We start from the raw sequence: 53,992 nt of genomic DNA, 5'->3' as shown, positions 1-53,992 counted from the left end.
CATGGCGGAAGCGCCATTGGCGGAACGCATCCTCCAGGTCGACGAACTTCTCGCCCAGTTCGTACAGTTCCCAGTGCGCGCCGGGCTGGCGGTAGACCTCCAGCCACGCCGCCTCCACCGAGGCGTTCTCGCCGGCCGGGCGGGTCCAGTCGCGCTCGATGCAGCCCGCGTCGATGACGAAGCCGCGCCGCGCCATCAGGCGGATCGCCTCGTCGTACAGCGACGGCGTGCGCAGCGCCGCCTCTACCAGCGCGAGGTGCTCGGGCCGGTGCGCATGCGGGCGCAGCATGGCGGCGTTCTTGTTGCCGAGGATGAACTCGATCTCGCGGTACTGGTAGGACTGGAAACCCGACGACATGCCGAGATACGGGCGCATCGCCGAGTATTCCGGCGGCGTCATGGTGGCCAGCACGTTCCACGCCTGCACCAGCTGCTCCATGATGCGCGACACGCGCGTGAGCATCTTGAAGGCCGGCGGCAACTGGTCGCCGCGCACGCACTCGCGCGCCGCGCGCAGCTCGTGCAGCGCCAGCTTCATCCACAGCTCGCTGGTCTGGTGCTGCACGATGAACAGCATCTCGTTGTGCTCGGGCGAGAGCGGATGCTGGGCGGTGAGGATCTGGTCCAGCGCCAGGTAGTCGCCGTAGCTCATGTCCCCGGCGAAGTCCATCTGCGCATCGTGCCAGGCGGCCTCGCCGCCCGCCGCCGCGGCATTCGTGGCGTTGGCGGCGTTCGTGGCATCGCCAGGCCCCGACATCGGGCATCCCTTGTTGGCGCTCATGTCGTTCTCCTCCTCAAGTCACCAGGCCGCGCGCCTGGTGGCGGGCTTCCTTGTAGCTGCCGCTGTCGAGCACGTCGCGCAGCACCTCCACCGCGTCCCACACGTCGGCGAAGCCGATGTACAGCGGCGTGAAGCCGAAGCGCGCGATGCGCGGCTCGCGGTAGTCGCCGATCACGCCGCGCTCGATCAGTGCCTGCACCAGCGCGAAGCCGTCGGGATGGGCGAAGCTGACGTGGCTGCCGCGGCGCGCGTGCGCGCGCGGCGTGGCCAGCTCGAGCGGATGGTGGCCGCAGCGCTGCTCGACCAGCGCGATGAACAGGTCGGTCAGCAGCAGCGACTTGGCGCGCAGCGCCTGCATGTCGGTCCGGGCGAAGAGGTCCAGGCCGCATTCGACCATCGCCAGCGAAGTCACCGGCTGGGTGCCGCACAGGAAGCGGCCCACGCCCGCGCGCGGGCGGTAGCCCGGCTCCATCGCGAACGGCGCGGCGTGGCCCCACCAGCCCGACAGCGGCTGCCAGAACGCATCGCGCAGCGCCGGCGCGACCCACAGGAAGGCCGGCGAGCCGGGGCCGCCGTTGAGGTATTTGTAGGTGCAGCCCACCGCGTAGTCCGCGCCCGACGCCGTCAGTGCCACCGGCACCGCGCCGGCCGAATGGGCCAGGTCCCACACCGTGAGCGCGCCGCGCGCGTGCGCCATCGCGGTCACGGCGGCCATGTCCAGCATCTCGCCGCTCTTGTAGTTCACGTGGGTCAGCATCAGCACCGCGGTGTCGGCGCCGACCGCTGCGTCGATCTCCTGCGGCGCGTCGACCAGGCGCAGCGAATAGCCTTGCTGCAGCAGGTCGGCCAGGCCCTGCGCGATGTACAGATCGGTGGGGAAATTGCTGGCTTCCGAGACGATGACCTTGCGCCGCGGGTCGCGCGCCTGCTGCACGCGCAGCGCCGCGGCCAGGACCTTGAACAGGTTGATCGAGGTGGTGTCCGTCACCACCACTTCGTCTTCGCCGGCGCCGATCAGCGGCGCGAGCTTGTTGCCCAGGCGCTGCGGCAGGTCGAACCAGCCGGCGGTGTTCCAACTGCGGATCAGGCCATGCCCCCATTCCTCGCTCACCACCTCGGCGGCGCGCGCGGCGGCGCTGCGCGGGCGCGCGCCCAGCGAGTTGCCGTCGAGATAGATCACGCCTTCGGGCAGCGCGAACTGGTCGCGCAGCGGGCGCAGCGGGTCCTGCCGGTCGAGTGCGAGGCATTGCTCGCGGCTTGGTGCGGTCATGGGAGCTTCCTGGAGAAAAAACGGATTCGGTGGGCCTGCGCGTCAGGCCAGGCTGCGCAGCACGGCGCGCACCGGGCTGGCGTCGAGCCCGGCCAGGCGCAGCGGCAGCGCGATCAGTTCGTAGTCGCCGGCGGCGACGGCATCGAGCACCAGCCCTTCGAGGATGGCCAGCCGGTGCCGGCGCACCATGCGGTGCGCCTCCATCGTCTTGGATTCCTGCGGGTCCAGCGAGGGCGTGTCGATGCCGACCAGCATCACGCCGTGGGCGGCCAGCAGCGCGATGGTCGCGGGCGCCACCGCGCAGAACGCCGGGTCCCACCGCGCCAGCGGCGCGGCCTGGTAGGTGCGCAGCAGCACGCGCGGCGGCGTGCCGGCCAGCGCGTGTTCGACGTGGCGCGGCTCGACCAGCGGCGCGGCGCCCAGGCAATGGATCACGCGGCACGGGCCGAGGTAGGGCGCGAGGTCGACCGCGCCGATGGGCGCGCCGTCGGCGGCGTAGTGCAGCGGCGCGTCGGCATGCGCGCCGGTGTGCGGCGACAGCGTGATGCGGCCCACGTTGACCGGGCAGTGCGCGTCCATCTGCCACGCGCGCTCCTGCCGGAACGGCGTGTCGCCGGGCCACACGGGGGTGTCGGGCGACAGCGGCGGGCTGATGTCCCAGAGCTGGCGCTCGGGCGTGGCGGTGGCGGCGGGGCGGTTCGTCATTGGCGGGGCGGGCGAGTGGCGCCGGGGTCCGGCGCTCCTTGGCTCGGCGAGGAGCGGATGACGGCATGATAGTCAATATCCCAGGCAAGAGGCTTGCTAAATACCCCGGGTATCGACCTCGGATTCGCATAGAATTTCACCGAATACGAGAATGTGGAAAGAATCTGCGAAATGAACCTGGACCCTACCGATCTGCGCATCCTGGCCTGCCTCCAGGAGAACGGGCGCATCAGCAACCAGGATCTGGCCGACCGCGTGGCGCTGTCGCCGTCGGCGTGCCTGCGCCGCGTGCGGCTGCTGGAGGAAAGCGGCGTGATCGGCGGCTACCGCGCGTGGTTCGACGCCGAGCAGCTCGGGCTGGAGATCGAGGCCATCGTGCAGGTGTCGATGCGGCACGACGTGGAGGGCTGGCACGATACCTTCAACGCGGCGGTGCAGGCGTGGCCCGAGGTGGTGTCGGCCTACATCATCACCGGCGACAGCAACTACATCCTCAAGGTGCAGGCGCGCAACCTCAAGCACTACTCGGATTTCATCGTCAACCGGCTGTACCGCACGCCGGGCGTGATGGACATCCGCTCCAACATCGTGCTGCAGAAGATCAAGACCGACGGTTCGCCGCTGGCGGTGATCAAGGGCGCGCCGGGCGCTTGAGCGTTGCCTGCGCGCCGCGTGCGCGTTGTCTGGGCGCCGCCTCGCGCGGCGCGTGCAGCGCGATCAGGCGGCGCAGCGCGTCCTTGAGCTGGTCGGCCTGCGCCGGGCCGAAATCGTCGAGCATCCGGCGCTCGTGCCCCGCCGCCTGCGCGAGCAGGGCGCGCGCGCAGGCCCGGCCGCGCGCGGTGATGGAAACCAGCGCGTGGCGGCGGTCGCGCGCGCCGTTGCGGCGCGCGACCAGCCCGCCGGCCTCCATGCGGCCGATCAGCTTGGTCAGGGTGGGCTGCTTGGCGAGGGTGAGATCGGCCAGCGCGCCGATGGTGCATTCGGGCCGGTCGGCCAGCGCGGCCAGCACGCGCCATGCGGGGATCGAGAGGCCGGCGGCCTCCACCTGCCGGTGGAACTCGTCCGCCATCAGGTGGCTCGCGCGCGCCAGCAGGTAGGGCAGGTAGCCGTCGACGAAGGCGCCCGCCGGCGGTGGCGGCGGTGGCGGCGGAGATGGCTGCGGTTGCGTCATGGCGCGCGCCCGGCGCCTCAGTCGGCGAGCGGGCGGGTGGTGCCGAAACGGCCGTCGTGGAACACCAGCGGGCCGCCGGCGAGGCCGTGCACGCCGCAGCGCTCGACCTCGCCCACGAAGATCACGTGGTCGCCTTCGTCGTAGCGGCTGCGGTTGTGGCATTCGAACCAGGCCAGCGCATCGGCCAGGATCGGCAGGCCGGTCTCGGACAGGCGGTAGTCCACGCCGGCGAAGCGGTCGCCCTTGAGCGTGGCGAAGCGCTGGCACAGGTCCAGCTGCGAGTCCGACAGCACATTGATGATGTAGTGCGAGCCGTCGCGGAACATCGGCAGGCTGTTGGCGCGCGTGGCCATGCTCCACAGCACCAGCGGCGGATCGAGCGAAACCGAGTTGAACGAGCTGGCGGTGATGCCGACGAACGGCGCGCCCGGCGGCGAGCCGGGGCCCGCGCGCGTGGTGATGACCGTCACGCCGGTGGCGAACTGGGACAGCGTGCGCCGGAAGTGCAGCGTGTCGAAATCGGGAGAGGCAGCCTTGCCGACGGTGCGCGGCGTGGCTTCAGGCATGCCCATAGCGCGGGCTCCACTTGAATCCATGAAATTTCATATATTATTTGCGCCGGCGACGAGAAGCACAAGTACAAGCTAAGGCGTCCGGCGCGGCGCATCGGTGGGCTGGCGCACCAAGGCGGCGGCGTGCCCCCGGACCCGGCGCCCTGCCGGCCGGACAGGCCGTGGGGATTGTAGCGGAGTCCCAATCCCGACCCGCCAGTGTGGCGTTGTCCGGGCCGGCGCCGCTGCCTAGCCGGGAACACGGACACATGACGGGAAACGCATGACCGCGGCCACGCTCCGCATGCGTCCCGGCGGGGACGGCTTGCCGCCATGCCGCCGCGGGCGCGCCGGGGCGGCATGAGATGCGCCGAACGAGTATGCTAGTTGAATCCACCGTCGGAGCCGGAGAGAACAAGATGGAAAAAGAGTTGGAAAGCGAGCGCGAGGTCGCCACCCTGGGCGGCGGCTGCTTCTGGTGCCTGGAAGCGGTCTACCAGCAGGTCAGGGGCGTGCGGGCGGTGGAATCGGGCTATACCGGCGGCCACGTGAACCATCCGACTTACGAGCAGGTCTGCGACGGCGACACCGGCCACGCCGAAGTGGTGCGCGTGACGTTCGACCCCTCGGTGATCAAGTACCGCGAGATCCTGGAGATCTTCTTCGCCATCCACGACCCGACCACGCTCAACCGGCAGGGCAACGACGTCGGCCCGCAGTATCGCTCGGTGATCTTCACCCATTCGGAGCCGCAGCGCGCGACGGCCGAGTACGTGATGCGCGAAGTGACCGCGCAAAAGCTGTACGACGCCCCGCTGGTGACGCAGATCGAGCCGGGCCAGCCGTACTGGCGCGCCGAGGAAGGCCACCAGAACTACTACCAGACCCATCCGACCCAGGGCTATTGCTCGTTCGTGATCTCGCCCAAGCTGGCCAAGTTCCGGCAGAAGTTCGCGCACCTGCTGGTGCGCTGATCCGCCGGCGCGCTCAGTCGCGCGCCAGCCGCTCGGCGATGGCCTCGGCCAGCCGCACGCAGCTCAGCGGCGCGCAGCCCTCGGCCTTGTTGCTCACGATCACGTAGGCGGGCTGGCCCGCGCGCAGCGTGCGGACCACCTGTTCGGCGATCACCGCGCGCGTGTGCGGGTCCTCGTCCAGCAGCCGGTCGAACGGCGCGTAGCGCGATTCGGCCTGCTCGTAGGCGAAGCCCGCATGCAGCATCCAGCGCAGCACCAGCGGCCCCGGCATGCCTTCGTCCATCAGCGCCTGCGCCGGCAACTGGCGCTCGGCCGGCGGCATGCGCTCGCGCGCCGACAGGCAGAAGCGCACGCCGCGCGCGCGCAGCAGCTTGATGAAGCGCGGCGTGAGCAGGGATGCGTCGCGCAGCTCCACCGCGTAGCACGCATGCGGATTGGCGCCGGCATCGAGCGCGGGCAGCGCGCCGAGGAAGGCGTCGAGCCGCGCCAGGAAGCCGGCGCCGTCCGCGGCCATCGCGCCCAGCGGCGAAAGCTGGAACAGCAGCGGGCCGCATTTCTCGCCGAGCCCCGCGGTGGCCGGGCCGATGAAGTCGCGCGCGGCGATCTCCGCGTTCAGGAAGCTGGCGTTGGCCAGCCGGCCCGCGCCCTCGGCGGTGCGCAGCCACGGATCGCAGATGCTGGCGGGCGCCTTGGTCAGGAAGCGGAAATGCGCGGGCACCTGGGCCGCGTAGGCAACGTAGTCGGCCAGCGGAATCGGCGCGTAGAAGCCGCGGTCGATGCCGGCCGCGCGCAGCAGCGGATGCTGCGAATAGGCGGCCAGGCCCTTGCGCGAGAGCAGGCTGTCGCTGTATTCGCCCTGGTAGACCAGGCCGTTCCAGCCGCCGTAGGACCACGACGAGGTACCGAGATGCAGGCCGGCGGGAAGGCGTTCGGCCAGTGCGAGGAGGGCGGGATCGGGCGGCGGCGCCTGCACGCTTTTTCCGCGTGCGGGGCGCGCCGCCGGCGCGGCGGCCGGCACGGGTGTTTCCGGCAGGCCGCCGAACAGGTCTTCAGTCAAGCGGGTTTTCAGTCCAGCGGTTTGTCGTAGATGTAGCGGCGCGACCAGGGCAGGCTCTGCGAGGGCAGGCCGGCCTTGTGGCAGACCACCTGGTAGATCGACATCTGGTCGGTATCGAAGGCGTGCGCGCAGCCCGCCAGGTAGACGCGCCAGATGCGGTATTTCTTCTCGCCCACCATCGCGCGGATGGTATCACCCTGCGCCTCGAAGTTGTCCGCCCAGTGGTGCAGCGTGCGGTTGTAGTGGTTGCGCATCAGCTCCACGTCGGTGGCTTCCAGGCCGCCGCGCTGGAGCGTGTTGAGCACCATGCCGATGTGCGGCAGCTCGCCCTGCGGGAACACGTAGCGGTCCATGAATTCGGAGCCGTCCATCGGCGTGGCGCCGCTCTCGGGATCGGGCGAGGTGATGCCGTGGTTCATGGCGAAGCCGTCGTCGGCCAGCAGCTCGCGCATGCGCTTGAAGTAGCCGGGCAGGTTGTCCTTGCCGACGTGCTCGAACATGCCGACGCTGGTGATGCGGTCGAACGTGCCGGCGGTGTCGCGGTAGTCCTGCAGGCGGATCTCGATGCGGTCCGACAAGCCCGCCTGCCTGACCCGCTCGGTGGCCAGGTCGAACTGGTTCTGCGACAGCGTGATGCCCACGCAGCGCGCGCCGAACTTCTGCGCCGCGCGCAGCACCAGCGCGCCCCAGCCGCAGCCGATGTCGAGCAGGGTCTGGCCGGGCTGCAGGCGGATCTTGGTCAGGATGTGGTCGATCTTCTTGCGCTGCGCGGTGGCGAGGTCCTCGTCGCCGTTCTCGAAGTAGGCGCAGGAATAGACCATCGCCGGATCGAGCCAGAGCGCGTAGAACGCGTTGGAGACGTCGTAGTGGTACTGGATCGAGGCCTTGTCGGCGGCCTTGGTGTGGGCGAAGTGCTGCGCCACGCGGGCCAGCGCGCCGCCGGCCTGCGCGCTGGCGGCGGCGGAGAAGCGGTAGGCCACGGCGATGATGTCGCTGAGCTTGCCGTCCAGGTCGATCTTCTCCTGCACGTAGGCTTCGCCGAGGTTGTCGAGGCTCGGCGTGAGCAGCAGCGGCAGCGCGCCCGCCTCGCGGACCGTCAGCGTGACCGCGGGCTGCTCGAAACGGCCGAGCGGATACTCGTTGCCGTTCCATAATCGCAGCTTGACCGGGAGGTTGGCTCGCTCGCGCAGATCGGCGATCCAGTGATCCAGTTGCTTGTCCAGTGCTTGCTTGAAAAACATGCGGCCTCCCAAATTGGCGGTTGCGGCACACTCCTCGAACCTCAGCAGCGGGCAGGCTGGGCCTGCACACGATGGCGTCTTCCTCGCGGAAGTGCCGATGACTCACTTTACGACAATTCCCAATTTTGTGCAGTGCGCGGCCCCGATGCGCGCGGGGCCGCGGCCGCCTGGCCGCCCGGACAATTCAGCCGCTATTCAGCCGCCGTTCAACGGCTCACGGCGACAGCCGCACGATCTGCCACGCGCCGTCCGCCTGCAGCCGGTAGGCGATGCGGTCGTGCAGGCGCGACGGCCGGCCCTGCCAGAATTCGATGCGCGACGGCACCAGGCGATAGCCGCCCCAGTGGGCCGGCCGCGGCGGGTTGTCGCCGAACCTGGCGCGGAAATCCGCCTCGCGCTGCTCCAGCACCGCGCGGTCCGCGACCTCGCGGCTCTGCTCCGACGCCCACGCGCCCAGGCGCGAGCCGAGCGGGCGCGAGGCGTAATAGGCATCGCTCTCGGCATCGCTGACCTTTTCCACGGTGCCTTCCACGCGCACCTGGCGCTCGAGCTGCACCCAGTGGAACAGCAGCGCCGCGCGCGGGTTGCCGGCCATGTCCAGGCCCTTGCGGCTTTCGTAGTTGGTGAAGAAGGTGAAGCCGCTGGCGTCCATGCCCTTGAGCAGCACGATGCGCGCGGACGGCTGGCCGTCGGTGTCGACGGTGGCCAGCGTCATCGCGTTGGGCTCGGGCAGCTTGGCATGGATGGCTTCGTCGAACCAGCGCTGGAACTGGCTGATGGGATCGGTCGCCACGTCGGACTCGGAGAGCGAGCCGAGCACGTAGGTGCGGCGGAGGTCGGCAAGTTGGGTCATGTCGGATCAGGTATCAAGTCTGCGTGCCGCGCCGGGCAGGCCTGCCCGGCACCGGCGGCGCGCCTGATTCGAGTATAGCGAAAGCGCACCCGGCCGCATTTGCGCACGCGCAAGCCCTCGCGTTGCCATCGTCAGGCCGCTGGCGGCGGCAGCTTGCGTGCATCCCCGCGCGAGTAGTAGCCGGCCACGCCCATCGCGCCCGCCATCGACAGGAAGATCGGCAGCATGCCGAGCGCGGTGCCGACCACGCCGAAGGTCAGCGGCCACACCACCTGGCTGGTATTGAGCACGGCCGAGCGCAGCCCCAGCGCCTCGCCGGCGCGCCCGCTCGGCGAGGCCGCGTGCAGGATGTTCATCACGTTGGGCTGCGCGCTGCCCAGCGCCAGCCCGAGCAGGAACGCCAGGCAGCACATCAGCCAGAACTGCGCGACGAAGGGATAGAGCAGGTAGGCCACCGAGCCGAGCAGCAGCGCGCCGCGGATCACCTTCCATTCCGACAGCCGGCGCGACACCAGCGGCATCGCCACGCGGATGGCGAAGGTGGCGATGGCGAACGCGCCCAGCACCCAGCCGATCGACGACGGCGACAGCCCCACGCGCGTGCCCTGGATCGGGATCAGGAAGGCATGCAGGTCCCACGCGGCCGACAGCACCGCGCTGGCGATGAACACCGCGCGCAGCTCGGGGTGCGCCAGCAGGCCCAGCGTGGAACTGCGGCTGCCGTCGACGATGGCGTTGCGCGCGGCCCGGGCGCCGCGCGCGGGCAGGCGGTGGCGCACCAGCTGCAGGCCGGCCAGCCCCGCCGCGGCCACCGCCACCAGCGTGAAGAAAGCCGGGCGGAAGCCCGCGTGCTCGATCATGTAGCCCATCACCACCGGCCCCAGCGTGCCGGAGAACGACAGCCCGAGCGCGTGCAGCGTGTAGTTGCGCAGCCGCGTGCCGTCGCTGGAGATCTGGCCGATCAGCAGCTGCATGGCCACCTGCACCAGCATGAAGCCCACGCCGATCAGCGCGCACGAAAGATAGAGCGCCGCGATGCCCGGCCACAGCGCCGGCAGCAGCGTGCCCGCGAGCACCATCAGCGAGCCGGCCATGAGCGGCTTGCGCGGGCCGATCTCGTCGATGCGCTTGCCGGCATGGATGGCCAGCAGCATCGGCAGCAGCGCATAGAGCGACATCAGGATGCCGAGCGTGACGGTGGAGGCCTTGAGGGACAGCGCGAACAGCGACACCACCACGCGGCTGGCATTGAAAGCCACGTGGTTGCACACCGTGAGCGCGATCAGGCAGCTGATCGGCGGAACGGTGGCGTGTAGCGGCGTCATGCGCGGGCGGGGGCTTTGGGGGAATCCGGGAGAAAAACAAGTGCGGCCGAAACCGCACCCTGAGAAGGACGCCACGATCACTCGCAGAGGTCCGCAATGCGCCATCTATTGAAGACTTCGTTGTAAATGGCCGTTTAATTATGCGAGCGGCGTGTGCGATAGACAACGGTTCTCTGCACCAGCGTGGCGAAAGTGTTGCGAAATTGCGTCGATGCGTGCGCGGGTGTCGCGCACGGGCAACGGTGGCGCCACCGCGATGGTGCGCGGCGGTCAGCCGCCTTGGTGCAGCGAGGCGTCGGGCGCCGGCCGCGCCGGCGCGCCGGCAGCGCCCGCGCCCTCGCCCGATGGCACGGGGCCGGCGCCGCCGCTGGCCGGCTCGCGGTAGGCCTGGCCCGGCGGCGGCGCCAGCGGGCGCTTGCGCACCTGCGCCAGCAGCTTGCCGCACTGGGACTCCTCGCCGCCGCCGGAGAGATCGATCAGCGGCAGCACCGCGGCGCCGACCGGCGCCACCAGCGCCAGCGCCACCGCGCCGCCCGCGCGCAGGGCCAGCACGCCGATGTCGGGGCTGACCGTGGGCTTCTTGAGCGTGCCGCCCACGTAGAGCGGCGAGCGCAGCGAGAAGATGCGCAGGCCCTTCGAGTCCGGCCGGATGGTCAGCGCGAGCCGTTCGCTGGCCAGGTCGACCGCGCCGGTGGTGTCGATCACGGCGTCCTGCGTGTCGAGCACGAAGGTGCGCGCGCGCGCCAGGCCGTTGGTGAAGCTGACGTCGCTCACGCCGCAGTTGATCCGCACCGGCTTGTCGCCGAACAGCTTCGAGATCACCACGCTGCCCACGTTCAGGCCCATCGCCTCCAGGACGAACTTGCTCACCGTGCCGTTTTCCACCAGCAGCTTGGCTTCGCCGTTGGCGCTGCCGAGCAGGGCCGCCACCGAGTTGCCGGTGGCGCTGAGCCGCGCGGCGCCGTTGAGTTCGCCGATGCTGGCGCGCATCGACTCGAATTTCGGGAACAGCTGCTTGAGCTTGAGATGGCGCGCCTTCATGTCGATGGTGGCGGCCAGCGGCGCGCGCTTGCCGTTGAGCTGCAGCGTCGACACCAGGTTGCCGCCGGCGATGCCGAAGTCGAGCGGGTCCAGCGTGAGCAGGCCGTCGTCGAGCTTGAGGTGGGTGACGAGATCGGTGATCGGCAGGTCGGCGGTGCGCACGATGCGCTTGCCGGTGAACTTCACGTCCGCGTCGATGCTGTCCCAGCGCTCGGTGCGGAACGGCGCCACCGGCAGTGCCTTGTCGGCGGGCTGGCGCACGGTGCTGTCCGCGGCCGCGCCGCCGGGCCTGGCGTCGGCGCCGATCAGCGGCGCCAGGTCCTCGAAGCGCAGCTGGCTCGATTCCAGCTCGCCCGACAGCAGCGGACGCGGCTGGCGCTGGGCGTAGCTGAGCGTGCCGCTCAGGTCGCTGCCGCCCACGCGCCCGCTGAACTTGTCGTAGCGGTACGCCGAGGCGCCCTTGCGCAGCGTGGCCACCAGCCGCCCGCGCGTCTCGTAGGGCGGCGTGCTGGGCAGCACGATGCCGGTGAGCGCGTACAGCCGGGCCATGTTGTCACCGGACAATTGCAGGTTGACGTCGAGCGCGCCGAGATGGGCCGGGTTGGTGAGCGTGCCTTCCACCACCGCGCGCGTGTTGCCGACGCGCGCATCGGCCTGCACCGGGAACGGCACGTTGGCGTCGCGCAGGCTCAGCACCGTGCCGGCCTTGCCGCTGGCGCTGATGGTGGCGTCGTGGTAGCGGCCGGTGGCCTTCCAGCGCAGGCCGTAGCGCTGGCTGGCGGGCGCTGCCGCCGTGGCGCCGGCGGTGCCCGGGGCCGCCGCGCCGGTGAGCGCGCCGTCGCGGGCCTTGTCGTAGAGCGGGCTGTCGCCGATGGTGTCCAGGCGTGCCTGCATCTCGAGCTTCAGCACCTGGTCGGACAGGCTCAGGTCGCCCTGCGCCAGCGCCACCTCGCCGATGTCGAGCCGCCACTCGGACGGCTGCTTGCTGGCCGGCGTGGCGAAGGTCCAGTTGTTGCGCTGGTCGGCCAGGCGCTCGAGCCACACGGCCGGGCTGTCGACCACGATGGTGGAGATCGAGATCTGGCGCGACAGCAGCGGCAGCGGGCGCAGCACGAAGATCAGCTCGCGCACGGTGGCGAAGTTCGGCTCGCGCGCCCAGTCCGGGTTGCCGATCGTGATGTCGGCGGCCGACAGCCGCGGCCACGGCACCCAGGTGTGCCAGCCGGTCTCGCCCTGCGCGCTGCGCCAGGTCAGCGTGAGGTCGCCGTTGACGGCGAAAGGCCGGCCGATGGCCTCGGACACGCGCTGGTTGAGCCACGGCTTGAGGCGGTTCCAGTCGAAGGTCAGGACGACCACGACCACGATGGCCACCAGCGCCAGCGGCGTCAGTACACTCCAGAGAACGGCCTTGCGGCGCACGGGCATGGGATTGTCGTCCTGGTCGGGCGGGTGGCCGCGGCGCCGGCCCCGGGGGTGGGGCGATGCGGCGGCCGGACCACTGTTGTCAGGTATTGTATAGTTGCGCGCCGCGTTCTCCTGTCGGCGCCAGGCTGACAGGGTGACGCAGGCGGCGCCTGGACGGCCAGTCCGCCCGCGTCCGCCCGCCGGCGGCCCTCCTTCAGCAAGCCTCGATCCTATCCATGAGCCACCTCGTCCCGGAAACCTCCCCGGCCCCTTTCGCCTCCCCGGAACTGGCGCAGCTGCCGCCGGCGCTGACGCACGAGAGCCCGGCCGACGACGACTACCACCGCCGCTTCGGCGGCGTGGCGCGGCTGTACGGCGCGGCCGGCCTGGCGCGGCTGGAGGCGGCCAGCGTGTGCGTGGTCGGCATCGGCGGCGTGGGCAGCTGGGCGGCCGAGGCGCTGGCGCGCAACGCGGTCGGCCGCGTCACGCTGATCGACCTCGACCACATCGCGCTGTCCAACACCAACCGCCAGATCCACGCGCTGGGCGATGCCTACGGCCGCGCCAAGGTGCAGGCGATGGCCGAGCGCATGGTGCAGATCAACCCGCGCTGCCGCGTGACCGAGGTGGACGACTTCGTCACCGAGGACAACGTCGCCGAGCTGCTCGGCGGACACGACTACATCATCGACGCGATCGATTCGGTCAAGGTCAAGGTCGCCATGCTGGGCTGGGCGCGCCGCACCGGGCGGCGCATCATCACCTGCGGCGGCGCCGGCGGCCAGCTCGACCCGACCCGCATCCGCGTGGTCGATTTCTCGCGCACGGTGCAAGACCCGCTGCTGGCCAAGGTGCGCTCCCGCGTGCGCCAGGACTGGGGCTGGCCGCGCAATCCCAAGCGCAAGTTCGGCATCGACGCGGTCTTCTCCGACGAGCCGCTGCGCTATCCCGAACCCGAGCAGCAGGCCTGCGAGATCGACGAAGCCCCGGCCGACGCGCCCGCGATCGCGCCCGCCGGCCCGCAGGGCCTGGCCTGCGCCGGCTTCGGCTCGTCGGTGGCGGTCACGGCGGTGTTCGGCATGGTCGCCGCCGCCAGCGTGCTGGGCGCGCTCACCGCGCTGACCGAGCCCGCCGCCCCCGAGTGAGCCGCGCGCCCGCGCTAGGCGGCCAGCGCCGCCAGCAGGGCCGCTAGCTCGCCCTCGCCCGGCGCGGTGTTGTCGAAATAGCGCAGCTCGGGGTGCTGCTCCGGCGCCGGCATGAAGCGCCGCGCGCGGTAGTCCTCCCAGTGCGCGAGCTTGTAGGCATCGTTGGGGTTGCCGCGCCGCACGATGCGCGCGTGCGCCTCGTCCTCGGGCAGGTGGACCCACACCGTGCGCACCTGGGTGCCGGCGGGCACGCGCAGCCATGCCGGATCGTGCAGCCGGTTGTCGCGCACCTCGCGCGACAGCGGCCCGACCACGATCACGCTGATGCCCAGCGCGAGGTTCTCGCGCGCGGTGTCGAGCAGGCCGTGGTATTCGGCGTCGCGCAGGTACTTGAGGTAGGTGGGGCTGTCGCGGTCGTTGGGGTCGCCGGTCAGCGCGCCCATCGCGGCGGCGCTGTAGCTGCCGTACAGGGTGTCCTTGTCGAGCAGGCAGAACGGCTCGCCGGTGGCCTGCATGAGCGGGCCGATCAGGCGGTGGGCCAGGGTGGTCTTGCCGGTGCCGGCATGGCCGCAGAAGAAGAGCAGTCGGGGCATGGGAAGGCGGGGCGGAGCCCGCGGCGGTGGAAAGCCAGCCGCCAGCATAACCCGCGCGCCGGTTTGTCCTGGATCAGTCCGCGCCGCGGCGGATTCGGTATGCTCTCGGCTGGGGCCGGACTTCGCGCCGCGGGCGCGGGGCCGGCCAGCCGATTCCTTCGTTGCCTCGCTTCTCCAGACATGACCGATCACGCCACGGATGTCCCCGCGCCGAGCCGCGCCGCCCTTGCGCCCGAGCTGCTGCTCGGCGAGCCGGTGACCGACGCCACCCATGAAGAATTCGTGCAATTGCTCGATGCCGCCGCGCGCGCCGCGGACGACGGTTTCCTGGCCGCGCTGGACGAGTGGATCGAGCACACGCGCCATCATTTCGGCCAGGAAGAAACGTGGATGGAAGCCATGAACTTCGGCCCGCAGCACTGCCACCGCGGCGAGCACCAGCAGGTGCTGGCGGTGGCCGACGCGGTGCGCGTCAAGGTCGCCGAGGGCGACGTGACGCTGGGCCGGCGGCTGGTGTCCGAACTGCCCGGCTGGTTCGACCAGCACGTGAGGTCGATGGACGCGATGATGGTCGGCTACATGCGCGAGCACGGCTTCACGCTGATCGAGGCGCCCGACGGGCAGGCCGCCTGAAGACGGCCGCGCCGCGGCGCTTCAGCCGCCGCCGGCGGCCGCGCGGTCGAGCACCACGAAGTGCTTGCGCACCGTTTCCAGCACCTCGAACAGGCCGGTGAAGCCGGCCGGGATCACGCAGGCGTCGCCGGGCCCGAACTCGCGCGCGTTGCCCGCGTCGTCGCTGATGCGGATGCGTCCGCTGATGACGTGGAAGAATTCCTCCTTGCCCGCCGGGAAGGCGATGCGCCACGCGCCCGGCTCGCAGCCCCACACCCCGCAGTCGAAGTCACCCTGGCCGGCGCTGTAGTGCGTCCAGGTGGTGCGCTCGGGATTGCCCGCCACGAGCCGGTCCGGGCGCGGACGGTCGTGGCTGGGGGCGGGGTCGGCGCGGAAATCGGCCAGGCGGGGCAGGGCGGCAGCGGTCACGGCTAGGGCGGGCAGGAAGGTCGGGCCCGCCAGTTTAATTCAGCACCGAGGCCAGTTGCCGGCGCCAGCGCGAAACCGCCTCGGGCTGGTCGCCCATGAGCGCGAACACCGACAGCATGGTGACGCGCCCGATGTCCTCCTCGAAGCCGCGGTCGGCCCGCACGATGGCCAGCAGCTGTTCCAGCGCCGGCTCGTACTGCCGGTGCGCGATCAGCGCGCGGGCCAGGTCCAGGCGCGTGCGCAGGTCGCCGGGCGCGGCCGCCACGCGTGCGGCCAGGGTGGCCGTGTCGGGCAGTTCGGCCACGCCGCGCATGGCTTCGAGCCGGGTGCGCAGCGCCGCGAAGCCGTCTTCCTGCGACGCGCCGCGCGACAGCATGCCGAACTCGGTCTCGGCCTGCTCCAGCGCGTCGCCGTCGAGCAGGAAGCCGATGTACTCGAGCCGCGCCGCGTCGAAGCCGGGATCGAAGGCCAGCGCCGCCTGGAACGCCGCCCGCGCGGCTTCGCGGTCGCCGGCGGCGAGCGCGTCGCGCGCGGCGCGCAGGGCGGTCTGGCCCGGGTCCGGCATCACGCGCGCGAGGAACTCGCGCAGGCCCGACTCCGGCAGCACGCCGGTGAACTGGTCCACCGCCTGGCCGTCCACGAAGGCCACCACATGCGGGATGCTGCGCACGCCGAAGTGCGCGGCGAGATCCTGGTTCTCGTCCACGTTGACCTTGGCCAGCCGCCACTTGCCGCCGGCCTCCGCTTCGAGCTTCTCCAGCATCGGTCCCAGCGTCTTGCACGGGCCGCACCAGGGCGCCCAGAAATCCACCAGCACCGGGATGTGACGCGATGTCTCGATCACGTCCGCCTCGAAATTCTGCAGGGTTACGTCGCTCATGACTTGGTCTCGCTAGAAGGGAAGCCCCGCGCATGCCGGGGCCATACGGGGGCTAGTTGGGGGCGGATGCGGCCGATTGCAACAGCGTGGCGCGCAAAGGCGGACGGGCAAGGCGGATGAATAAGGTGGACGGGCAAGGGTAAGCGATGGATTGAAAATAGAACGGTCGTTCGGTTATATTGCTTGGCTGGTATCCAAGATCAGGTCGGACAGACCGCACAGGAGACGTTCCATGCAGACCCACCAGCCCGCGCGCCCGCATTTCCAGTTCTGGCCCAAGCGCGTTCCTACCGAGATCGTGTCGCCGGAGACCTCGCTCTGGTACAACCTGGTGGTTTCCGCGCACCGCTACGCCGACAAGGCGGCCATCCGCTATTTCGGCAACGCCATCACCTTCCGCCAGCTCGAGGCGCAGGCCAGCGCGGTGGCCGGCTGGCTGCAGCAGGAAGCCGGCGTGAAGAAGGGCGACCGGGTGCTGCTCTACATGCAGAACTGCCCGCAGTTCATCATCGGCTACTACGCCATCCTGCGCGCCGACGCCGTGGTGGTGCCGGTCAACCCGATGAACCGCACCGAGGAATTCAAGCATTACATCAGCGACGCGCAGGCGCGCGTGGCGATCTGCAGCGCCGACCTCGCCGCCGGCGCCGAACAGGCCAGCGCCGAGCTGCCCGAGGCGCAGCGCCTGCGGCACATGCTGGTCACGCAGTACGGCGACGCGCTGCCGGCCAGCTACGAGAACCCCGAGGACGCGCCGCCGGCCTGGCTCACCGCCGAGCACCCGCTGCCGGCCGGCGCCACGCCGTGGTCGCGGGTCCTCGCCGCGCAGCGGGTGCCGGCGCCGCACACCGCCGGCCCCGACGACATGGCGGTGATGCCGTACACCTCGGGCACCACCGGCTTTCCCAAGGGCTGCATCCACACCCACCGCACGGTCATGCACAACGTGATCGGCGGCAGCACCTGGAGCGGCAGCGGCGCGGAATCGACCATCCTGTCGGTGCTGCCGCTGTTCCACGTCACCGGCATGCAGTACGGCATGAACGGCCCGATCTACAGCGGCGCCACCGTGGTGATGCTGCCGCGCTGGGACCGCGAGGTGGCGGGGCGCCTGATCTCGCGCTACAAGGTCACGCACTGGACCAACATCCCGACGATGGTGATCGACTTCCTCGGCAGCCCCAACCTGGCCCAGTTCGACCTGTCGAGCCTGCGCTACATCGGCGGCGGCGGCGCGGCCATGCCGCAGGCGGTGGCCGAGCGGCTGCACCAGCAGTTCGGCCTGAACTACCTGGAAGGCTACGGCCTGTCGGAGACGATGGCGCCGACCCACGGCAACCCGAGCGACCGCCCCAAGCTGCAATGCCTGGGCGTGCCCACCTTCAACACCGACGCGCGCGTGATCGACCCGGTCACGCTGGCCGAGCTGCCGCCCAACGAAACCGGCGAGATCATCGTGTGCGGCCCGCAGGTGTTCAAGGGCTACTGGGGCAAGCCGGACGCCACGCGCGACGCCTTCATCGAGTTCGAGGGCAAGACCTTCTTCCGCACCGGCGACCTCGGGCGCATGGACGAGGAGGGCTACTACTTCCTGACCGACCGCCTCAAGCGCATGATCAACGCCTCCGGCTTCAAGGTGTGGCCGGCCGAGGTGGAGAACCTGCTGTACAAGCATCCGGCCGTGCAGGAAGCCTGCATCATCGGCACGCGCGACGCCTACCGCGGCGAGACCGTCAAGGCGGTGGTGGTGCTCAAGACCGATGCCCGCGGCAAGACCACGCCCGAGGACATCATCGAATGGGCCAGGGAGAACATGGCGGCCTACAAGTACCCGCGCGTGGTGGAGTTCGTCGACGCGCTGCCCAAGTCGGGCACCGGCAAGGTGATGTGGCGCCAGCTGCAGGAAAGCGAGAACGCGCGCGACGATGCGGCCCGGCCGGCGGCCTGATGCTTGCCGCCTGACGCCCGCCGCGCGCGGGGCGGCCTTCAGTGCCCGCGCGCGCGCACCAGCATCTTTACCATCGTCTTGTAGCTGCGCTCGCGCGCGTGCCGCGTCGGGCTGGTGCCGTCGCGGTCCGCCAGGTTGGCGTCCGCGCCGGCGTCGAGCAGCAGTTGCACGGTGTCTTCGTAGCGCGCGCTGCCGTCGCCCATGACGATGGTTTCCAGCAGCGCGGTCCAGCCCTGCCGGTTGACGTGGTCGACCGGCACGCCGGCCTTGAGCAGCACTTTCACCACCTCGGTATTGCCATGCTGGCTGGCCAGGATCAGCGCCGTGCTGTCGTTGCTGTCGGTGCTGGCGAGGTCGGCGCCGTGCGCCAGCGAAAGCTGCACCATCTCGAGCTGCCCGGTGGCGGCGGCCAGCAGGAAGGGGCTGTTGGCGTCGATGTCCTTGCGGTTGACGTTGGCGCCGGCCGCCACCAGGGTCTTGGCGACCTCGGTGTGGCGGCTGTCCACCGCCACCAGCAAGGCGCTGCGGCCGCGCTCGTCGGTGGCCTGCGCGGAGGCGCCGGCGGCAAGCAGGCGCTTGACCAGTTCGAGGTCGCCCTGCATGGCCGCGGCGATCAGGTTGCGATCGAGCGCGCCCACGCCCTCGCGCGGGCCGGACGCCGCGGTGCCCGCGGGTGCCTGCGAGCGGGACGCGGCATGGGACGCCGCGCCGCCGGCGGGGCGCGCCGCCAGGCTCGATCCGCCCGGGCCGGCCAGCAGCGCGCCGCCCATCAGCAACCCGGTCAGCCCCAGCACTTCGGCCAGTACCAGTCGGCGGGGGCGGGCGGCGGGGCGCGGCATCGGGTGGATTCCTGGATAGGTCCGGATCAGGCGGCCGTGCCGGCGGCAGGCCCGCTTGCGGCATCGGTGTCCTGCAACTGGCGCCACAGCCGGCCGAGATAGGGATCGTCGACGCCGTTGGTGGCCAGCCCGAGCAGGGTCTGCTGCAGGTATTCGCGCGCCGGGCCGTACAGGCCGGCGGCGTGGCGCAGGCAGGCCACCACGCGCTCGTCGGGCAGGCGCCCGGCATAGGCTTCGTGGCCGCGGTTCATGACGAAGGCCAGCGCCGGCTGCGGCGCGCTGCCGGCCAGTTTCACGTTGAGCCAGCGCGGGTGGTAGGCGCCGGTCAGCATCTCGCGGCGCCACAGCAGGCGGAATTCCTGCTCGATCATGTCATGGGGGATGCGGAACGCCACGCCGTGGCACGAGCCGCCGCGGTCGAGCCCCAGCACCAGGCCGGGGCTGTCCCAGGTGCCGCGGTTGATGCGCGAGTACAAGTAGAAGCCGCGGTGGTAGCCGTGCACGGTGGCCAGTTGGCGGTCGGTGTGCACCACCATCGGGTTCCAGATCAGCGAGCCGTAGCCGAACACCCACACATCGCCGGCTAGCGCGGGCGTGTCCGGGCGCTGGTCCAGCGTGGCGCGCAGGGAGCCTTCGAATGCGGCTTCCGGGAGTAGCGAGGAAGCCACCGGCGTGCTGCAAAGAGAAGCACGCAGCCGATCCGTTTCGAGATCTTGTCGGGTGATGGCCATGCCTGCAAGCATAATCCAAAGCTGCGTTTCAGGCGGCAAGGAAACCACATGGCAGGCAGAAATCGCCGCAACGCTCAACTGGCTGTGTGCGGCAGACAACGGTCGGCATGGCGGCAGGGCCGGCGAAATCGCACGGACTTGACCGCGCACGGTGGCGGCGGCGCCGGACAAGTCCTTACAATACCGCATCAACCCAGGAGAACAGGCTATGGCGCGCACGCTCACGGTGGCCTTCGGCACCGGCAAGGAATTCGGCTTCACCATCGGCGACGCCGAACTGGCCGCCGTCACCGAGGAGGCCGGCTGGCGCTGGTTCGACCGCGAATACGCCGAGCTCGACTGCCAGGCTTCCAGCCCGGTGGGCAAGGTGCTGGTGATCGACAAGATCCTCAACGTGGCCAAGTTCTCGGGCGAGCAGCGCTTCGCCGACGACGCCGCCTGGGCCCAGGACTACGCGCGCCACGCCGCGCGCCTGCTCGACCGCGACAAGGTGCGTGTCGACGTGGGCAACGCCGCCATCAGCTTCTGACCGCGGCCGGCGCCCGGAAGCAAAAAGGGACGCCCGCGGGCGTCCCTTTTTTCTGCGCGGCGCTGGCCGGCGCTCAGACCGCCAGCAGTTCCACCTCGAACAGCAGCGTGGCGTTCGGCGGGATCACGCCGCCGGCGCCGCGCGCGCCGTAGCCGAGCTCGGCCGGGATGACCAGGCGGCGCGTGCCGCCGACCTTCATGCCCTGCACGCCTTCGTCCCAGCCGCGGATGACGTGGCCGGCACCCAGCGGGAACACGAAGGGGTCGTTGCGGTCCTTGCTCGAGTCGAACTTGCGGCCGGCCTGGCCGTTGTCGTAGAGCCAGCCGGTGTAGTGCACCGTGACATGCTTGCCGGCGGTGGCTTCGGCGCCTTCGCCGGTGACGGTGTCTTCGTATTGCAGGCCGGAGGGAGTCGTATTCATGATTGGCTTCCTTGTAGTGTCTCAGGGAGTGTCACGGTACCGGGGCCGCCCGCGCGTGGCTGGCGGTCCCGGGCGAACGGGGTACTGCGCGATGGTGCTGGTGGTGCGTGCTGGTGGTGCTGGCGATGCCGGCGCCGCGCGGGCTCAGCCCGCCGCGCGCTGCAGGACGTCGAGGGTGATGCGCACGTTGTGGTCGTCGTCGCTGACCCAGATCTCGCCGTCCTGGATCGTCACCGACAGCCGCATGGCGCGCTGGGCCAGCGCGGCGAGCGCGTCCACCGCTTCGGCCGGCACATTGTAGATGGTCACGTTGCGCAGCTTGCCGGCCTTGCCCGCCATGCCCTTCCACCATTCGCGCGCGCTTGCGCCATTGTAGGTGAACACGGTCACGCGGCGCGCGCGCGCCGCGGCGCGCTTGAGGCGGGACTCGTCGGGCTGGCCCAGCTCGATCCAGTGCTCGATCTCGTCGGTCAGGGTCTTTTCCCACAGGTCCGGCTCGTCGGGCTCGTCCAGGCCGCGCGTGAAGGTGAGCGCTTCGCTGGCTTCGCAGGCGAAGGCCAGCAGGCGCACCATCATGCGCGCGTCGTTTTCCGACGGGTGCTTGGCGATGGTCAGCGCGTGGCTGCCGTAATACGGCCGGTCCATGTCGGACACGGAAAGCTCGGCCTTGTAGATGGTGGATTTGAGAGCCATGTGAGGTTGCTGCGCAATGGGGTGGTGCAGGGGTGGTGCACGGGCGCCGCGCACCGGGGCCGCACGGCGTGGCGCGCAAGGCGAAAGGCCGCATGATACGTGAATCCGCGGGCGCGCCGCTCAGGCCGCTCCCACGGCGCGCGCGACGATGCCGGGCGCGATCGCCGTGCCGCCGGCCCCGATCGCGCAGCGCCGGGGCGCGATCGCGGCGTTTTGCCTCAAACGGGCTTGCCTCAGCGGGTCTTGCGGTATTCGCCGAGGTAGAAACGCAGCAGCGCCGCGGCCAGCTGCAGGCACAGGAAGGCCGCCGCGACCACCATCGCATGGCCGGCCGGGGTGTCGATCTGCCCGGACATGGCCAGCCCCGCCAGCCAGCTTGCCACCGCCAGCGTCAGCAGCGGCGCCAGCAGCGCGCGCCGGCCGTAGGTGCGCAGCGCCCACGCCGGAAAGCGGCGCAGGAAGGCCGCGGGAATGCTGCACACCAGGCAGGCGCCCGCCGCGGCCAGCGAGGCCGCCACCACGTCGCCGACGTCGATCATCGTCATCTTGTCAATCGTCCCCGTTCAGGCAAGGGCCGGGAAGCCAGGAGGAAAGGGCCGGCCGAAAAACCGCAAACCGCTGATTTTACAGAAGAAAGCGGGCGCCAAGGTGTCCCTTGGCCGACATCCGGCGACATCCGGCGATGTTGCGCGGCGAGCGGCACGGCGCGAATGGCGCGCCTGTCACCCGGCGGATCACTCGGCCGGCTTGCCGGGCGAGGCCTCCACCGAGATCGAGAGCGTCACGGCGTCGCCGACGTCGGGCAGGAAGCGCGTCATGCCGAACGCGCTGCGCGAGATCACGGCGCGGAAGTCGCCGCCGCACACGTGGCGCCTGATGCCGAACAGCGAGATCTCGCCGCAGCTGAAGCGCTGCGCCTCGAGCCGCACCGGCTGGGTGACGCCGTGCAGCGTCAGCTCGCCCTCCACCGCCGCCAGGCGCTCGCCGTCGCGGATGAAGCGGCTGGCGCGCAGCCGCACCACGGGGAAGTTCTGCGCGTCGAGGAACTGCGCCGACGGCAGGATGCCGTCGAGCGTGCGGTTGCCCGAGTCGACCGAATCGGCATTGACCGTGAAGTCGATGCCGCCGGCGCCGGTGGCTTCGTCGTAGCTGATGCGGCCGTCGATCTTGCCGAAGCGCCCGCGCACGGAGGTGCGCTCGAAGTGGCTGGCGGCGAAGTAGACCGCGGTGTGGGTGGGATCGACCGCGTAGTCGGCGGGGGCGGCCTGCGCCGCGCAGGGCAGCGCGGCCAGCAGGCACAGCGCGCGCGTGAAGGCGGGAAGCTTCGGCATGGCGCGGGCCTCTTCTCTGGTGAACCGGCCGGTTGCCGGGCGGCGCTAGTGGACGAACACCGGCAGCAGGAAGATGCCGATCACCGAGAGGAAGCCCACGGTCCAGCACAGCGTGCGCAGCGTGGCGCGGTCCGCCAGGTAACACACAGTGTAGAGCACGCGCGCGGCGATGAAGACCAGCGCCAGCTCGTCGATGCGCGCCGCCGGCGCATGCAGGTAGGTGGCCGACAGCACCGCCGCGGCAAAGAACGGAAAGGCTTCGAAGTGGTTGCGGTGCGCCAGGTCGGCGCGGCGCGCGCGTCCGGCCTGCCGCTCCAGCCAGCCGCGCGGGTCGTGGTTGTCGAAGCCGCGCCCGCCCGCCTTGGCGATGGCCACCGTCGTCACGGGCAGGATGCCCGCCAGCAGTACGCACCAGAATGCGATTGGCATCGTATTTCCTCAGTCGTCATGTCCCGCGCGGGGGCCCGCCAGGCAAGCCCCCGCGCGGCGCGCTTCGGGCGGCCACCACGCGGATCTTCACGCCGGCCACGCTGACCACCTGGCCGGCGCGGATCTTGGCGGTCTTGCGCGATTCCACGGCGCCGTCGACCGAGACTTCGCCGGCCGCCACCAGGGCCTTGCCGGCGCCGCCGCTGTCGCACACGCCGGCCACCTTGAGCAGGTCGTTGAGGGCGATGTGCTCGCCCTCGAGCGGGAAGGTGATGGTCTGCATGCGCTTATTTGCCCCAGCTGTCCTTGAGCCCGACGATGCGGTTGAAGACCGGCTTGCCCGGCTTCGAATCGACGCGGTCGGCCACGAAATAGCCGTGGCGCTCGAACTGGAAGCGGTCCTCCGCGGCGGCCTGCTGCAGGCCCGGCTCCAGATAGGCTGTGACCACCTTCTTGGAGTCCGGGTTCAGCGCATCGAGGAAATTCTTGCCGCCGGCATCCGGGTTGGGGTCGCTGAACAGGCGGTCGTACAGGCGCACCTCGGCCTCGTAGGCGTGCGCCGCGCTGACCCAGTGGATGTTGCCCTTGACCTTGACGCTGTCCGCGCCCGGCGTGCCGCTCTTGGTGTCCGGCAGGTAGTTCGCGTGCACGGCGACGATCTTGCCGTCGGCGTCGCGGTCCACGCCCGTGCATTCGATCACGTAGCCGTAGCGCAGCCGCACCTTGCTGCCCGGGTTGCCGTCCTTCGGCGCGAACAGGCGGAAATAGCCCTTGGGCGGCGCTTCGCTGAAGTCGTCGCGCTCGATCCACAGCTCGCGCGAGAGCGGGAACACGCGGCGGCCCAGCTCGGGCTGCTTCGGGTGCACCGGGGCCGAGCATTCCTCGTTCTGGCCTTCGGGGTAGTTGTCGAGGATCAGCCGGAGCGGGTCCAGCACGCCCACGCTGCGCGGCGCGCGCGCGTCGAGGTCGTCGCGCACGGCGCCTTCGAGCGTGCTCATGTCGATCCAGCTGTCGGACTTGGCCACGCCGATGCGCTCGCAGAACGTCTGGATCGATTCCGGCGTGTAGCCGCGCCGGCGCACGCCCACGATGGTCGGCATGCGCGGGTCGTCCCAGCCGTCCACGCGCTGCTCGTTGACCAGCTGCAGCAGGCGGCGCTTGCTGGTGATGGCGTAGGTCAGGTTCAGGCGCGCGAACTCGTACTGGTGCGGCAGCGGGTCGCGGAACACGCCGCATTCGCGCAGTTGGGCCAGCACCCAGTCGTAGAGCGGGCGGTTGTTCTCGAACTCCAGCGTGCACAGCGAGTGGGTGATGTTCTCCAGCGCGTCCGAGATGCAGTGCGTGAAGTCGTACATCGGGTAGATGCACCACTTGTCGCCCGTGCGGTGGTGATGGGCGTGGCGGATGCGGTAGATCACCGGGTCGCGCATCACGATGTTGGGCGCGCTCATGTCGATCTTGGCGCGCAGCACGTGCTCGCCGTCGGCGTACTTGCCGTCGCGCATGTCGCGGAACAGCTGCAGGTTCTCCGCCGCGGCGCGGTCGCGGTACGGCGAAGGCGTGCCCGGGCGCGAGAAGTCGCCGCGGCTGGCGGCGATCTGCTCGGCGCTCTGGCTGTCGACGTAGGCCACGCCGCGCTCGATCAGCTTCTCGGCGAACGCGTAGAGCCGGTCGAAGTAGTCGCTGGCGTAGTACAGGTGCGGCTGCTTGCTGCCGTCGGCGCCGGTGGCGTCCCAGCTGAAGCCGAGCCAGTGCACCGCGTCGATGATGGAATCGACGTATTCGGTGTCTTCCTTGACCGGGTTGGTGTCGTCGAAGCGCAGATGGCAGCGGCCGCCGTAGTCGCGCGCCAGGCCGAAGTTCACGCAGATGCTCTTGGCGTGGCCGATGTGCAGGTAGCCGTTGGGCTCCGGCGGGAAGCGGGTGATGACGGTGGGCAACGGCTGGCCCTGCGCATCCTGGCGGCCGGCATAGGTGCCGGCGTTGTTGTCCTGGTCGATGATGCTGCGCAGGAAATTGGATGCGGCGGGGGTGCTGTCGTTGGCTTTGGGGTCGTGGCTCATGGTTGCGCCGGAGGGCGGTTACGTCAGCAGGCGCGGCCCGCGCGCCGGGAAGCGGCGCGCGGCCCGCCGCGCTGCTCGATTGCATGGCGGAATGCCGGGTCGCGTGATTTTACCGTGCCTGCGCGGCGCATCGTGGAAACCCGGCGCGCGGATGCGGGGCGGCGGCCGGAGCGCGTGGCAAAAGACGGCAAAAGACCCCAAAACGGGACCTCCGGGAGACCTCGAACCGGCCCCAAAACGTCCCCAAAACGTCCCCAAGACGTCCGGCTCGGCCTAGCATGGAGTCAACGCCATCCACTTTTCCGGGAGCCTTGCCGCCATGCCCGCCTCGACCGTCACTCCAGCCGCCCGTCCGACCCCGCAGGAAGCCGTGGCCGGGCTCTGGCAGGCCGCCGGGCTGCCGCCCGCCGCGCCGGATGCGCTGCGGCTTGCCGGCGCCGATCCGGTGCTGCCTTCCTCGTTCGCCGTGGGCACCGCGGCGCAGGCGGCCATCGGCGCCGCGGCGCTGGCCGCGGCGGCCTTGTGGCAGTTGCGCGGCGGCGGCGCGCAGCAGGTCGCGGTGGACATGCGCCATGCCGCGGCCGAGTTCCGCAGCGAGCGCTACCTGCGCGTGAACGGCGCGCCGGCGCCGGAATTCCGCGACCGGACCGGCGGCCTCTACCGCTGCGGCGACGGCGGCTGGGTGCGCCTGCACACCAATTTCCCGCATCATCGCGACGGCGTGCTGCGCCTGCTCGGCTGCGGCCCCGACCCGGCCGCGGTCGGCGCGGCGCTGTCGAAATGGGAGGCCGAGGCGTTCGAGACCGCCGCCGCCGAGGCCGGCCTCGTGGTGGCGGCCCTGCGCAGCTTCGAGGCCTGGGACCGCCATCCGCAGGGGCAGGCCCTGCGCGGGCTGCCGCCGCTCGTGCTCGAGCGCATCGGCGAGGCGCCGCCGCAGCCCTTGCCGGCTTTCCCGGCGGAGAGCGCCCGGCCGCTGGCCGGCGTGCGCGTGCTGGACTTCACCCGCATCATCGCCGGCCCGGTGGCCGGGCGCACGCTGGCCGCGCACGGCGCCGACGTGCTGCTGGTCACGGCGGCGCACCTGCCGTTCATCGCGCCGCTGGTGATCGACACCGGGCGCGGCAAGCGTTCCTGCCAGCTCGACCTGCGCGACCCCGACGACAAGCGCGCCCTGCACAAGCTGCTGCATGGCGCCGACGTGCTGGTGCAGGGCTACCGCCCGCAAGGGCTGGCCGAACTCGGCGTGGGGCCGGAAGCCGCCGCGCGCGCGCGGCCCGGCATCGTCTATGCCACGCTGAGCGCCTACGGCCACGTGGGGCCGTGGGCCGGCCGGCGCGGCTTCGACTCGCTGGTGCAGACCGCGACCGGCTTCAACCATGCCGAGGCGCAGGCGGCCGGCAGCGCGGAACCGCTGCCGCTGCCGGCCCAGGCGCTGGACCACGCCGCCGGCTACCTGCTGGCGCTCGGCGTGATGGCCGCGCTATACCGTCGCGCCACCGAGGGCGGCAGCTGGCACGTGCGCGTGTCGCTGGCGCAGACCGGCCAGTGGCTGCGCGGCCTGGGCCGCGTCGAGGGCGGGCTGCGCCAGCCGGAGCAGCGCTTCGAGGACGTGCGGGACCTGCTGGAGACCATGCCGTCCGGGTTTGGCGAACTGACGGTGGTGTCGCACGCGGCGCGGCTGTCGCAGACGCCCGCGCGCTGGGCGCTGCCTTCGGTGCCGCTCGGCACGCACGCGCCCGCGTGGCTGCCGCGCGCCTAGCCTTGCGCGCCGGTCATGCGCGCCATCCACTGCGCCATGTCGCGCTCGAGCGGCGTGCCGGCGCGCTGCGCGGCCAGGATGCGCTCGCGGTCGGCGGCGGGCCGGTTCTGGCTGAGCTTGAACTTGGCCTCCACGCGCGTCGGCACGATGCGCAGGCCGACGATGGCGCCCAGCATCTTCTGCTGGAAGTCCTCCGGCAGGCCGCGCCACTGCGCGGCGTAGTCCGGCTCGTGCTGCGCGATCAGGCGCTTGAGCAGCGCGTCCTTGTCGGCGGCGTCGTGGAGCGTGGTGACTTCCGCGTAGACGTGCACCGCCACGTAGTTCCAGGTCGGCACCGACAGCTTCTGGTCGTACAGCGCGGGCGAGACGTAGCCGTGCGGGCCCTGGAACACCAGCAGCGCGCGCGGGGTCTGCTCCAGCCAGCGCCAGTGCGGATTGGCGCGCGCCATATGCCCCTCGATGCGCCAGGTGTCGCCGGTGCGCTCGGCCACCACCGGCAGGTGGGTGGCGAAGGGGGCGCCGTCGGCGTCGTTGCCGGCCAGGGTGGCGAACGGGTAGCCGCGCATGACGTCGTCGATGGCGTCGGCTTCGGTGCTGGCAAAGTGGGAAGGCAGGTACATGTGGGCGTGACCGGAGTGTGAGTCGTCAATACAGGGTTTGCCGCATGCGGGCGGGCTGGGCCGCGTCGTAGGCGGTGCCGTCGATGGCGTCGCGCGTCAGCGTGGCGAGGATGGTGCCGTTGCTCGGCAGGCGGTCGCGTGCCACCTGCGTCTCGGGCGCCCACAGCTTCGAGCGCACCAGCGCGCGGGCGCACTGGAAGAACACCGATTCGATGGCGATCACCAGCACCGTGGCCGGCGCCTTGCCGTCGACCACGCAGCGCGCGATCAGCGCCGGGTCCACCGAGATGGTGGCGGTGCCCGCCACGCGGATGGTCTCGTTGACGCCGGGGATCACGAACAGCAGGCCCACGCGCGGATCGGCCACGATGTTGCGCAGGCTGTCGATGCGGTTGTTGCCGCGGCGGTCCGGCAGCAGCAGGGTGCGCTCGTCGAGCACCTGCACGAAGCCCGGCGCGTCGCCGCGCGGCGAGCACTCGGCGTATTTACCGCCCACGGTGGACAGCAGGCACAGCGGCGCGGCCTCGACGAAGGCGCGGTAGTGCGGATGCAGGTAGTCGACTTCCTTGGCGAGCGAGGCTTCGCCGGCGTCGCCGTAGCGGGCCTCCAGCTCGGCCAGCGTGGTGATGGCGTAGGGATTCATGGCTCGGGCGCCGGGCGGCGCGCGCGGGTTTTTTTGCGAGGAAACCTGACTGTACCGCAATCCGGCGCGGTCCAGGCCTGGCCGGCGCGCGGCGGCCGCGCCGGATGCCGCGGCGTCACATGCTAGAGCGTCACCGTGCCGCGGCCCAGCTCGATCACGCGCCCGCCCACGCGGATGGCCTGCGCGGCCGTGACCTCGAGGTGCAGCGCGCACGGCCGGCCCACGGCCTCGCCCTGGTCGATGCGGTAGCTGGCCGGCAGCGCGCGGCCGCTGGCGATGAGCCAGCCGCCCAGGTTGGCGCAGGCCGAGCCGGTGCCCGGGTCTTCCGCCACGCCGCCGCCCTGCTTGGTGAAGAAGTAGCGCGACACCACGCGCCCGGGCTGGGCGGGGTCGAAGGCGAACACATAGGCGGTCTTGCGGCCCAGGCTGCTCTGCGGCCATGCCTCGAGCCGGCTGCTGTCGGGCTGGGTGCGGTGCACGGCGTCCACGCTGCGCAGCGGCACCAGCAACTGGTCGGCGCCGGTATCGACCCACATCGGCGGCGCCAGCAGGTCCGCCTCGCCCAGGCCGAGCAGGCCGGCCATCTGCGCGTCCGGCAGCCCGGCCGGCGCGGTGCGCGGCGCGCCGGCGTGCGGCGCGGTGAAGGTCCAGACGTCGCCCTGCGCCGTGACCGGCACCACCCCGGCCTTGAATTCGAGCGAGAACGCATCGCCGGCGCCGGCCAGCTCGCGCACCACGTGCGCGGTGCCGAGCGTGGGATGGCCGGCGAAGCGCATCTCGTAGCCGGGCGTGAAGATGCGCACCTGGGCGGCGGCCTGCGCCGAGGGCAGGATGAAGGTGGTCTCGGACAGGTTGAACTGCAGCGCGAGCGCCTGCATGGTGGCGTCGTCGAGGCCGCGCGCGTCTTCGAACACGCACAGCGGGTTGCCGCCGAAGGTCGATTCGGCGAACACGTTGAGCAGGCGGTAGGCGTAGGTGGTCATGTATTTTCCGGAGGAGGGCGCCGGGCCGTGGGTGGCGGACGTCACAGTCTACGGCGCCGGCGCGCGCGCGCCATGCACAGTCGTGCCGAAGCCGGGCAGGCCAGTTGCGGACACTTCCGCGCTGGCGCGCAGGAAAGCGTCCCGTTGACGGGAGCCGGGTCGCCGACGTATCGCCGGTTGCCAAAAGTTTGCTCCCCTCTCCCACGACGTGGGAGAGGGGAGCAAACAGGCGGCAAGTGTGCTGTTGCAGGACGCTCCAACACTACCCGCGCAACCTCAGAACCCCACAGCCTGCCCGTCGCGCCGGCTGTCGCTGGCGGCCACGTAGCCGTGGTCGGCGTCGTCCGACAGGCGCCAGATGAACTGGCCGGAGCCGAAGTCCATGTACGGGTCGTCGACCGACTTGAGCTGATGGCCGCGCGCCTTGAGGCCGGCGACCACGGCCGGGTCCATGCTGGCTTCCACGTCGAGCGTGAAATCGCGGTTGACCTTCCAGCGCGGCGCGCAGCAGGCGGCCTGCGGCTGCTGGTTGTAGTCCACCATGCGCACCACGGTCTGCAGGTGGCCCTGCGGCTGCATGTCGCCGCCCATCACGCCGAAGCTCATGACCGGCTGGCCGCCCCTGGTCAGGAAGGCCGGGATGATGGTGTGGAACGGGCGCTTGCCGCCGGCCACCACGTTGGCGGACTTCGGGTCCATCGAGAAGCCCACGCCGCGGTTCTGCAGGCTGATGCCGGTGCCGGGCACCACCACGCCGGAGCCGAAGCCCATGTAGTTCGACTGGATGAACGAGATCATCATGCCGTTCTCGTCGGCGGCGCTCAGGTAGATGGTGCCGCCCACCTTGGGCATGCCGAAGTCGAAATGCGTGGCGCGCTGCATGTCGATCAGCTTCGCGCGCGACTTGAGGTAGGCGTCGTCGAGCATCTGCTCGGGCGTGACTTCCATGCTGCGCGGGTCGGCCACGTAGCGGTAGAGGTCGGCGAAGGCCAGCTTCATCGCCTCGATCTGCAGGTGCTGCGACTCGACCGAATCCACCGGCAGCGCGGCCAGGTCGAACTGGTCGAGGATGCCCAGCGCCATCAGCGCGGCGATGCCCTGGCCGTTGGGCGGGATCTCGTGCATCTCGTAGCCGCGGTAGGACTTGCTGATCGGCTTGACCCAGTCGGGCTTGTAGTCGCGCAGGTCGGTGGCGGTCATGGCGCCGCCGCACTCCTTGCTGAAGGCGGCGATGCGCTCGGCGATCTCGCCTTCGTAGTAGGCGCGGCCCTTGGTGGCGCCGATCTTGCGCAGCGTGTCGGCGGCGGCCTTGAGCGTGAACTTCTCGCCCACGGCGGGCGCGCGGCCGTTGGGCATGAAGGCCTCGGCGTAGCCGGGCTGGTCTTTCAGCTCGGGCACCGCGGCGGCCCACTTGTGCGCCACCACCGGCGGCACGGCGTAGCCGCGCTCGGCGATCTCGATGGCGGGCTCCATCAGGTCGGCGAACGGCAGCTTGCCGAAGCGCTCGTGCAGCGCGGCCCAGCCGGCGATCACGCCCGGCACGGTGACGGCGTCCCAGCCGCGCACCGGGCGCTTGGCGATGCCGTTGGCGTCCACGCCGTACTTGTTCTTGAAGTAGTCGGGGTTCCACGCCGCCGGCGCCACGCCGGAGGCGTTCAGGCCGTGCAGCTCCTTGCCGTCCCACAGGATGGCGAAGGCGTCGCTGCCCAGCCCGCACGAGACCGGCTCGACGATGGTGATGGCCGCCGCCGCGGCGATGGCCGCGTCCACCGCGTTGCCGCCCTTGAGCAGCATGCGCAGGCCGGCCTGCGCCGCCAGCGGGTGCGAGGTGGACACCACGTTGCGCGCGAACAGCGGGATGCGCACGGAGGGATAGGGGTTGGTCCAGTTGAAATTCTGCATGGCTTGTCTCGGTTGCTCGCGTGGCGCGCAGGGGCGCGCCGCCGCTTCTTGTGCGTCTTTCTTATTCGACGGTGATCTTGCGGTCCTTGATGAGCTTACCCCAGCGCGCGCTGTCCCTCCTGACCATCGCGGCGAACTGCGCCGGCGTGCCGCCGACCGGCTCGGCGCCCAGCTTGGCCAGGCGGTCCTTGACGTCCTGCGCCTGGATGGCCTTGTTGAACTCGGCATTGAGGCGGTTCACGAGGTCGGCCGGCATGCCCTTCGGGCCATAGATGCCGAACCACGTGTCGGACTCGAAGCCGGGCAGGCCGGATTCGCTGGCGGTGGGGATCTCCGGCGCCAGCGGCGAGCGCTTCAGGCTGGTCACGGCCAGCGCCTTGAGCTTGCCGTCCTTCACGTGCGGCAGGCCCGAGACGATGCTGTCGAACAGCACCTGCACCTTGTTGGAGATCAGGTCCGGCACCGCCAGCGCGGTGCCGCGGTACGGAATGTGGGTGATGAACACGCCGGCCTGCGCCTTGAAGGCCTCGGCGGTCAGGTGCACCACGGTGCCGTTGCCGCTCGAAGCGTAGTTCAGCTCGCCGGGATGCTTCTTGGCGTAGTCGATCAGTTCCTTGACGTTCTTCACCGGCAGGGCGTTCGGCACCACCAGCACGTTGGTGGCGATAGCCACCTCGCCGATCGGCGTGAAGTCGGTCTCGGTGTTGTAGGGCAGGTGGGTGTTGATGTACGGCCCGATCGAGTGCGTGCTGGTGGTGGCGATCAGCAGCGTGTAGCCGTCCGCCGGCGCCTTGGCCGCCATGTCGGAGCCGATCGCGCCGCCCGCGCCGGGACGGTTGTCCACCACGATCTGCTGGCCGATGTTGCTGCCCACCTTCTGCGCGATCGCGCGCGCCAGCAGGTCGGTGGCGCCGCTGGCCGGGAACGGCACGATCAGGCGGATCGGCTTGTTCGGGAACGTGTCGGCGAAGGCCGGGACGGCGCCCAGCGCCAGGCTCGTGGCCAGGCTCGTGCCCAGCAGGCGCAGCCAGTGTTTCATGATGATCTCCGGATCGGGAAGGCAGGCGATGCGGCTCGCGGCGGGGCCGCGCGCGCTACACCGCCGATGTTGCGGTGATGTGTCGCTTCATTATTCCGTGCGTCCCATCGTAATGAAAGCTAATATTTCTTTCTTATGTCTCAAGATTTTCTTAAGTATCAGCGTGGCGGGAAAGCCTCCTGCCGAGGTCCCGTTCCATGAGCACCATCCGTTTCCTGCGTACCTTCGTCGCCGTGGCCGAGCACGGCTCCTTCGCCGCCGCCGCCGAGCAGGTCGCGCTCACGCAGGCCGCCGTCAGCCTGCAGATGCGCGCGCTGGAGATGGAGCTGCGGCGCGAGCTGTTCGACCGCGGCGGCCGGGTGGTGGTGCTCAACGCCGGCGGGCGCGAGCTGCTGCCGCAGGCGCGCCGCATGCTGGCGCTCTACGGCGAGATGCGGCTGCCGCCCGAGGCGCCCGACGCGATGGCCGGCGCGGTGGCGGTGGGCGCCGTGGTCTCCGTGATGGGCGGCCTGTCGCACGTGGTGGCGCGCATGAAGCGCGCCTACCCCGCGCTGGACGTGCGCCTGGTGGGCGCCAAGTCGATCGACCTGGCCGCGCAGGTGGAAGCCGGCGAGCTCGACGCCGCCATGCTGGTGGAAGGCGCCGGCCGCCTGCCCGGCACGCTGGTGTGGACGCCGCTCTACCGCGAGCCGCTGGTGGCCATCGCCGGCCTCGGCATGCCCGGCGCCAGCGCGCGCGAAGCGCTCGCGGCCAACCCCTTCCTGCGCTTCGACCGCGGCCAGCGCACCGGCATGCTGGTCGAGCGCGCGCTGCGCCGCGCCCATCTGCGCGTCAACGAATTCCTCGAGCTGAATTCGATCGAGGCGCTGGTCGAGCTGGTGCGCCAGGAAGTCGGCGTGACCGTGGTGCCGCTGCTGCGGCGCGCGCGCTGGCGCGACGACGAAGCCCTGCGCATCCTGCCGCTGGAAGCCGGCGGCGCGCCGGTGCTGCGCACCGTCGGCATGCTGGAGCGGCGCGACCACGCGCGCCGGCATGTCACGGCGGTGGTGCGCGAGGCGTGCATGGCGTCGTTCGGCGGCGAGGCTGGGTCACGGCCATGAAAAAAGGGTGCCTCGCGGCACCCTCTCGAAGGTCTTGCGGTTGCGGCGGTCCGCCGCGCCGTTGCCGGCTTATTCTTCCTGGAACGCTTCCTCGCGCTTGTTCTTGATCGACGGCAGCGCCACGATGAGCACCAGCACGGCGGCGGCGATCAGCAGGCCCAGCGACAGCGGGCGCGTGACGAACACGGTGAAGTCGCCGCGCGACAGCAGCAGGGAGCGGCGGAAGTTCTCTTCCATCATCGGCCCCAGCACGAAGCCCAGCAGCAGCGGCGCCGGCTCGCACTTGAGCTTGATGAACAGGTAGCCGATCACGCCGAAGGCCGCGGTCTGGAACACGTCGAAGGTGGTGTTCTGGACCGAGTACACGCCGATGCAGCAGAACGTCAGGATGGCCGGGAACAGGTAGCGGTAGGGCACCTTGAGCAGCTTCACCCAGATGCCGATCATCGGCAGGTTCAGGATGATGAGCATGAAGTTGCCGATCCACATCGAGGCGATCAGGCCCCAGAACAGCGCGGGGTTGCTGGTCATGACCTGCGGGCCCGGCTGGATGTTGTGGATGGTCATGGCGCCCACCATCAGCGCCATCACGGCGTTGGGCGGGATGCCCAGCGTCAGCAGCGGGATGAAGGAGGTCTGCGCGGCGGCGTTGTTGGCCGACTCGGGACCGGCCACGCCTTCGATGGCGCCCTTGCCGAACTCGTGCGAGAACTTGGAGGTCTTCTTCTCGAGCGAGTAGGCCGCGAACGAGGCCAGCGCCGCGCCGCCGCCGGGCAGGATGCCCAGCGCCGAGCCCAGCGCGGTGCCGCGCAGCACCGCCGGGATCATGCGCTTGAAGTCGGCCTTGGTCGGGAACAGGTTGGTGATGTGGTCGGTGAAGGTCTCGCGGTTTTCCTTCTGCTCGAGGTTGGCGATGATCTCCGCGAAGCCGAACACGCCCATCGCCACCGAGACGAAGTTCAGGCCGTCGGTGAGTTCGGGCACGTCGAACGAGAAGCGCGCCGCGCCCGAGTTGACGTCGGTGCCGACCAGGCCGAGCAGCAGGCCCAGCACGATCATGGCGATGGCCTTGACCAGCGAGCCCGAAGCCAGCACCACGGCGCCGATCAGGCCCAGCACCATCAGCGAGAAGTACTCGGCGGGACCGAACTTGAAGGCCAGTTCCGACAGCGGGGCGGCGAACGCCGCCAGGATCAGGGTGGCCACGCAGCCGGCGAAGAACGAGCCCAGGCCGGCGGTGGCCAGCGCCACCCCCGCTCGCCCTCGCCGCGCCATCTGGTAGCCGTCGATGGTGGTCACCACCGACGACGATTCACCGGGCAGGTTGACCAGGATGGCGGTGGTGGAGCCGCCGTACTGCGCGCCGTAGTAGATGCCGGCGAGCATGATGAGCGCGGCCACCGGGGGCAGCGTGTAGGTCACCGGCAGCAGCATGGCGATGGTGGCCAGCGGCCCCAGGCCCGGCAGCACGCCGATCAGGGTGCCCAGCACGCAGCCGAGGAAGGCGTAGGCGAGGTTTTGCAGGGTCAGGGCGGTCGAGAAGCCCAGGCCCAGGTTGGCGATTAGTTCCATATGGCCGTCTCCTTAACCTGCCAAGAATGCCGGCCACACCGGCATCTGAAGATTGATGCCGTAGACGAAGGCGCCCACGCTGATCAGCACCAGCACGATGGCGTTGAGCACCGCGCCCTTCCAGCTGAATTCATGGCTGGCCATCGAGGACACCAGCACCAGCACGAGTACCGACAGCACCATGCCGAGCGGCTTGAGCAGCAGGCCGAACAGCACCACCGAACCCAGGATCCACAGCAGCGTCTTGATGTCCCAGCGGGCCAGCTGGTCCTCTTCCGTCTTGGAAGACAGCGAGCTCCACAGCACCAGCGCGCCCAGCAGGGCGAGCACGACGCCGAGCCAGAACGGGAAGTATCCCGGTCCCATCTTTGCCGCGGTCCCCATGGAATAGCCGCGTGCGACCCAGGAAAAGCCGAATCCGACCAGGATGAACATCAGGCCGGAGGCAAAGTCCTTTTGGCTACGTATGCGCAAAATGATTCTCCTCGATATATCTGCTTGAAATCCGGGCGGCTGGCGCATGCTGCGTCGCACAAAAACGATGGGCGAAAGCCGGGCTGCCACAGGCAGGGAGGAAAGTAAGGGGAATACCTTTCAGTTACCTTTCGGATGTCTTGTGAAATGGTCAATCTGCGGGTATCTCCCTAGGAGACATATGAAGGGGCGCCGGCGGGCCTCGCGTCGGGCCTTGCGCGGGGCCGCGCGGTAGGCCCATCGGGGCGCTGCGCTATCATCGTCCGCTGCCCCTGCCGTGGCGCGCCCGTCCGTGGCGCGTGGGCAATGCGGCACCGCACTAAAAAGGAAAGCCGCTTTGGAAAGCATCGACCATGTCATCCTGATCGGCGCCGTCGTGATGTCCCTGGGCATTGTGGTGGGCGCCTTCTCGGCGCGCCTCGGCGTGCCGTTCCTGCTGGTCTTCCTGTCGGTGGGCATGCTGGCCGGCGTCGACGGCCCGGGCGGCATCCGCTTTTCCAATACTTGGCTGAGTTTCCTGGTCGGCAACCTGGCGCTGGCGGTGATCCTGCTCGACGGCGGCCTGCGCACGCGGCTGGCCACGTTCCGCGTGGCGCTCCGGCCGTCGCTGTCGCTGGCCACCGTGGGCGTGCTGGTGACCACCGGCACGGTGGGGCTGTTCGCGGCCTGGATGCTGGAGATCGACTGGAAGCTGGGCCTGCTGCTGGGCGCCATCGTCGGCTCCACCGACGCCGCCGCGGTGTTCTCGCTGCTCAATACCAGCGGCATCCGCCTCAAGGAGCGCGTGGCCAGCGTGCTGGAGATCGAGTCGGGCATCAACGACCCGATGGCGATCTTCCTGACCCTCACGCTGATCGAATGGATCGGCGCGCCGGCCGGCCTGAGCGCGGGCGCGCTGGCGTGGCGGCTGGTGGTGCAGTTCGGCGTGGGCGGCCTGCTGGGCGCGGGGCTGGGCTACTGCCTGGCCAACGTGATGGAGCGCATCCGCGTGGCCGAGGGCCTGCAGGCCATCCTGCTGTGCTCGGGCGGGGCGATGGTGTTCGCCATCGTGCAGAGCGCCGGCGGCAGCGGCTTCCTGGCGGTCTACCTGACCGGCATCCTGGTCGGCAACCGCGACCGCGCGGTCAGCGCCGACACCATGCGCGCGATGGACGGCATGGCGTGGCTGTCGCAGTCGGCGATGTTCCTGCTGCTGGGCCTGCTGGTGGCGCCGCACCGGATCTGGGAAGTGGCCGGGCCGGCCGCGGCGGTGGCGGTGTTCCTGATGCTGGTGGCGCGCCCGGCCGCGGTCTGGCTGGCGCTGCTGCCGTTCCGCTTCAGCGCGCGCGAGAAGGGCTTCGTGGCGTGGATGGGCCTGCGCGGCGCGGTGCCGATCGTGCTGGCGCTGTTCCCGCTGCTGCAGGGTCTGCCCGAATCGGGCCTGCTGTTCCGGGTGGCCTTCGCGGTGGTGCTGGCCAGCCTGCTGCTCCAGGGCACCACGGTGAAGTTCGCGGCGCGCCTGGCCCGCGTGCTGCGGCCGGCCTACCCCGAGCCGCTGGCGCGCGCGCGCCTGCACGGCACGCATGCGCCGGCGCTCGAAGTGATGCAGTTCGCGGTGCAGGCCGGCTCGCCGGCCGAGCACCTGCGCGCCGACCAGCTCGAACTGCCGCCGCGCTGCCGCCTGCTCACGGTGGTGCGCGAACGGGCGCTGGCGGCGCCGGAGCAGACCGTGCTGCGCGCCGGCGACGCGGTTTCCATCCTGGCGCCGGGCACCAGCGTGCCGACGCTGGCGCTGCTGTTCCACAAGCCGGCCCCGGCGCCGGCCTGGGGCAAGGCCAGCCACGATTTCCTGCTGAGCGGCGAGGCCATGCTGCGCGACGTGGCGGGACTGTACGGCACGCGCGACCTGAGCGCCGCGCAGGCGGCCATGACGCTGGAGGCCGCCATGCAGGCGACGTTCACGTCGCCGCCGGTGGAGGGGGATACGGTGGAGATCGGCGGCCTGGCGCTGACCGTGACGCGCATGGACGGCCCGCGCATCATCCAGGTCGGGCTGCTGCTGCCGCGCGCGGCGCGCGGCGCGGTGGCGCAGCAGGACTGAGCGCGCCGCCCGGGCGCGTTCAATCCACCTTCAGTCCACGCTTAGTCCACCTTGGCGCCGGACGCCTTGACGATCTGCGCGTACTTCCTGAGCTCGCGCTGCACCAGCGCGCCGAACTGCTCCGGCGTGCCCGGCGCCGGCTGCGCGCCGATGCGCGCCAGGCGGGCCTTCATGTCGTCGGTCTTGAGGATGGCCACGATGTCGTGGTTGAGCCGCTCGACGATCTCGCGCGGCGTATTGGCCGGCGCGAACACGCCGAACCACGTGGAGATGTCGAAGCCTTCCAGCCCCAGGCCCTTGCCGGCCTCGGCAATGGTCGGCAGCTCCGGGAAGGCGGCCGCGCGCGCCGCGGTGGTCACGGCGAAGGCCTTGAGCTTGCCGGCCTTGATGTTGGCCGCGGCCGAGGCGAGGTTGTCGAAGATCATGTCGGTCTGGCCGGACAGCACCGACAACTGCGCCGGCGCGGCGCCGTTGTACGGGATATGGACCATGCTGACGCGGGCCATGCTCTTGAACAGCTCGCCCGACAGGTGGCCCGCGCTGCCGTTGCCGCCCGAGGCGTAGTCCAGCTTGCCCGGATTCCTGCGCGCGTATTCGACCAGCTCGCGCAGGCTGGTGATGTGCAGGGCGGCGGCCTTGCCGGGGTGCATCACCAGCACGTTGGGCACGTCGGCCACCAGCGTGACGGGGCTGAAGTCCTTGACCGGGTCGTACGGCATCCTGGCGAACAGCGTCGGGTTGATGGCATGCGTGGCCACCGCGCCCATCACGATGGTGTAGCCGTCGGCCGGCTGCCGGGCGACGTAGTCGGCGCCGAGGTTGCCGCCGGCGCCGGGACGGTTCTCCACCACCACGGGCTGGCCCAGGCTGTCCTTGAGCTTGTCGCCGATGGCGCGCGCCACGGTGTCGAGCGGACCGCCCGCCGGGTAGGGCACGACGAACTTGAGCGGCTTGGCGGGATAGGCCGGCGCGGCCGCGGCCGGCATCGCGCCCGGGATGGCGAGGGCGCCGGCGGCCAGCAGCGCCGCGGCGCATCGTTGCTTGAACAGGGAAAAGCGCATGGGTTGGCGTGGTACGGAGGAAAGTGGCTTACCGCATGCCGATGCCGCGCGCCATCATGACCGCGCACAGCGGCAGCAGGATCAGCAGGTGCGCCTCGATCATGACCCAGCGGCGCGCTGTCTTCAGGTCCGCCGCGTCGGGCACAAAGTCCGGCTGCGCGCCGGCCTGCAGGCGCCAGCGGCGGATGGCGAAGGTGGGCGGCAGCGAGCACAGCGCGATCACCACGAACACCGTCATCTTGGCGTGGAACCACGGGTTGTGCAGGTAGAACTGCACGCCCTTGGCGCCGAAGAACAGGCGCAGCAGGCCGCTGGCCAGCACCGCCACGGCGGACAGGAAATAGACCAGGTCGTAGATCGACAGCCGCCGCAGCGTGGCCGGCGTGATGCCGGGGCGCAGCACCACTGCCTCGGCGGTCATCAGCGCGATCAGCAGGAAGATGAAGGTGAAGTGCAGGAAGGCCAGCAGGGCGTCGGTCAGCATCCAAACTCCTCTCGTGGGTGGGCAGGCGCCGGCCGGCGGCGCGCGCGGGTCAGGTCTCTTGCGCGTGCTTGCTTGCCGCGGCCCGCCGCATCACAGCACGCCCTTCGCGCGCAGCGCGGCGATCTGCTCCGCGCCGTAGCCGAGCATGTCCGCCAGCACGGCGTCGGTGTGCTCGCCCAGCAGCGGCGGGTGGCGCACGGCCTCGGGCGGGGTGGCGCTCATCTTGATCGGGCTGCCGACCAGCTTGACCTCGCCGGCGCTCGGGTGCGGCAGGTCCACGCGCAGGCCGCGCGCCTTGACCTGGGCATCCTCGAACACGTCGTCCAGGGTGTTGATCGGGCCGCACGGCACGCCGGCGGCTTCCAGGTCCAGGATCCACTGCGCGCGCGTGCGCGGCCTGACCATCTCGGCCAGGATCGGCACCAGCACGTCGCGCTGGGCCACGCGCTGCGGGTTGGTGGCGAAGCGCGCGTCGTCGGCCAGTTCGGGCCGCCCGCCCGCGGTGACGAACTTGCGGAACTGGCCGTCGTTGCCCACCGCCACGATGATCCAGCCGTCGGCGGCCTGGAAGGTCTGGTAGGGGACGATGTTCGGGTGGGCATTGCCCCAGCGCCTGGGCGCCACGCCGCTGGCCAGGTAGTTGGTGTTCATGTTGGCCAGCATGGCGACCTGCACGTCGAGCAGGGCCATGTCGATGTACTGGCCCTCTCCGGTGCGCTCGCGGTGCGCCAGCGCCGCCAGCACGGCGATGGTGGCGTACTGGCCGGTCATCAGGTCGGAGATGGCCACGCCGGCCTTCTGCGGGCCGCCGCCGGGCAGGTCGTCGCGCTCGCCGGTCAGGCTCATGAAGCCGCCCATGCCCTGGATGATGAAGTCGTAGCCGGGGCGCGCCGCGTAGGGGCCGGTCTGGCCGAAGCCGGTCACGGAGCAGTAGATCAGGTCGGGCTTGACCGCCTTGAGCGACGCGTAGTCCAGGCCGTACTTCCTGAGCTGGCCGACCTTGTAGTTCTCCAGCACCACGTCGCTCTGCGCGGCCAGCGCGCGCACCACGTCCTGGCCTTCCGGCGTGCTGATGTCGCAGGTCACGGAGCGCTTGTTGCGGTTGGCGGCCAGGTAGTAGGCGGCTTCGGCGGTGTCGCGGCCGTCGGCGTCCTGCAGCCAGGGCGGGCCCCAGGTGCGGGTGTCGTCGCCGGCGCCGGGGCGCTCGATCTTGATCACGTCGGCGCCGAAGTCGGCAAGGTTCTGGGCGCACCACGGCCCGGCGAGAACGCGGGTCAGGTCGAGGACGCGGAGGTGGCTTAAGGCTCCCATTGGGTTGGATGCGGTTCCGGAAGGGGTGGGCAGGAGAAGGCCGGGCGGCCCCCGCCGCCGGGTTCCCGCGGGCAGCGGGGGGCGGCGTTCGAGGGCAATCTCGGGGCAACCGGGAGCGGCGGGCAGCCGGCCCCGGGGCGGCCGGCCGGGACAGCCAGCACTTTACCACCGGCACGCCGCCGGAGGCACATCGCGGCGCGCCGCGCCGCACCCGGGGCCGCCCGCTCCGCGAAAGCCCCGGCGCCGCGCCGCGGGGGCAGGCTTCCCCGTATAATCAATGGTTTGCAAATCCACACTGACCGACAGCGACCTGCCACGCCGCGGGACGCCCTGCCCAGAACATGAAAGTCTCCGACATCCGCAGCAAGTTCCTGCAGTACTTCGAATCGAAGGGCCATACCGTGGTCCGCTCGTCCAGCCTGGTGCCGGGGAACGATCCGACGCTGCTGTTCACCAACTCCGGCATGGTGCAGTTCAAGGACGTGTTCCTCGGCACCGACAAGCGCCCGTACACGCGCGCCACGTCGTCGCAGCGCTCGGTGCGCGCCGGCGGCAAGCACAACGACCTGGAGAACGTGGGCTACACCGCGCGCCACCACACGTTCTTCGAGATGCTCGGCAACTTCTCGTTCGGCGACTATTTCAAGCGCGAAGCCATCCAGTACGCGTGGGAGCTGCTGACCAAGGTCTACCACCTGCCGGCCGAGAAGCTGTGGGTCACGGTGTACGCGGAAGACGACGAAGCCTACGACATCTGGTCCAGGGAAGTGGGCGTGCCGGCCGAGCGCATCGTGCGCATCGGCGACAACAAGGGCGCGCGCTACGCCTCGGACAACTTCTGGCAGATGGCCGATACCGGCCCGTGCGGCCCGTGCTCGGAAATCTTCTACGACCACGGCCCGGAAGTGTGGGGCGGCCCGCCGGGATCGCCCGAGGAAGACGGCGACCGCTACATCGAGATCTGGAACCTGGTGTTCATGCAGTTCAACCGCGACGAGCAGGGCAACATGCCGCGCCTGCCCAAGCCCTGCGTCGACACCGGCATGGGCCTGGAGCGCATCGCCGCGGTGCTGCAGCACGTGCACAGCAACTATGAGATCGACCTGTTCCAGGCGCTCATCAAGGCCGCCGCGCGCGAGACCGGCACCAGCGACCTGAACAACAACTCGCTCAAGGTCATCGCCGACCACATCCGCGCCTGCTCGTTCCTGATCGTCGACGGCGTGATCCCCGGCAACGAAGGCCGCGGCTACGTGCTGCGCCGCATCGTGCGCCGCGCCATCCGCCACGGCTACAAGCTGGGCCGCAAGACCCCGTTCTTCCACAAGCTGGTGCCGGACCTGGTGGCGCAGATGGGCCAGGCCTACCCCGAGCTGGCCGAGGCCGAGTCGCGCGTGACCGAGGTGCTCAAGGCCGAGGAAGAGCGCTTCTTCGAGACCATCGAGAACGGCATGGCCATCCTCGACGCCGCGCTGGCCGACGTGAAGGCCAAGGGCGGTACCGTGCTCGACGGCGAACTCGCGTTCAAGCTGCACGACACCTTCGGCTTCCCGCTCGACCTGACGCAGGACGTGTGCCGCGAGCAGGAACTGACGGTGGACGAAGCCGCCTTCGACGCGGCCATGAACCGCCAGCGCGAGCAGGCCCGCGCCGCCGGCAAGTTCAAGATGGCCGCCGGCCTCGAATACCACGGCGACAGGACCACCTTCCACGGCTACGAGAAGCTGGGCGTGGACGGCGCGAAGATCACCGCGCTGTACGTGGACGGCGCCGCCGTCGACACCATGCAGCCCGGCCAGACCGGCGTGGTGGTGCTCGACAACACCCCGTTCTACGCCGAGTCCGGCGGCCAGGCCGGCGACCAGGGCGAACTGCGCGCCGGCGCGGCCGTGTTCAGCGTGGCCGACACCACCAAGGTGCAGGCCGACGTGTTCGGCCACCAGGGCACGCTGGCCGGCGGCGCGCTCAAGGTCGGCGACAGCGTGAGCGCGCAGGTCGACGCGGCGCGCCGCGCGCGCACCATGCGCAACCACTCGGCCACCCACCTGATGCACAAGGCGCTGCGCGAGGTGCTGGGCACCCACGTGCAGCAGAAGGGCTCGCTGGTGGATGCCGACAAGACCCGCTTCGACTTCTCGCACAACGCGCCGATGAGCGACGAGCAGATCCGCCGCGTCGAGGAGATCGTCAACGCCGAGATCCTGCAGAACGCCGCCACCGGCGCCGAGGTCATGCCGTTCGACGATGCCGTCAAGAGCGGCGCGATGGCGCTGTTCGGCGAGAAGTACGCCGACGACGTGCGCGTGTTGTCGATCGGCAGCTCGAAGGAACTGTGCGGCGGCACCCACGTGGCGCGCACCGGCGACATCGGCCTGTTCAAGATCGTGATGGAAGGCGGCGTGGCCGCCGGCATCCGCCGCGTCGAAGCCATCACCGGCGACAACGCGCTGCACTACCTGCAGGCGCTCGACGCCAAGCTCAACGAAGCCGCCGCCGCGCTCAAGGCCCAGCCGTCCGAGCTGGTGCCGCGCATCGGCCAGGTGCAGGAGCAGGTGCGCGCGCTGGAGAAGGAACTCGAGCGCCTCAAGAGCAAGCTGGCCGCCTCGCAGGGCGACGAGCTGGCCGCGCAGGCCATCGACGTCAAGGGCATCAAGGTGCTGGCCGCCCAGCTCGACGGCGCCGACGTCAAGACGCTGCGCGAGACGATGGACAAGCTCAAGGACAAGCTCGGCAGCGCGGCCATCGTGCTGGGTGCCGTGGCCGACGGCAAGGTCAGCCTGATCGCCGGCGTGACGGCGGACGCGACCGGCCGCGTCAAGGCCGGCGAACTGGTCAACTTCGTCGCCCAGCAGGTCGGCGGCAAGGGCGGTGGCCGTCCCGACATGGCGCAGGCCGGCGGCACCGAGCCGGCCAACCTGCCCAAGGCCCTGGCCGGCGTGGGCGAGTGGGTGGCGGCGAAGGTCTGAGGTTCCAAAGGCGCCGATCGTCCGATCGGTTCGCTCCCCTCTCCCGCTTGCGGGAGGGGGGCCGGGGGAGAGGGCGGGAGCTTGCGAATGCTGCCGTGCCGGAAAAGACCGTCGGCTCCGTTCATTGCTTCGGGCAGTTCCCCAAAGGCGCTTCGGCGCCTTTTTTCATGTCCCTTGCTACGTTTCCCGGCTGAGTTTGCCCATCAGCGTCAGGATGTCGATCGGCAGCGGAAACACGATGGTCGAGCTCTTGTCGCCGGCGATCTGCGTGAGCGTCTGCAGGTAGCGCAGCTGCATCGCCTGCGGCTCGCGCGCCAGCATCTGCGCGGCCTCGAGCAGCTTGACCGAGGCCTGCAGCTCGCCCTCGGCGTGGATCACCTTGGCGCGCCGCTCGCGCTCGGCCTCGGCCTGGCGCGCGATGGCGCGGATCATGGTCTCGTTGAGGTCGACGTGCTTGATCTCCACGTTCGAGACCTTGATGCCCCAGCTGTCGGTCTGGGCGTCGAGCGCTTTCTGGATGTCGATGTTGAGCTGCTCGCGCTCGGCCAGCATCTCGTCGAGCTCGTGCTTGCCCAGCACCGAGCGCAGCGTGGTCTGCGCGAGCTGGCTGGTGGCCTCGAGGAAGTTGGCCACCTGGATGATGGCGCGCTCGGGGTCGATCACGCGGAAGTACACCACCGCGTTGACCTTGACCGAGACGTTGTCGCGCGAGATCACGTCCTGCGGCGGCACGTCCATCACCACCGTGCGCAGGTCCACGCGCACCATCTGCTGCACGGCCGGGATCAGGATCACCAGCCCGGGGCCTTTCACCTTCCAGAAGCGCCCGAGCATGAACACCACGCCGCGCTCGTATTCGCGCAGCACGCGGATCGACGAGACGATGAGCAGGGCGATGAGGAAGACCAGACCGCCCGCGCTGAATCCGAATGCCATGATCATGCTCCTCGAGTGGATGGGTGGATGGTGGCCGGCGCGTTGGCCGCATCTTGGACGGGACCTTCGGCCGCATCCTCGGCGGCATCGAGCGCGCGCACTTCCAGCAGCAGCCCGTGGCGCCCGACCACGCGCACGCGCTGGCCGGGCGCGAGCGGCAGCGCGCCGTGCACGCGCCAGCGCTCGCCGCGCACCTCGGCCCAGCCGTCCTGGCGCGCGCCGTCGCGCAGCTCCAGCATCACGCCGGGCAGGCCGAGCATGGCGTCGCCGCCGCTGACGGTGGGCAGGCGCCGCGCGCGCCACAGCAGCGTCCAGACGGCCAGCAGGAAGGCGGCGCTCGCCAGCGCCAGCGCGCCGATCAGCCACAGCGGGATGCCGAAGCCGGGCACGTCGGTGTCGATCAGCATCACCGCGCCGAACACGAAGGCGATGATGCCGCCCACGCCGAGCGCGCCGAAGGTGGGCAGGAACAGCTCCGCCACCATGCAGCCCACGCCCAGCGCGATCAGGCCCAGCCCGGCGTAGCTGACCGGCAGCATCTGCAGCGCGAACAGCGCCAGCAGCAGGCAGATCGCGCCGGCCACGCCGGGCAGCACCATGCCCGGCGTGGAGAACTCGAAGATCAGGCCGTAGATGCCGATCATCATCAGGATCAGCGCCACGCTCGGCTCGGTGATGACCGCCAGGAAGCGGCTGCGCCAATCCGGCTCCAGCATCTGCACCGGCGCCTGCGCGGTGTGCAGCACGCGCTCCACGCCGGCGGCCTGCACGCGCCGGCCGTCGAGCGCGCGCAGCAGCGCCGGCAGGTCCGGCGCGAGCAGGTCGGCCACGCGCTGGGCCACGGCTTCGCTGGCCGACAGGCTGACCGCCTCGCGCACCGCGCGCTCGCCCCATTCGGCATTGCGCCCGCGCAGTTGCGCCAGGCCGCGGATGTAGGCCGAGGCATCGTGCATCTGCTTGCGCTCCATCGTGTCCTGCGGCGGGGCGCCGGCGGGCGCCGAGGCGGGCGTGGCTTCCGGCTTCTGCGCGCCGCCCGGGCTGCCCGGGCCGCCAATGCCGATCTGCACCGGGCTGGCCGCGCCCAGGTTGGTGCCCGGCGCCATCGCGGCGATGTGGCTGGCGTAGAGGATGTAGGTGCCGGCGCTGGCCGCGCGCGCGCCGCCCGGGTAGACGTAGCCGGCCACCGGCACCGGCGAGGCCAGGATGGCCTGGATGATCTCGCGCATCGACAGGTCCAGCCCGCCGGGCGTGTCCATTTCCAGCACGATCAGTTGCGCGCCGCCGTCGCGGGCATGCGCCATGCCGCGCACGATGAAGCTGGCGCTGGCCGGGCCGACCGCGCCCTTGAGCGGGATCACCACGACCGGCGCGGCCGATGCGGCTGGCGCGGCCGACGGAGCCGCCGGGGCAGCAAAGGCGATGGCGGCGAGGACAGTGGCAAAGACGGCAGCCAGGCCGGGCCGGCTGGCGGCGGCAAGCCATCGCAAGAGCATCGGAGCACGCATCATGGCAAGGGCGCCGGCACAGTGAGTGCAAGCGCGGCGCCACTTCCAGTGTAGGCGAACGGCCACATCCTGCCGGGAACACCGCGCTGGTCCGCGCCGGCCGGCGGCCCGCGGGTGGCGTTCAGGCCGCCGCGGCCAGCCGGACCCGCTCGGCCAGCGCCGTCAGCGCCGTGTTCGCCATCGCCGGATGCCAGGCCAGCAGGGTGTCGGCCTTGCCCGCCGCGCCCATCGGATGCAGGCTGATGCGGGGCAGGTCGCGGTACAGGGCAAGTACCGAGCGCGGCACGATGGCCACGCCGATGCCGGCCGCCGCGCAGGCGATGATGGCGTGATAGGAGCCCAGCTCCAGCACCCGGCGCGGCGGGCTGTCGCCGGCGGCCAGCCAGGTCTCCAGCCGCATGCGGTAATGGCAGCCCGGCTCGAAGGCCAGCATGGTGCGGCTTTCCAGGTCGGCCGCGCCGCGGATGGGCGGGTGGTGCTCGCGCGCGACCAGCACCAGTTCCTCGCGGAAGGCCGGCAGCGACGCCAGCGCGGGATCGTCGAGCGGCTCCGCCACGAAGGCGCAGTCCACCTCGAAGCGGCCCAGCGCCTGCAGCGCCTGGCGCGTGGGCAGCGTCACCAGCTCGAGCTGCACCTCGGGCCAGGTCTGGTGGTAGGCGGCCAGCAGCGCGGGCAGGCGGCTGGCCGCCGTGCTTTCCATCGAGGCGATGCGCAGGCGTCCCTGCGGCTTGGCGGGCAGCACGGCCTGGCGCGCTTCCTCGGCCAGGTCCAGCACGCGCCGCGCGTAGTCGAACAGGGTCTGCCCGGCCGGCGTCAGCACCATGCGCTTGCCGTCGCGCAGGAACAGCGCCACGCCGAGCGAGTCCTCGAGCTGGCGGATGCGGGTGGTGACGTTGGACTGCACGCGGTGCAGGCGCGCCGCGGCGCGCGTGACGCCGCCTTCCTCGACCACGGAGCGGAAGATTTCCAGGGATGCCAGGTCCATTGCGATGCCTTTGCCAGGGTTGCCGCCGGCGTGCCGCGTGCCTTGCCGGCCAGCGCCGCCGGTCCGCGCCGCCGGTCCACGCCATCTTCCATCTCGCCGGAAGATCGTTGCGTTCTCGATTATTCATTTTTCAGCGGCGTCCCGGCAGCGTAGCATGCGGCGATGGATTCCACATTCCCGACCTGCGGCGCCCGCGCGCCCGGCTTTCGCCTCGTTTTCCGCCTCGTCTTCCGCTCCCCGCGAGGCGCCGGCTGATGGGCAGCGCCGACCACCCGCTCGACGCCGCGCTGGCGCCCGCGCGCGCGCAGCCCGGCACCTGGACCGTGGCGCTGGCCGGGCTGGCCGCGCTGGGCGTGGCGATGGGCATCGGCCGCTTTGCCTTCACGCCGCTGCTGCCGATGATGCTGCATGACGGCAGCGTCACGCTGGGCGAGGGCGGCTGGCTGGCCACGCTGAACTACCTCGGTTATTTCGCCGGCGCCGCGGCCTGCCTGTTCATGCGCCCGGAGCCGGCGCGCATGGTCCGGCTGGGGCTGGCCGCCACCGTGCTGCTGACGCTCGGCATGGCCGCGCCCGGCGGCATGGCGGCGTGGGGCCTGTGGCGCGCCGCCGCCGGCGTGGCCAGCGCGCTGGTGATGGTCTACGGCACGGCGTGGTGCATGCACCGGCTGGCCGAGCTGGGCCGCGCGCCGCTGGGCGGCCTGATCTTCTGCGGCCCGGGCATCGGCATCGTCTTCACCGGGGTGTCGGCGTTCGGCATGGTCGGCGCCGGCTGGCGGGCCGGCTGGGCCTGGCTGGCCTTCGGCGTGCTGGGCGCGGCGCTGGTCGCGGCGGTCTGGCGGGTGTTCCGGCCCGCGCCGCGCGCCGCCACCGGTTCAGCCACGGCGGCCGCGGCGGCCACGGCCGCCATGCCGCGGCTCGACCGCGCGGCCTGGCTGCTGACGCTGGCCTACGGCCTGGCCGGCTTCGGCTACATCATCACCGCCACCTTCCTGCCGGTGATCGCGCGCCAGGCCATGCCCGGCTCGGTCTGGGCCGACCTGTTCTGGCCCATCTTCGGCGCCGGCGTGACGATCGGCGCCCTGGCCGCGTCGCGCGTGGGCGCCGAGCGCGACAACCGCAAGCTGCTGGCCTTCACCTACGCCATGCAGGCCGCGGGCGTGGCGATCGCGGTGGCGTGGCCCACGGTGGCGGGTTTCGCGCTGAGCAGCCTGCTGGCGGGGCTGCCGTTCAACGCGCTGGTGGCGTTCGCCATGCGCGAGGCCCGGCGGCTGTGGGGCGGGCAGGCGCAGCGCCTGATGGGGCTGATGACGGCCAGCTACGGGCTGGGCCAGATCGTCGGGCCGCCGCTGGCCACCGCGCTGGTGGCGCGCACCGGCGGCTTTGCCGCCTCGCTGTGCTGCGCCGCCGCGGCGCTGCTGCTGGGCGGCGCGATGTTCGCCTGGATGGCGCGCGCGCCGGCGCGCTAGCCGCGCGCGGGGCCGCGCCTGACGGCGCCACGGGCTTGCGCTACAGTATCGCCTTCGCTGCGCCGCACCGCCGCCCGCACGGGCGCGCCGCGCGCGTGGCGCAGGAGCCGATCCCCATGTCATTCGCCTTGCAGCCCGCCCGCGCCGCGGGCGCCACCCAGCCCGCCACGCCGCTCGAGGCGCGCCTGCGCGCCGACCTGGCGGCGGCCTACCGCCTGTGCGCGCTGCAGGGCTGGGACGACCTGATCTACACGCATATCTCCGCCGCCGTGCCGGGCGAGCCGGACCACTTCCTGATCAACCCGTTCGGCTTCGCCTTCGACGAGATCCGCGCCAGCGACCTGGTCAAGATCAACGGCCGCGGCGAGGTGGTGGGCGCCAGCGCGCACCCGGTCAACGTCACCGGCTTCGCGCTGCATGGCGCGGTGCACGCGGCGCGGCCCGACGCGGTGTGCGTGATGCACCTGCACAATACCGCCGGCGTGGCGGTGTCGGCCCAGGCGCGCGGCCTGCTGGCGCTGTCGCAGCACGCCATGCGCTTCCACGGCCGGCTGGCCTACCACGACTACGAGGGACTGGCCTTCTCGCCGGCCGAGGGCGCCCGCCTGACCGCTTCGCTCGGCCGGCAGCCGGCCATGCTGCTGCGCAACCACGGCACCCTGACGGTGGGCCGCACCGTGGCCGAGGCCTACGTGCTGATGGCCACGCTGATCAAGGCCTGCGAGATCCAGATCGCCGCCCAGGCCGGCGGCGAGGTCGTGCAGCCGGCGCCCGCGGTGGCCGCGCATGCCGCCGCGCAGCTCGACGACGGCGGCGCGCTGGAAGGCGAGCTGGAATGGCCGTCGCTGCTGCGCAAACTCGATAGAATCGATGCTTCTTACCGCGACTGACGCGCCCCCGCGCGCCGCTCCCGGCCTCATCAAGACCCCCGGAACACAGGAACCCACGCCATGCCGACTTACCACGTAGAACTCTTCGAAGGCCGCTCGATCGAGCAAAAGCGCAAGCTGGTCGAGGAAGTCACCCGCGTCACCTGCGAAACGCTGGGCTGCTCGGCCTCGGCGGTGGACATCGTCATCACCGAGGTCAAGCGCGAGAACTGGGCCACCGGCGGCGAACTGTGGGCCGACAAGAAGTAGGCGCCGGCCGGCCCCCGCGGCGCCCGCCGCGCTGATACCGCACGCATTCCACCCGTCACGGATTCCCCTTTCATGCAGCATTTCGCCTCCGACAACTACGCCGGCTTCTGTCCGGAATCGCTCAAGTATTTCCTCGAAGCCAACGGCAGCGGCCACGAGCAGGCCTATGGCGACGACTCCTGGACCCAGAAGGTCTGCGACCGCATCCGCGACCTGTTCCAGACCGATTGCGAAGTCTTCTTCGTCTTCAACGGCACCGCGGCGAACTCGCTGGCGCTGTCGGCGCTGTGCCAGTCCTACCACTCGGTGATCTGCCACGAGCTGGCGCACATCGAGACCGACGAATGCGGCGGCCCGGAATTCTTCTCCAACGGCTCCAAGCTGCTGACCGCGCCGGGCCCCAACGGCAAGCTCACGCCGGACGCGGTGAAGGCGCTGGTCACGCGCCGCTCCGACATCCACTATCCCAAGCCCAAGGTGGTGTCGCTGACGCAGTCGACCGAGGTCGGCACGGTGTACACGGTGGAGGAGGTGCGCGCCATCGCCGCCATCGCCAAGCGCCGCCAGTTGCGCGTGCACATGGACGGCGCGCGCTTCGCCAACGCGGTGGCCTCGCTGGGCGTGCATCCGTCCGAGATCACCTGGCGCGCCGGCGTCGACGTGCTGTGCTTCGGCGGCACCAAGAACGGCCTGCCGGTGGGCGAGGCGGTGGTGTTCTTCGACCGCAAGCTGGCCGAGGACTTCGCCTACCGCGTCAAGCAGGCCGGCCAGCTGGCCTCCAAGATGCGCTTCATCTCGGCGCCGTGGCTGGGCCTGCTGGAGAACGACGTGTGGCTGGCCAACGCGCGCCACGCCAACGCGATGGCGCAGCTGCTGCACGAGCGCATCGCCACCATCCCGGGCGTGCGCATCATGTTCCCGACCGAGTCCAACGCGGTCTTCGCCGAGCTGCCGCTGACGGCCATCGAGGCGCTGCGCGCCAAGGGCTGGCGCTTCTACACCTTCATCGGCGCGGGCGGCTGCCGCTTCATGTGCGCGTGGGACCTGCAGCCGGAAACCGTGGAGGCGCTGGCCGCCGACATGCGCGTGGCCTGCGCCGCCTGAGCATCGCCCGAACGCGCCCGGGTGCGGTCCCGGGCGCGGCGCCGGCAGGCAAGCAGGCGGCAACACCGGCATCGTGGCAAGCCGACGGGCCGGCAGACAGACAACAAGGCCGGCAAGGCCGAAAGACAAGGAGCTCCGCAATGTCCTACTACCGATACTGCCCCCAATGCGGCTCGCCGCTGGAAGTGCTGCCGCATTCCGGCCGCGAGCGCGATGCCTGCGTCCAGCCCGACTGCGGCTTCGTCCACTGGAACAACCCGCTGCCGGTGCTGGCCGCGGTGGTCGAGTACGAAGGCAAGCTGCTGCTGGCGCGCAACGCCGCCTGGCCCGAGAAGATGTTCGCCCTGGTGACGGGTTTCCTCGAACGCGACGAAACGCCCGAGCAGGGCGTGGCGCGCGAGCTCAAGGAGGAGACCAACCTGGACGCGCACGCGGTGTCGCTGATCGGCGTGTACGAGTTCATGCGCAAGAACGAGCTGATCATCGCCTACCACGTGCAGGCCAGCGGCACCGTCTCGCTGTCGGAAGAACTGGCCGACTACAAGCTGGTCGCGCCCGGCGACATGCGCATCTGGTCCGCCGGCACCGGCTTCGCGGTGGCCGACTGGCTGGCCTCGCGCGGCCACCCGGTGCGCTTCTTCGACCGCAACACCGGCGAGGACATCCCCGACCCGCGCCGCCGCGACGCGTTCGACCTGACCGGCGCTTCGCTACAATACAGGCCATAAATACCCAGAACCAAGGAAGAGCGGAATGGAGTTCCAGAAAGAAGTGGACGCGCGGGGCCTGAACTGCCCGCTGCCGATCCTGCGTACCAAGAAGGCGCTGGCCGACATGGCCAGCGGCGATGTGCTCAAGGTGCTGGCCACTGATCCGGGGGCGACGCGTGATTTTCAGGCGTTCGCCAAGCAGACGGGCAATGAGTTGCTGTCGCATCAGGAGGTGGATAAGGTGTTTGTTTTTTATATGCGGAGGCGGTGAGGGATTTGGGTTTGAGGGGGCTTTAAAGTCAAAGGCTTAACTTCAAAATCAACGGCTTAAAGTCAACATCAAAGTCAAAGGCTTTCGCTCCTCCGGAGCGACTTACTTTCTTTTGTCCGAAAAGAAAGTAAGCCAAGAAAGCGGACTGCCTGGCCGGCAGGGGCAGAAACGTTGGGGTTTCTAGTGTTTCTGGTTTCGTGGTGGGGTCTGTGGTTCTGCCGGGGTTCTGCCGGTACCGGTTTTGGTGGCCACGTTCTCTCGGGTGGTGTTCGATTCGTGGTGGCGCTGCATGATGGCGGAGGTCCAGGCCCTTCGGGCTGCTGCCGCGACCGGGGCGGATGGGTGCGATGTCTCGATCGGTACTGGATTCGTGGTGGGCGCGGTGGCCCCGGCTTGAAACGTACCTGCTTGAGAGATGCTGACACGAGAGCGCTCAACGCTGATCCAAACCTCACACACCCGCGCTGGGTCCACCACGCCCACCACGAAACCAGTGGCGGTGCTACGCCGTGACCGCCAGCACCGGTAACGGCAGATGCCCGAACCAGCAGTGCGCTCGCCATCATAGGTCTGACCCCGAAACCACTGCCGCCAGCTAGATCGTGGCCAGCCGAACCGGTAACGGCAGAATCCCGGCAGAACTACAGGCCCCACGACGAAACCACCAACAAGAGAAATCCCAACGTTTCTGCCCCTGCCGGCCAGGCAGCCCGCTTTCTTTGCCTACTTTCTTTTCGGGGAAAAGAAAGTAGGTCGCTCCGGGGGAGCGAAAGCCTTTGACTTTGATGTTGACTTTAAGCCTTTGAAGTTAAAGCCCTTGAAGTCAAAGCCCCCAAAACCAAACAGCCTAACCTCACCCTTCACCCAGCAAACCAAAAAACAAAAAAAAGCCCCGCAAAGCAGCCAAAAAACCGGCCACCCTGCAGGGCTTCCCTTATCCAGCAAAACCACCTACAACAATCACCCCCGCGTACGCAGGTAAGTACCGAATTCGTCCATCACCTCCGGGTGCTTGAGCGCGAACTCCACGGTGGCCTTGAGGTAGCCGAGCTTGCTGCCGCAGTCGTAGCGCACGCCCTTGTAGCGGTAGGCCAGCACCTGTTCCTGGCCGAGCAGCGAGCCGATCGCGTCGGTGAGCTGGTACTCGCCGCCGGCGCCCGGCTTGAGGCTGCGGATATGGTCGAAGATGCGCGGCGTCAGGATGTAGCGGCCGACCACGCCGAGGTTGGAAGGGGCATCCTCGGGCGCGGGCTTTTCGACGATGCCCGAGACCTTGATCACGCCTTCGTCCCATTCGCGGCCGTCGACCACGCCGTAGGAGCGGCTCTGCTCGGGCGCGATTTCTTCCACGCCCAGCACGGAGCAGTTGTAGTGGCCGTACAGGTCCGTCATCTGCTTCATCACGGGCGGGTCGCCGTCGAGCAGGTCGTCGGCCAGCATGACCGCGAACGGTGCGTCGCCGACCAGCTTTTCGGCGCACAGCACGGCGTGGCCGAGCCCGAGCGCCTCGGGCTGGCGCACGTAGAAGAATTCCACGTGCGACGGCTTGATCGAGCGCACCAGCGACAGCAGCGCCTGCTTGTTCTTGGCTTCCAGCTCGGCCTCGAGCTCGTAGGCCTTGTCGAAATGGTCCTCGATGGCGCGCTTGGAGCGCCCGGTCACGAAGATCATTTCGGTGATGCCGGCGGCCATCGCTTCTTCCACCGCGTACTGGATCAGGGGCTTGTCGACCACCGGCAGCATTTCCTTGGGGCTGGCCTTGGTAGCGGGCAAGAAGCGGGTGCCGAGACCGGCTACGGGGAAGACAGCCTTGGTGACACGGGTTTCCATAACAGGTATTCCTTATCGTTTCGGTGTAGACAACCCTGCTGGTGACGCAAAGCTCATGCCGGCAGACGCCCCAGTTGATCCTGGAGCTTGCCCAGTGTCTGTTCGAAATCGGACAGACGCTGGGTTTCCTGCGCGACCACGGCCGGCGGTGCCTTGGCGACGAAGCTCTCGTTGGAAAGCTTGCCGCGGCACTTGCCGATCTCGGCGCTGAGGCGCTCTATTTCCTTGGACAGGCGCGCGCGCTCGGCGGCCACGTCGATCTCGATTTTCAGCAGCAGGCGATTACCGCCGACGATGGCCACCGGCGCGCCGGCGCCTTCCGTCATCAGGGCGTTCTCGTCTTCGAATACCTTCACCTCGGAAAGTTTCGCCAGCGCCTGCACATAGGCCTGGGCCGAGGCCAGGAAGGCGCTGTCGCCCTGCGCGTAGAGCGGGATGCGCTGGGCCGGCGAGATGTTCATCTCGCCGCGCAGGTTGCGGCAGGCGTCGACCACCGCCTTGAGCTGCGCGGTCCACTGCTCGGCGGCCTCGTCGATCTTGGCCACGGCCGGCAGCGGGTAGGCCTGCAGCGCCAGCGTCTCGCTGCCGTCGCCCTTGGCGCGGCCGGCGAGCGGGGCCACCTTCTGCCACAGTTCCTCGGTGATGAAGGGGATGATCGGATGGGCCAGGCGCAGCACCGTCTCCAGCACGCGCAGCAGCGTGCGGCGCGTGGCGCGCTGCTGCGCCGGCGTGCCGTTCTGGATCTGCACCTTGGCCAGTTCGAGGTACCAGTCGCAGTATTCGTCCCACACGAACTTGTAGATGGCGCTGGCGATATTGTCGAAGCGGTATTCGGCGAAGCCCTTTTCCACTTCGCCCTCCACGCGCTGCAGCAGCGACACGATCCAGCGGTCGGCCTGGGAGAAGTCCAGGTAGCCGTCCGGGCCGCAGTCGTTGTTGCACGGGCCCATGCCGCAGTCATGGCCTTCGGTGTTCATCAGCACGAAGCGGGTGGCGTTCCACAGCTTGTTGCAGAAGTTGCGGTAGCCTTCGC

At 70.3% G+C, this 53,992-nt stretch carries 53 protein-coding genes (2 of these 53 only partly in view); 16 read left to right on the top strand and 37 right to left on the bottom strand.

The window, feature by feature from the left end:
* The 3 genes in view from kynA to kynB are tightly spaced (at most 42 nt apart) and all read right to left on the bottom strand, a layout consistent with a single transcriptional unit that may run on beyond the window.
* Positions 1-781, bottom strand: partial view of a tryptophan 2,3-dioxygenase gene (gene kynA, locus ACWTPI_RS15030; RefSeq protein ID WP_454732032.1) — the 5' portion only. It extends 128 nt beyond the left edge of the window; 781 of the gene's 909 nt are visible here — the first part of the coding sequence; it begins with the start codon at positions 779-781; the stop codon falls past the left edge of the window.
* A 13-nt stretch (positions 782-794) separates the two neighbouring features.
* Positions 795-2,051, bottom strand: a complete 1,257-nt coding sequence (gene kynU / locus ACWTPI_RS15025) for a kynureninase (protein ID WP_020204609.1) — start codon at positions 2,049-2,051, stop codon at positions 795-797.
* 42 nt (positions 2,052-2,093) lie between these two features.
* On the bottom strand, positions 2,094-2,756 hold the full coding sequence (gene kynB / locus ACWTPI_RS15020) for an arylformamidase (RefSeq protein ID WP_059411277.1): 663 nt from the start codon (positions 2,754-2,756) through the stop codon (positions 2,094-2,096).
* A gap of 171 nt (positions 2,757-2,927) precedes the next feature.
* Between kynB and ACWTPI_RS15015 the strand changes: the two genes are divergently transcribed.
* Complete coding sequence (locus ACWTPI_RS15015; RefSeq protein WP_020204607.1) at positions 2,928-3,410, top strand: Lrp/AsnC family transcriptional regulator; 483 nt, start codon at positions 2,928-2,930, stop codon at positions 3,408-3,410.
* On the opposite strand, the gene ACWTPI_RS15010 is transcribed toward ACWTPI_RS15015, so the two are convergent.
* Positions 3,388-3,927: a MarR family winged helix-turn-helix transcriptional regulator gene (locus ACWTPI_RS15010; protein WP_454732031.1), complete on the bottom strand. Its 540-nt coding sequence runs from the start codon at positions 3,925-3,927 to the stop codon at positions 3,388-3,390. The two genes, ACWTPI_RS15015 and ACWTPI_RS15010, sit on opposite strands and share 23 nt — an antisense overlap.
* A 17-nt stretch (positions 3,928-3,944) precedes the next feature.
* Positions 3,945-4,499 carry a flavin reductase family protein gene (locus tag ACWTPI_RS15005; RefSeq protein WP_020204605.1) on the bottom strand — a complete coding sequence of 185 codons (555 nt, stop codon included), beginning with the start codon at positions 4,497-4,499 and terminating at the stop codon, positions 3,945-3,947.
* Between the two features lie 398 nt (positions 4,500-4,897).
* Between ACWTPI_RS15005 and msrA the strand changes: the two genes are divergently transcribed.
* Complete coding sequence (msrA, locus tag ACWTPI_RS15000; RefSeq protein ID WP_020204604.1) at positions 4,898-5,452, top strand: peptide-methionine (S)-S-oxide reductase MsrA; 555 nt, start codon at positions 4,898-4,900, stop codon at positions 5,450-5,452.
* Positions 5,453-5,465: 13 nt separating this feature from the next.
* On the opposite strand, the gene ACWTPI_RS14995 is transcribed toward msrA, so the two are convergent.
* The 5 genes from ACWTPI_RS14995 to ACWTPI_RS14975 all read right to left on the bottom strand — a co-directional run bounded on the left by ACWTPI_RS14995 (position 5,466) and on the right by ACWTPI_RS14975 (position 12,394).
* Positions 5,466-6,509: a DUF72 domain-containing protein gene (locus ACWTPI_RS14995; RefSeq protein ID WP_020204603.1), complete on the bottom strand. Its 1,044-nt coding sequence runs from the start codon at positions 6,507-6,509 to the stop codon at positions 5,466-5,468.
* A gap of 8 nt (positions 6,510-6,517) precedes the next feature.
* Entirely contained in the window at positions 6,518-7,750 is a 1,233-nt protein-coding gene (locus ACWTPI_RS14990; RefSeq protein ID WP_020204602.1) for an SAM-dependent methyltransferase, read from the bottom strand.
* 214 nt (positions 7,751-7,964) lie between these two features.
* On the bottom strand, positions 7,965-8,603 hold the full coding sequence (gene pdxH / locus ACWTPI_RS14985) for a pyridoxamine 5'-phosphate oxidase (protein ID WP_020204601.1): 639 nt from the start codon (positions 8,601-8,603) through the stop codon (positions 7,965-7,967).
* Positions 8,604-8,734: 131 nt separating this feature from the next.
* Entirely contained in the window at positions 8,735-9,928 is a 1,194-nt protein-coding gene (locus tag ACWTPI_RS14980; RefSeq protein ID WP_454732030.1) for an MFS transporter, read from the bottom strand.
* A gap of 270 nt (positions 9,929-10,198) precedes the next feature.
* Entirely contained in the window at positions 10,199-12,394 is a 2,196-nt protein-coding gene (locus tag ACWTPI_RS14975) for an AsmA family protein (RefSeq protein WP_454732029.1), read from the bottom strand.
* A 215-nt stretch (positions 12,395-12,609) separates the two neighbouring features.
* Between ACWTPI_RS14975 and tcdA the strand changes: the two genes are divergently transcribed.
* Positions 12,610-13,518, top strand: coding sequence for a tRNA cyclic N6-threonylcarbamoyladenosine(37) synthase TcdA (gene tcdA / locus ACWTPI_RS14970; protein WP_454732028.1), 909 nt, complete (start codon positions 12,610-12,612; stop codon positions 13,516-13,518).
* Between the two features lie 14 nt (positions 13,519-13,532).
* Here tcdA and ACWTPI_RS14965 read toward each other — a convergent pair whose 3' ends face one another.
* Complete coding sequence (locus tag ACWTPI_RS14965; RefSeq protein ID WP_454732027.1) at positions 13,533-14,111, bottom strand: AAA family ATPase; 579 nt, start codon at positions 14,109-14,111, stop codon at positions 13,533-13,535.
* 180 nt (positions 14,112-14,291) lie between these two features.
* On the opposite strand from ACWTPI_RS14965, the gene ACWTPI_RS14960 reads away from it, so the two are divergent.
* Positions 14,292-14,744, top strand: coding sequence for a bacteriohemerythrin (locus ACWTPI_RS14960; RefSeq protein WP_059411283.1), 453 nt, complete (start codon positions 14,292-14,294; stop codon positions 14,742-14,744).
* A gap of 21 nt (positions 14,745-14,765) precedes the next feature.
* Here ACWTPI_RS14960 and ACWTPI_RS14955 read toward each other — a convergent pair whose 3' ends face one another.
* Positions 14,766-15,152 (bottom strand): cupin domain-containing protein, encoded by a 387-nt coding sequence (locus ACWTPI_RS14955; protein WP_020204595.1) that lies wholly within the window; start codon positions 15,150-15,152, stop codon positions 14,766-14,768.
* A gap of 34 nt (positions 15,153-15,186) precedes the next feature.
* The gene (trxA, locus tag ACWTPI_RS14950; RefSeq protein WP_020204594.1) at positions 15,187-16,032 is read right to left on the bottom strand and encodes a thioredoxin; all 846 of its coding nucleotides are present in this window, start codon (positions 16,030-16,032) and stop codon (positions 15,187-15,189) included.
* A 232-nt stretch (positions 16,033-16,264) separates the two neighbouring features.
* Here trxA and ACWTPI_RS14945 point away from each other — a divergent pair, with 232 nt between their 5' ends.
* Entirely contained in the window at positions 16,265-17,980 is a 1,716-nt protein-coding gene (locus ACWTPI_RS14945) for a long-chain fatty acid--CoA ligase (RefSeq protein ID WP_020204593.1), read from the top strand.
* Positions 17,981-18,018: 38 nt separating this feature from the next.
* On the opposite strand, the gene ACWTPI_RS14940 is transcribed toward ACWTPI_RS14945, so the two are convergent.
* A complete protein-coding gene (locus tag ACWTPI_RS14940) occupies positions 18,019-18,819 on the bottom strand; it encodes an ankyrin repeat domain-containing protein (protein WP_454732026.1) in 801 nt (266 codons plus the stop codon).
* 26 nt (positions 18,820-18,845) lie between these two features.
* The gene (locus ACWTPI_RS14935) at positions 18,846-19,550 is read right to left on the bottom strand and encodes a gamma-glutamylcyclotransferase (protein WP_043366986.1); all 705 of its coding nucleotides are present in this window, start codon (positions 19,548-19,550) and stop codon (positions 18,846-18,848) included.
* Positions 19,551-19,758: 208 nt separating this feature from the next.
* Here ACWTPI_RS14935 and ACWTPI_RS14930 point away from each other — a divergent pair, with 208 nt between their 5' ends.
* Complete coding sequence (locus tag ACWTPI_RS14930; RefSeq protein ID WP_059411286.1) at positions 19,759-20,079, top strand: hypothetical protein; 321 nt, start codon at positions 19,759-19,761, stop codon at positions 20,077-20,079.
* 73 nt (positions 20,080-20,152) lie between these two features.
* Here ACWTPI_RS14930 and ACWTPI_RS14925 read toward each other — a convergent pair whose 3' ends face one another.
* The 7 genes from ACWTPI_RS14925 to ACWTPI_RS14895 form a co-directional block, all read right to left on the bottom strand.
* The gene (locus tag ACWTPI_RS14925) at positions 20,153-20,500 is read right to left on the bottom strand and encodes an FKBP-type peptidyl-prolyl cis-trans isomerase (protein ID WP_020204589.1); all 348 of its coding nucleotides are present in this window, start codon (positions 20,498-20,500) and stop codon (positions 20,153-20,155) included.
* Positions 20,501-20,644: 144 nt separating this feature from the next.
* Complete coding sequence (locus tag ACWTPI_RS14920) at positions 20,645-21,193, bottom strand: YaeQ family protein (protein ID WP_020204588.1); 549 nt, start codon at positions 21,191-21,193, stop codon at positions 20,645-20,647.
* 233 nt (positions 21,194-21,426) lie between these two features.
* Positions 21,427-21,738: a hypothetical protein gene (locus ACWTPI_RS14915; protein ID WP_020204586.1), complete on the bottom strand. Its 312-nt coding sequence runs from the start codon at positions 21,736-21,738 to the stop codon at positions 21,427-21,429.
* Positions 21,739-21,927: 189 nt separating this feature from the next.
* Positions 21,928-22,524: a YceI family protein gene (locus tag ACWTPI_RS14910; protein WP_454732025.1), complete on the bottom strand. Its 597-nt coding sequence runs from the start codon at positions 22,522-22,524 to the stop codon at positions 21,928-21,930.
* Between the two features lie 45 nt (positions 22,525-22,569).
* Positions 22,570-22,953, bottom strand: a complete 384-nt coding sequence (locus ACWTPI_RS14905; RefSeq protein WP_020204584.1) for an MAPEG family protein — start codon at positions 22,951-22,953, stop codon at positions 22,570-22,572.
* A 16-nt stretch (positions 22,954-22,969) separates the two neighbouring features.
* A complete protein-coding gene (locus tag ACWTPI_RS14900) occupies positions 22,970-23,236 on the bottom strand; it encodes an RNA-binding S4 domain-containing protein (protein WP_454732024.1) in 267 nt (88 codons plus the stop codon).
* Between the two features lie 4 nt (positions 23,237-23,240).
* The gene (locus ACWTPI_RS14895) at positions 23,241-25,016 is read right to left on the bottom strand and encodes a glutamine--tRNA ligase/YqeY domain fusion protein (protein ID WP_020204583.1); all 1,776 of its coding nucleotides are present in this window, start codon (positions 25,014-25,016) and stop codon (positions 23,241-23,243) included.
* A gap of 319 nt (positions 25,017-25,335) precedes the next feature.
* On the opposite strand from ACWTPI_RS14895, the gene ACWTPI_RS14890 reads away from it, so the two are divergent.
* Positions 25,336-26,775 carry a CoA transferase gene (locus tag ACWTPI_RS14890; RefSeq protein WP_029044430.1) on the top strand — a complete coding sequence of 480 codons (1,440 nt, stop codon included), beginning with the start codon at positions 25,336-25,338 and terminating at the stop codon, positions 26,773-26,775.
* On the opposite strand, the gene ACWTPI_RS14885 is transcribed toward ACWTPI_RS14890, so the two are convergent.
* The 5 genes from ACWTPI_RS14885 to ACWTPI_RS14865 all read right to left on the bottom strand — a co-directional run bounded on the left by ACWTPI_RS14885 (position 26,772) and on the right by ACWTPI_RS14865 (position 31,962).
* Entirely contained in the window at positions 26,772-27,395 is a 624-nt protein-coding gene (locus ACWTPI_RS14885; RefSeq protein WP_454732023.1) for an FMN-binding negative transcriptional regulator, read from the bottom strand. The genes ACWTPI_RS14890 and ACWTPI_RS14885 overlap by 4 nt on opposite strands.
* Positions 27,396-27,420: 25 nt before the next feature.
* Positions 27,421-28,038, bottom strand: coding sequence for a pyridoxamine 5'-phosphate oxidase family protein (locus tag ACWTPI_RS14880; RefSeq protein ID WP_454732022.1), 618 nt, complete (start codon positions 28,036-28,038; stop codon positions 27,421-27,423).
* A gap of 122 nt (positions 28,039-28,160) precedes the next feature.
* Positions 28,161-29,021: a PhzF family phenazine biosynthesis protein gene (locus ACWTPI_RS14875; RefSeq protein WP_454732021.1), complete on the bottom strand. Its 861-nt coding sequence runs from the start codon at positions 29,019-29,021 to the stop codon at positions 28,161-28,163.
* Between the two features lie 276 nt (positions 29,022-29,297).
* Positions 29,298-30,923, bottom strand: coding sequence for a gamma-glutamyltransferase (ggt, locus tag ACWTPI_RS14870; protein ID WP_454732020.1), 1,626 nt, complete (start codon positions 30,921-30,923; stop codon positions 29,298-29,300).
* A 61-nt stretch (positions 30,924-30,984) separates the two neighbouring features.
* Positions 30,985-31,962 (bottom strand): Bug family tripartite tricarboxylate transporter substrate binding protein, encoded by a 978-nt coding sequence (locus tag ACWTPI_RS14865; protein ID WP_454732019.1) that lies wholly within the window; start codon positions 31,960-31,962, stop codon positions 30,985-30,987.
* Between the two features lie 197 nt (positions 31,963-32,159).
* On the opposite strand from ACWTPI_RS14865, the gene ACWTPI_RS14860 reads away from it, so the two are divergent.
* Positions 32,160-33,062 (top strand): LysR family transcriptional regulator, encoded by a 903-nt coding sequence (locus tag ACWTPI_RS14860; protein ID WP_454732018.1) that lies wholly within the window; start codon positions 32,160-32,162, stop codon positions 33,060-33,062.
* Positions 33,063-33,131: 69 nt separating this feature from the next.
* Here the strand turns inward: ACWTPI_RS14860 and ACWTPI_RS14855 are convergent, their stop codons facing one another.
* Positions 33,132-34,634 (bottom strand): tripartite tricarboxylate transporter permease, encoded by a 1,503-nt coding sequence (locus ACWTPI_RS14855; RefSeq protein WP_059411291.1) that lies wholly within the window; start codon positions 34,632-34,634, stop codon positions 33,132-33,134.
* 12 nt (positions 34,635-34,646) lie between these two features.
* Complete coding sequence (locus tag ACWTPI_RS14850; protein WP_029044352.1) at positions 34,647-35,108, bottom strand: tripartite tricarboxylate transporter TctB family protein; 462 nt, start codon at positions 35,106-35,108, stop codon at positions 34,647-34,649.
* A gap of 337 nt (positions 35,109-35,445) precedes the next feature.
* Between ACWTPI_RS14850 and ACWTPI_RS14845 the strand changes: the two genes are divergently transcribed.
* Positions 35,446-37,188, top strand: a complete 1,743-nt coding sequence (locus tag ACWTPI_RS14845; RefSeq protein ID WP_454732017.1) for a potassium/proton antiporter — start codon at positions 35,446-35,448, stop codon at positions 37,186-37,188.
* 41 nt (positions 37,189-37,229) lie between these two features.
* On the opposite strand, the gene ACWTPI_RS14840 is transcribed toward ACWTPI_RS14845, so the two are convergent.
* The 3 genes from ACWTPI_RS14840 to ACWTPI_RS14830 form a co-directional block, all read right to left on the bottom strand.
* Positions 37,230-38,249, bottom strand: coding sequence for a tripartite tricarboxylate transporter substrate binding protein (locus tag ACWTPI_RS14840; protein WP_370552790.1), 1,020 nt, complete (start codon positions 38,247-38,249; stop codon positions 37,230-37,232).
* A 28-nt stretch (positions 38,250-38,277) separates the two neighbouring features.
* Positions 38,278-38,733 carry a DUF2214 family protein gene (locus ACWTPI_RS14835; protein WP_020206515.1) on the bottom strand — a complete coding sequence of 152 codons (456 nt, stop codon included), beginning with the start codon at positions 38,731-38,733 and terminating at the stop codon, positions 38,278-38,280.
* A gap of 90 nt (positions 38,734-38,823) precedes the next feature.
* On the bottom strand, positions 38,824-40,044 hold the full coding sequence (locus ACWTPI_RS14830; protein ID WP_020206516.1) for a CaiB/BaiF CoA transferase family protein: 1,221 nt from the start codon (positions 40,042-40,044) through the stop codon (positions 38,824-38,826).
* 341 nt (positions 40,045-40,385) lie between these two features.
* Between ACWTPI_RS14830 and alaS the strand changes: the two genes are divergently transcribed.
* A complete protein-coding gene (gene alaS / locus ACWTPI_RS14825) occupies positions 40,386-43,010 on the top strand; it encodes an alanine--tRNA ligase (protein ID WP_454732016.1) in 2,625 nt (874 codons plus the stop codon).
* 177 nt (positions 43,011-43,187) lie between these two features.
* Here alaS and ACWTPI_RS14820 read toward each other — a convergent pair whose 3' ends face one another.
* From ACWTPI_RS14820 to ACWTPI_RS14810, 3 genes are all read right to left on the bottom strand, one after another.
* On the bottom strand, positions 43,188-43,946 hold the full coding sequence (locus ACWTPI_RS14820; RefSeq protein ID WP_029044354.1) for a slipin family protein: 759 nt from the start codon (positions 43,944-43,946) through the stop codon (positions 43,188-43,190).
* 2 nt (positions 43,947-43,948) lie between these two features.
* On the bottom strand, positions 43,949-45,439 hold the full coding sequence (locus ACWTPI_RS14815) for an NfeD family protein (RefSeq protein ID WP_454740520.1): 1,491 nt from the start codon (positions 45,437-45,439) through the stop codon (positions 43,949-43,951).
* A 133-nt stretch (positions 45,440-45,572) separates the two neighbouring features.
* Positions 45,573-46,436: a LysR substrate-binding domain-containing protein gene (locus tag ACWTPI_RS14810; protein ID WP_020206520.1), complete on the bottom strand. Its 864-nt coding sequence runs from the start codon at positions 46,434-46,436 to the stop codon at positions 45,573-45,575.
* 254 nt (positions 46,437-46,690) lie between these two features.
* On the opposite strand from ACWTPI_RS14810, the gene ACWTPI_RS14805 reads away from it, so the two are divergent.
* The 6 genes from ACWTPI_RS14805 to ACWTPI_RS14780 all read left to right on the top strand — a co-directional run bounded on the left by ACWTPI_RS14805 (position 46,691) and on the right by ACWTPI_RS14780 (position 51,129).
* Entirely contained in the window at positions 46,691-47,905 is a 1,215-nt protein-coding gene (locus tag ACWTPI_RS14805; RefSeq protein WP_454732015.1) for a YbfB/YjiJ family MFS transporter, read from the top strand.
* Positions 47,906-48,021: 116 nt separating this feature from the next.
* On the top strand, positions 48,022-48,795 hold the full coding sequence (locus ACWTPI_RS14800; protein WP_059411381.1) for a class II aldolase/adducin family protein: 774 nt from the start codon (positions 48,022-48,024) through the stop codon (positions 48,793-48,795).
* A gap of 60 nt (positions 48,796-48,855) precedes the next feature.
* Complete coding sequence (locus ACWTPI_RS14795) at positions 48,856-49,044, top strand: 4-oxalocrotonate tautomerase (RefSeq protein ID WP_020206523.1); 189 nt, start codon at positions 48,856-48,858, stop codon at positions 49,042-49,044.
* A 72-nt stretch (positions 49,045-49,116) separates the two neighbouring features.
* Positions 49,117-50,148, top strand: a complete 1,032-nt coding sequence (locus tag ACWTPI_RS14790; RefSeq protein ID WP_454732014.1) for a threonine aldolase family protein — start codon at positions 49,117-49,119, stop codon at positions 50,146-50,148.
* Positions 50,149-50,288: 140 nt separating this feature from the next.
* Positions 50,289-50,876: an NUDIX domain-containing protein gene (locus ACWTPI_RS14785; protein ID WP_454732013.1), complete on the top strand. Its 588-nt coding sequence runs from the start codon at positions 50,289-50,291 to the stop codon at positions 50,874-50,876.
* Positions 50,877-50,901: 25 nt separating this feature from the next.
* Entirely contained in the window at positions 50,902-51,129 is a 228-nt protein-coding gene (locus tag ACWTPI_RS14780; protein WP_011297045.1) for a sulfurtransferase TusA family protein, read from the top strand.
* 960 nt (positions 51,130-52,089) lie between these two features.
* On the opposite strand, the gene galU is transcribed toward ACWTPI_RS14780, so the two are convergent.
* Together galU and ACWTPI_RS14770 are read right to left on the bottom strand one after the other, a co-directional pair.
* Complete coding sequence (gene galU, locus ACWTPI_RS14775; RefSeq protein ID WP_059411296.1) at positions 52,090-52,959, bottom strand: UTP--glucose-1-phosphate uridylyltransferase GalU; 870 nt, start codon at positions 52,957-52,959, stop codon at positions 52,090-52,092.
* A gap of 53 nt (positions 52,960-53,012) precedes the next feature.
* Positions 53,013-53,992 carry the final stretch of a valine--tRNA ligase gene (locus tag ACWTPI_RS14770; protein WP_454732012.1) on the bottom strand. The gene runs 1,888 nt beyond the window's last position, so only the last 980 of its 2,868 coding nucleotides appear in the window; its start codon lies beyond the right edge, outside the window; the stop codon is at positions 53,013-53,015.

The organism is Cupriavidus ulmosensis, from assembly GCF_977008105.1.
Note: the sequence above shows the minus strand (reverse complement) of the source record. Positions and strands in the feature narration are given on the sequence as shown.

What these genes read in the sequence shown, in the direction of transcription:
- ACWTPI_RS14790 (WP_454732014.1), top strand. Translation starts at nt 49,117, where the DNA reads ATGCAGCATTTCGCCTCCGACAACTACGCCGGCTTCTGTCCGGAATCG.
- ACWTPI_RS14960 (WP_059411283.1), top strand. Translation starts at nt 14,292, where the DNA reads ATGACCGATCACGCCACGGATGTCCCCGCGCCGAGCCGCGCCGCCCTT.
- ACWTPI_RS14965 (WP_454732027.1), bottom strand. Translation starts at nt 14,111, where the DNA reads ATGCCCCGACTGCTCTTCTTCTGCGGCCATGCCGGCACCGGCAAGACC.
- ACWTPI_RS14900 (WP_454732024.1), bottom strand. Translation starts at nt 23,236, where the DNA reads ATGCAGACCATCACCTTCCCGCTCGAGGGCGAGCACATCGCCCTCAAC.
- ACWTPI_RS14800 (WP_059411381.1), top strand. Translation starts at nt 48,022, where the DNA reads ATGTCATTCGCCTTGCAGCCCGCCCGCGCCGCGGGCGCCACCCAGCCC.
- ACWTPI_RS14815 (WP_454740520.1), bottom strand. Translation starts at nt 45,439, where the DNA reads ATGCTCTTGCGATGGCTTGCCGCCGCCAGCCGGCCCGGCCTGGCTGCC.
- tcdA (WP_454732028.1), top strand. Translation starts at nt 12,610, where the DNA reads ATGAGCCACCTCGTCCCGGAAACCTCCCCGGCCCCTTTCGCCTCCCCG.
- trxA (WP_020204594.1), bottom strand. Translation starts at nt 16,032, where the DNA reads ATGAGCGACGTAACCCTGCAGAATTTCGAGGCGGACGTGATCGAGACA.
- ACWTPI_RS14945 (WP_020204593.1), top strand. Translation starts at nt 16,265, where the DNA reads ATGCAGACCCACCAGCCCGCGCGCCCGCATTTCCAGTTCTGGCCCAAG.
- ACWTPI_RS14905 (WP_020204584.1), bottom strand. Translation starts at nt 22,953, where the DNA reads ATGCCAATCGCATTCTGGTGCGTACTGCTGGCGGGCATCCTGCCCGTG.
- ACWTPI_RS14855 (WP_059411291.1), bottom strand. Translation starts at nt 34,634, where the DNA reads ATGGAACTAATCGCCAACCTGGGCCTGGGCTTCTCGACCGCCCTGACC.
- ggt (WP_454732020.1), bottom strand. Translation starts at nt 30,923, where the DNA reads ATGCAGAATTTCAACTGGACCAACCCCTATCCCTCCGTGCGCATCCCG.
- ACWTPI_RS14810 (WP_020206520.1), bottom strand. Translation starts at nt 46,436, where the DNA reads ATGGACCTGGCATCCCTGGAAATCTTCCGCTCCGTGGTCGAGGAAGGC.
- ACWTPI_RS14835 (WP_020206515.1), bottom strand. Translation starts at nt 38,733, where the DNA reads ATGCTGACCGACGCCCTGCTGGCCTTCCTGCACTTCACCTTCATCTTC.
- galU (WP_059411296.1), bottom strand. Translation starts at nt 52,959, where the DNA reads ATGGAAACCCGTGTCACCAAGGCTGTCTTCCCCGTAGCCGGTCTCGGC.
- ACWTPI_RS14885 (WP_454732023.1), bottom strand. Translation starts at nt 27,395, where the DNA reads ATGTACCTGCCTTCCCACTTTGCCAGCACCGAAGCCGACGCCATCGAC.
- ACWTPI_RS14915 (WP_020204586.1), bottom strand. Translation starts at nt 21,738, where the DNA reads ATGACGATGATCGACGTCGGCGACGTGGTGGCGGCCTCGCTGGCCGCG.
- kynU (WP_020204609.1), bottom strand. Translation starts at nt 2,051, where the DNA reads ATGACCGCACCAAGCCGCGAGCAATGCCTCGCACTCGACCGGCAGGAC.
- ACWTPI_RS14990 (WP_020204602.1), bottom strand. Translation starts at nt 7,750, where the DNA reads ATGTTTTTCAAGCAAGCACTGGACAAGCAACTGGATCACTGGATCGCC.
- ACWTPI_RS14780 (WP_011297045.1), top strand. Translation starts at nt 50,902, where the DNA reads ATGGAGTTCCAGAAAGAAGTGGACGCGCGGGGCCTGAACTGCCCGCTG.
- ACWTPI_RS14805 (WP_454732015.1), top strand. Translation starts at nt 46,691, where the DNA reads ATGGGCAGCGCCGACCACCCGCTCGACGCCGCGCTGGCGCCCGCGCGC.
- ACWTPI_RS15015 (WP_020204607.1), top strand. Translation starts at nt 2,928, where the DNA reads ATGAACCTGGACCCTACCGATCTGCGCATCCTGGCCTGCCTCCAGGAG.
- ACWTPI_RS14940 (WP_454732026.1), bottom strand. Translation starts at nt 18,819, where the DNA reads ATGCCGCGCCCCGCCGCCCGCCCCCGCCGACTGGTACTGGCCGAAGTG.
- ACWTPI_RS14910 (WP_454732025.1), bottom strand. Translation starts at nt 22,524, where the DNA reads ATGCCGAAGCTTCCCGCCTTCACGCGCGCGCTGTGCCTGCTGGCCGCG.
- ACWTPI_RS14935 (WP_043366986.1), bottom strand. Translation starts at nt 19,550, where the DNA reads ATGGCCATCACCCGACAAGATCTCGAAACGGATCGGCTGCGTGCTTCT.
- ACWTPI_RS14920 (WP_020204588.1), bottom strand. Translation starts at nt 21,193, where the DNA reads ATGGCTCTCAAATCCACCATCTACAAGGCCGAGCTTTCCGTGTCCGAC.
- pdxH (WP_020204601.1), bottom strand. Translation starts at nt 8,603, where the DNA reads ATGACCCAACTTGCCGACCTCCGCCGCACCTACGTGCTCGGCTCGCTC.
- ACWTPI_RS14895 (WP_020204583.1), bottom strand. Translation starts at nt 25,016, where the DNA reads ATGAGCCACGACCCCAAAGCCAACGACAGCACCCCCGCCGCATCCAAT.
- ACWTPI_RS14820 (WP_029044354.1), bottom strand. Translation starts at nt 43,946, where the DNA reads ATGGCATTCGGATTCAGCGCGGGCGGTCTGGTCTTCCTCATCGCCCTG.
- ACWTPI_RS14875 (WP_454732021.1), bottom strand. Translation starts at nt 29,021, where the DNA reads ATGACCACCTACGCCTACCGCCTGCTCAACGTGTTCGCCGAATCGACC.
- ACWTPI_RS14840 (WP_370552790.1), bottom strand. Translation starts at nt 38,249, where the DNA reads ATGCGCTTTTCCCTGTTCAAGCAACGATGCGCCGCGGCGCTGCTGGCC.
- ACWTPI_RS14930 (WP_059411286.1), top strand. Translation starts at nt 19,759, where the DNA reads ATGGCGCGCACGCTCACGGTGGCCTTCGGCACCGGCAAGGAATTCGGC.
- ACWTPI_RS14830 (WP_020206516.1), bottom strand. Translation starts at nt 40,044, where the DNA reads ATGGGAGCCTTAAGCCACCTCCGCGTCCTCGACCTGACCCGCGTTCTC.
- ACWTPI_RS14975 (WP_454732029.1), bottom strand. Translation starts at nt 12,394, where the DNA reads ATGCCCGTGCGCCGCAAGGCCGTTCTCTGGAGTGTACTGACGCCGCTG.
- ACWTPI_RS14880 (WP_454732022.1), bottom strand. Translation starts at nt 28,038, where the DNA reads ATGAATCCCTACGCCATCACCACGCTGGCCGAGCTGGAGGCCCGCTAC.
- ACWTPI_RS14860 (WP_454732018.1), top strand. Translation starts at nt 32,160, where the DNA reads ATGAGCACCATCCGTTTCCTGCGTACCTTCGTCGCCGTGGCCGAGCAC.
- ACWTPI_RS14865 (WP_454732019.1), bottom strand. Translation starts at nt 31,962, where the DNA reads ATGAAACACTGGCTGCGCCTGCTGGGCACGAGCCTGGCCACGAGCCTG.
- ACWTPI_RS14795 (WP_020206523.1), top strand. Translation starts at nt 48,856, where the DNA reads ATGCCGACTTACCACGTAGAACTCTTCGAAGGCCGCTCGATCGAGCAA.
- ACWTPI_RS15010 (WP_454732031.1), bottom strand. Translation starts at nt 3,927, where the DNA reads ATGACGCAACCGCAGCCATCTCCGCCGCCACCGCCGCCACCGCCGGCG.
- ACWTPI_RS14890 (WP_029044430.1), top strand. Translation starts at nt 25,336, where the DNA reads ATGCCCGCCTCGACCGTCACTCCAGCCGCCCGTCCGACCCCGCAGGAA.
- msrA (WP_020204604.1), top strand. Translation starts at nt 4,898, where the DNA reads ATGGAAAAAGAGTTGGAAAGCGAGCGCGAGGTCGCCACCCTGGGCGGC.
- ACWTPI_RS14980 (WP_454732030.1), bottom strand. Translation starts at nt 9,928, where the DNA reads ATGACGCCGCTACACGCCACCGTTCCGCCGATCAGCTGCCTGATCGCG.
- kynB (WP_059411277.1), bottom strand. Translation starts at nt 2,756, where the DNA reads ATGACGAACCGCCCCGCCGCCACCGCCACGCCCGAGCGCCAGCTCTGG.
- ACWTPI_RS14785 (WP_454732013.1), top strand. Translation starts at nt 50,289, where the DNA reads ATGTCCTACTACCGATACTGCCCCCAATGCGGCTCGCCGCTGGAAGTG.
- ACWTPI_RS14925 (WP_020204589.1), bottom strand. Translation starts at nt 20,500, where the DNA reads ATGAATACGACTCCCTCCGGCCTGCAATACGAAGACACCGTCACCGGC.
- alaS (WP_454732016.1), top strand. Translation starts at nt 40,386, where the DNA reads ATGAAAGTCTCCGACATCCGCAGCAAGTTCCTGCAGTACTTCGAATCG.
- ACWTPI_RS15005 (WP_020204605.1), bottom strand. Translation starts at nt 4,499, where the DNA reads ATGGGCATGCCTGAAGCCACGCCGCGCACCGTCGGCAAGGCTGCCTCT.